Origin of the sequence: Glycomyces tenuis DSM 44171 (genome assembly GCF_000427885.1) — a bacterium.
GTDB lineage: Bacteria > Actinomycetota > Actinomycetes > Mycobacteriales > Micromonosporaceae > Glycomyces > Glycomyces tenuis.
In genome coordinates this window covers 115,343-171,410 of sequence record NZ_ATYW01000016.1, presented here as the reverse complement: position 1 = coordinate 171,410, position 56,068 = coordinate 115,343, and the positions used below count along the sequence as shown (strand labels likewise).

At 71.2% G+C, this 56,068-nt stretch carries 51 protein-coding genes and 1 riboswitch (2 of these 52 cut by a window edge); of the genes, 28 read left to right on the top strand and 23 right to left on the bottom strand.

Annotated features, from left to right (window positions below; translation table 11 throughout):
* Positions 1-1,238 carry the 3' portion of a DEAD/DEAH box helicase gene (locus YWW_RS0117665; protein WP_425402703.1) on the top strand. The gene continues 466 nt to the left of window position 1, outside the view, so the window shows 1,238 of its 1,704 coding nt (coding positions 467-1,704); its start codon lies off the left edge, out of view; it ends in the stop codon at positions 1,236-1,238.
* Positions 1,239-1,527: 289 nt separating this feature from the next.
* Here the strand turns inward: YWW_RS0117665 and YWW_RS0117660 are convergent, their stop codons facing one another.
* The 3 genes from YWW_RS0117660 to YWW_RS0117650 all read right to left on the bottom strand — a co-directional run bounded on the left by YWW_RS0117660 (position 1,528) and on the right by YWW_RS0117650 (position 4,387).
* Positions 1,528-1,767 carry a DUF7455 domain-containing protein gene (locus YWW_RS0117660; RefSeq protein ID WP_026922332.1) on the bottom strand — a complete coding sequence of 80 codons (240 nt, stop codon included), beginning with the start codon at positions 1,765-1,767 and terminating at the stop codon, positions 1,528-1,530.
* Positions 1,768-2,187: 420 nt separating this feature from the next.
* On the bottom strand, positions 2,188-3,816 hold the full coding sequence (locus YWW_RS0117655) for an RNA polymerase sigma factor (protein ID WP_081687561.1): 1,629 nt from the start codon (positions 3,814-3,816) through the stop codon (positions 2,188-2,190).
* A 154-nt stretch (positions 3,817-3,970) separates the two neighbouring features.
* Positions 3,971-4,387, bottom strand: coding sequence for a LytR C-terminal domain-containing protein (locus YWW_RS0117650; protein ID WP_026931141.1), 417 nt, complete (start codon positions 4,385-4,387; stop codon positions 3,971-3,973).
* A 476-nt stretch (positions 4,388-4,863) separates the two neighbouring features.
* Between YWW_RS0117650 and YWW_RS0117645 the strand changes: the two genes are divergently transcribed.
* Complete coding sequence (locus YWW_RS0117645) at positions 4,864-5,163, top strand: DUF4193 domain-containing protein (protein ID WP_026931140.1); 300 nt, start codon at positions 4,864-4,866, stop codon at positions 5,161-5,163.
* A gap of 109 nt (positions 5,164-5,272) precedes the next feature.
* On the opposite strand, the gene YWW_RS0117640 is transcribed toward YWW_RS0117645, so the two are convergent.
* Complete coding sequence (locus YWW_RS0117640) at positions 5,273-5,758, bottom strand: DUF3093 domain-containing protein (protein WP_026931139.1); 486 nt, start codon at positions 5,756-5,758, stop codon at positions 5,273-5,275.
* A gap of 41 nt (positions 5,759-5,799) precedes the next feature.
* Here YWW_RS0117640 and dut point away from each other — a divergent pair, with 41 nt between their 5' ends.
* Genes dut through YWW_RS31290 form a run of 4 tightly spaced genes read left to right on the top strand, consistent with a single transcriptional unit; the run spans position 5,800 to position 8,225 of the window.
* On the top strand, positions 5,800-6,276 hold the full coding sequence (dut, locus tag YWW_RS0117635) for a dUTP diphosphatase (protein ID WP_026931138.1): 477 nt from the start codon (positions 5,800-5,802) through the stop codon (positions 6,274-6,276).
* Positions 6,269-7,015, top strand: a complete 747-nt coding sequence (locus YWW_RS31295; RefSeq protein WP_051325987.1) for a DUF3710 domain-containing protein — start codon at positions 6,269-6,271, stop codon at positions 7,013-7,015. Before dut ends, YWW_RS31295 begins: the two co-directional genes overlap by 8 nt.
* Before the next feature lie 42 nt (positions 7,016-7,057).
* Entirely contained in the window at positions 7,058-7,468 is a 411-nt protein-coding gene (locus tag YWW_RS0117625) for an OB-fold nucleic acid binding domain-containing protein (protein ID WP_026931137.1), read from the top strand.
* Between the two features lie 28 nt (positions 7,469-7,496).
* Complete coding sequence (locus YWW_RS31290; protein WP_051325986.1) at positions 7,497-8,225, top strand: DUF3159 domain-containing protein; 729 nt, start codon at positions 7,497-7,499, stop codon at positions 8,223-8,225.
* Positions 8,226-8,253: 28 nt separating this feature from the next.
* On the opposite strand, the gene YWW_RS0117615 is transcribed toward YWW_RS31290, so the two are convergent.
* From YWW_RS0117615 to YWW_RS0117605, 3 genes are all read right to left on the bottom strand, one after another.
* Complete coding sequence (locus YWW_RS0117615; RefSeq protein ID WP_026931136.1) at positions 8,254-9,339, bottom strand: lytic polysaccharide monooxygenase; 1,086 nt, start codon at positions 9,337-9,339, stop codon at positions 8,254-8,256.
* Between the two features lie 100 nt (positions 9,340-9,439).
* Entirely contained in the window at positions 9,440-10,105 is a 666-nt protein-coding gene (locus YWW_RS0117610; protein ID WP_026931135.1) for a potassium channel family protein, read from the bottom strand.
* Positions 10,105-10,770, bottom strand: coding sequence for an NAD-binding protein (locus YWW_RS0117605; protein ID WP_026931134.1), 666 nt, complete (start codon positions 10,768-10,770; stop codon positions 10,105-10,107). Before YWW_RS0117605 ends, YWW_RS0117610 begins: the two co-directional genes overlap by 1 nt.
* A 28-nt stretch (positions 10,771-10,798) precedes the next feature.
* On the opposite strand from YWW_RS0117605, the gene YWW_RS35210 reads away from it, so the two are divergent.
* Together YWW_RS35210 and YWW_RS31285 are read left to right on the top strand one after the other, a co-directional pair.
* The gene (locus tag YWW_RS35210; RefSeq protein WP_081687559.1) at positions 10,799-12,097 is read left to right on the top strand and encodes an RNA-guided endonuclease TnpB family protein; all 1,299 of its coding nucleotides are present in this window, start codon (positions 10,799-10,801) and stop codon (positions 12,095-12,097) included.
* A 41-nt stretch (positions 12,098-12,138) separates the two neighbouring features.
* Complete coding sequence (locus YWW_RS31285) at positions 12,139-14,127, top strand: APC family permease (RefSeq protein ID WP_035704691.1); 1,989 nt, start codon at positions 12,139-12,141, stop codon at positions 14,125-14,127.
* A 46-nt stretch (positions 14,128-14,173) separates the two neighbouring features.
* Here the strand turns inward: YWW_RS31285 and YWW_RS31280 are convergent, their stop codons facing one another.
* Positions 14,174-15,430: a right-handed parallel beta-helix repeat-containing protein gene (locus tag YWW_RS31280; protein ID WP_051325985.1), complete on the bottom strand. Its 1,257-nt coding sequence runs from the start codon at positions 15,428-15,430 to the stop codon at positions 14,174-14,176.
* Between the two features lie 229 nt (positions 15,431-15,659).
* On the opposite strand from YWW_RS31280, the gene YWW_RS0117575 reads away from it, so the two are divergent.
* Both YWW_RS0117575 and YWW_RS0117570 read left to right on the top strand, forming a co-directional pair.
* Complete coding sequence (locus YWW_RS0117575) at positions 15,660-16,853, top strand: class I SAM-dependent RNA methyltransferase (RefSeq protein WP_051325984.1); 1,194 nt, start codon at positions 15,660-15,662, stop codon at positions 16,851-16,853.
* Between the two features lie 57 nt (positions 16,854-16,910).
* Positions 16,911-17,237 carry a hypothetical protein gene (locus YWW_RS0117570; protein WP_026931130.1) on the top strand — a complete coding sequence of 109 codons (327 nt, stop codon included), beginning with the start codon at positions 16,911-16,913 and terminating at the stop codon, positions 17,235-17,237.
* Between the two features lie 12 nt (positions 17,238-17,249).
* On the opposite strand, the gene YWW_RS0117565 is transcribed toward YWW_RS0117570, so the two are convergent.
* The 6 genes from YWW_RS0117565 to YWW_RS34230 all read right to left on the bottom strand — a co-directional run bounded on the left by YWW_RS0117565 (position 17,250) and on the right by YWW_RS34230 (position 23,145).
* The gene (locus tag YWW_RS0117565; RefSeq protein WP_026931129.1) at positions 17,250-18,413 is read right to left on the bottom strand and encodes a DUF5685 family protein; all 1,164 of its coding nucleotides are present in this window, start codon (positions 18,411-18,413) and stop codon (positions 17,250-17,252) included.
* 109 nt (positions 18,414-18,522) lie between these two features.
* Positions 18,523-18,813, bottom strand: a complete 291-nt coding sequence (locus YWW_RS0117560; protein ID WP_026931128.1) for a hypothetical protein — start codon at positions 18,811-18,813, stop codon at positions 18,523-18,525.
* A 182-nt stretch (positions 18,814-18,995) separates the two neighbouring features.
* On the bottom strand, positions 18,996-19,928 hold the full coding sequence (locus YWW_RS0117555; RefSeq protein ID WP_035700288.1) for a glycine betaine ABC transporter substrate-binding protein: 933 nt from the start codon (positions 19,926-19,928) through the stop codon (positions 18,996-18,998).
* Between the two features lie 57 nt (positions 19,929-19,985).
* Positions 19,986-20,885, bottom strand: coding sequence for an ABC transporter permease (locus tag YWW_RS0117550; protein ID WP_051325983.1), 900 nt, complete (start codon positions 20,883-20,885; stop codon positions 19,986-19,988).
* The gene (locus YWW_RS0117545) at positions 20,882-21,931 is read right to left on the bottom strand and encodes a quaternary amine ABC transporter ATP-binding protein (protein WP_211228609.1); all 1,050 of its coding nucleotides are present in this window, start codon (positions 21,929-21,931) and stop codon (positions 20,882-20,884) included. Before YWW_RS0117545 ends, YWW_RS0117550 begins: the two co-directional genes overlap by 4 nt.
* 311 nt (positions 21,932-22,242) lie before the next feature.
* Entirely contained in the window at positions 22,243-23,145 is a 903-nt protein-coding gene (locus YWW_RS34230; RefSeq protein WP_026931124.1) for an amidohydrolase family protein, read from the bottom strand.
* Between the two features lie 164 nt (positions 23,146-23,309).
* On the opposite strand from YWW_RS34230, the gene dxs reads away from it, so the two are divergent.
* Positions 23,310-25,199 (top strand): 1-deoxy-D-xylulose-5-phosphate synthase, encoded by a 1,890-nt coding sequence (gene dxs / locus YWW_RS31270; protein ID WP_051325982.1) that lies wholly within the window; start codon positions 23,310-23,312, stop codon positions 25,197-25,199.
* A 10-nt stretch (positions 25,200-25,209) separates the two neighbouring features.
* Here dxs and YWW_RS0117530 read toward each other — a convergent pair whose 3' ends face one another.
* Positions 25,210-27,801: an SCO7613 C-terminal domain-containing membrane protein gene (locus YWW_RS0117530; protein WP_026931123.1), complete on the bottom strand. Its 2,592-nt coding sequence runs from the start codon at positions 27,799-27,801 to the stop codon at positions 25,210-25,212.
* A gap of 194 nt (positions 27,802-27,995) precedes the next feature.
* Entirely contained in the window at positions 27,996-30,260 is a 2,265-nt protein-coding gene (locus YWW_RS0117525) for an SCO7613 C-terminal domain-containing membrane protein (RefSeq protein WP_026931122.1), read from the bottom strand.
* A gap of 203 nt (positions 30,261-30,463) precedes the next feature.
* Here YWW_RS0117525 and YWW_RS0117520 point away from each other — a divergent pair, with 203 nt between their 5' ends.
* On the top strand, positions 30,464-31,135 hold the full coding sequence (locus YWW_RS0117520; protein ID WP_026931121.1) for an NADPH-dependent F420 reductase: 672 nt from the start codon (positions 30,464-30,466) through the stop codon (positions 31,133-31,135).
* A 6-nt stretch (positions 31,136-31,141) separates the two neighbouring features.
* On the opposite strand, the gene YWW_RS34225 is transcribed toward YWW_RS0117520, so the two are convergent.
* The 4 genes from YWW_RS34225 to YWW_RS0117500 form a co-directional block, all read right to left on the bottom strand.
* Entirely contained in the window at positions 31,142-31,945 is an 804-nt protein-coding gene (locus YWW_RS34225; RefSeq protein WP_051325981.1) for a hypothetical protein, read from the bottom strand.
* Positions 31,946-32,296: 351 nt separating this feature from the next.
* Positions 32,297-33,421, bottom strand: coding sequence for a hypothetical protein (locus YWW_RS0117510; protein ID WP_155830230.1), 1,125 nt, complete (start codon positions 33,419-33,421; stop codon positions 32,297-32,299).
* A 248-nt stretch (positions 33,422-33,669) separates the two neighbouring features.
* Positions 33,670-35,757: a 3-hydroxyacyl-CoA dehydrogenase NAD-binding domain-containing protein gene (locus tag YWW_RS0117505; protein ID WP_026931119.1), complete on the bottom strand. Its 2,088-nt coding sequence runs from the start codon at positions 35,755-35,757 to the stop codon at positions 33,670-33,672.
* A complete protein-coding gene (locus YWW_RS0117500; RefSeq protein ID WP_026931118.1) occupies positions 35,757-36,947 on the bottom strand; it encodes a thiolase family protein in 1,191 nt (396 codons plus the stop codon). The genes YWW_RS0117505 and YWW_RS0117500 overlap by 1 nt, the downstream gene beginning before the upstream one ends.
* Positions 36,948-37,121: 174 nt before the next feature.
* Here YWW_RS0117500 and YWW_RS34220 point away from each other — a divergent pair, with 174 nt between their 5' ends.
* On the top strand, positions 37,122-38,057 hold the full coding sequence (locus YWW_RS34220; protein ID WP_155830229.1) for a hypothetical protein: 936 nt from the start codon (positions 37,122-37,124) through the stop codon (positions 38,055-38,057).
* 3 nt (positions 38,058-38,060) lie between these two features.
* On the opposite strand, the gene YWW_RS0117490 is transcribed toward YWW_RS34220, so the two are convergent.
* Positions 38,061-39,215 carry an HRDC domain-containing protein gene (locus YWW_RS0117490; protein ID WP_081687558.1) on the bottom strand — a complete coding sequence of 385 codons (1,155 nt, stop codon included), beginning with the start codon at positions 39,213-39,215 and terminating at the stop codon, positions 38,061-38,063.
* Positions 39,216-39,432: 217 nt separating this feature from the next.
* On the opposite strand from YWW_RS0117490, the gene hemE reads away from it, so the two are divergent.
* From hemE to YWW_RS0117425, 14 genes are all read left to right on the top strand, one after another.
* The gene (gene hemE, locus YWW_RS31255; RefSeq protein ID WP_081687557.1) at positions 39,433-40,530 is read left to right on the top strand and encodes a uroporphyrinogen decarboxylase; all 1,098 of its coding nucleotides are present in this window, start codon (positions 39,433-39,435) and stop codon (positions 40,528-40,530) included.
* Positions 40,527-41,924 (top strand): protoporphyrinogen oxidase, encoded by a 1,398-nt coding sequence (hemG, locus tag YWW_RS0117480; protein WP_245595452.1) that lies wholly within the window; start codon positions 40,527-40,529, stop codon positions 41,922-41,924. Before hemE ends, hemG begins: the two co-directional genes overlap by 4 nt.
* A gap of 17 nt (positions 41,925-41,941) precedes the next feature.
* The gene (gene hemQ, locus YWW_RS0117475) at positions 41,942-42,655 is read left to right on the top strand and encodes a hydrogen peroxide-dependent heme synthase (RefSeq protein WP_026931114.1); all 714 of its coding nucleotides are present in this window, start codon (positions 41,942-41,944) and stop codon (positions 42,653-42,655) included.
* 3 nt (positions 42,656-42,658) lie between these two features.
* Positions 42,659-43,087 carry a S24/S26 family peptidase gene (locus tag YWW_RS31250; RefSeq protein ID WP_035700313.1) on the top strand — a complete coding sequence of 143 codons (429 nt, stop codon included), beginning with the start codon at positions 42,659-42,661 and terminating at the stop codon, positions 43,085-43,087.
* A gap of 51 nt (positions 43,088-43,138) precedes the next feature.
* Positions 43,139-43,606: a hypothetical protein gene (locus tag YWW_RS0117465; protein WP_026931113.1), complete on the top strand. Its 468-nt coding sequence runs from the start codon at positions 43,139-43,141 to the stop codon at positions 43,604-43,606.
* 57 nt (positions 43,607-43,663) lie between these two features.
* Entirely contained in the window at positions 43,664-45,508 is a 1,845-nt protein-coding gene (gene ilvD, locus YWW_RS0117460; protein ID WP_026931112.1) for a dihydroxy-acid dehydratase, read from the top strand.
* Between the two features lie 107 nt (positions 45,509-45,615).
* Positions 45,616-47,160 (top strand): hypothetical protein, encoded by a 1,545-nt coding sequence (locus tag YWW_RS0117455; RefSeq protein ID WP_026931111.1) that lies wholly within the window; start codon positions 45,616-45,618, stop codon positions 47,158-47,160.
* Between the two features lie 364 nt (positions 47,161-47,524).
* Positions 47,525-50,188: an EAL domain-containing protein gene (locus YWW_RS34215; protein ID WP_051325978.1), complete on the top strand. Its 2,664-nt coding sequence runs from the start codon at positions 47,525-47,527 to the stop codon at positions 50,186-50,188.
* A 339-nt stretch (positions 50,189-50,527) separates the two neighbouring features.
* Positions 50,528-52,390 (top strand): acetolactate synthase large subunit, encoded by a 1,863-nt coding sequence (locus YWW_RS31240; protein ID WP_051325977.1) that lies wholly within the window; start codon positions 50,528-50,530, stop codon positions 52,388-52,390.
* A complete protein-coding gene (ilvN, locus tag YWW_RS0117440; RefSeq protein ID WP_026931110.1) occupies positions 52,390-52,908 on the top strand; it encodes an acetolactate synthase small subunit in 519 nt (172 codons plus the stop codon). The genes YWW_RS31240 and ilvN overlap by 1 nt, the downstream gene beginning before the upstream one ends.
* 25 nt (positions 52,909-52,933) lie before the next feature.
* Positions 52,934-53,944 carry a ketol-acid reductoisomerase gene (ilvC, locus tag YWW_RS0117435; RefSeq protein WP_026931109.1) on the top strand — a complete coding sequence of 337 codons (1,011 nt, stop codon included), beginning with the start codon at positions 52,934-52,936 and terminating at the stop codon, positions 53,942-53,944.
* Positions 53,945-54,048: 104 nt separating this feature from the next.
* Entirely contained in the window at positions 54,049-54,303 is a 255-nt protein-coding gene (locus tag YWW_RS0117430; protein WP_026931108.1) for a type II toxin-antitoxin system VapB family antitoxin, read from the top strand.
* A 45-nt stretch (positions 54,304-54,348) separates the two neighbouring features.
* Entirely contained in the window at positions 54,349-54,663 is a 315-nt protein-coding gene (locus YWW_RS38280; RefSeq protein ID WP_081687556.1) for a type II toxin-antitoxin system HicA family toxin, read from the top strand.
* 35 nt (positions 54,664-54,698) lie between these two features.
* The gene (locus YWW_RS0117425) at positions 54,699-55,046 is read left to right on the top strand and encodes a helix-turn-helix domain-containing protein (protein ID WP_051325976.1); all 348 of its coding nucleotides are present in this window, start codon (positions 54,699-54,701) and stop codon (positions 55,044-55,046) included.
* A gap of 10 nt (positions 55,047-55,056) precedes the next feature.
* Here the strand turns inward: YWW_RS0117425 and YWW_RS0117420 are convergent, their stop codons facing one another.
* The gene (locus YWW_RS0117420; RefSeq protein WP_026931106.1) at positions 55,057-55,422 is read right to left on the bottom strand and encodes a DMT family transporter; all 366 of its coding nucleotides are present in this window, start codon (positions 55,420-55,422) and stop codon (positions 55,057-55,059) included.
* A 1-nt stretch (position 55,423) separates the two neighbouring features.
* The gene (locus YWW_RS0117415) at positions 55,424-55,738 is read right to left on the bottom strand and encodes a DMT family transporter (protein ID WP_026931105.1); all 315 of its coding nucleotides are present in this window, start codon (positions 55,736-55,738) and stop codon (positions 55,424-55,426) included.
* Between the two features lie 13 nt (positions 55,739-55,751).
* A riboswitch (guanidine-III (ykkC-III) riboswitch) is annotated at positions 55,752-55,817 on the bottom strand.
* A 102-nt stretch (positions 55,818-55,919) separates the two neighbouring features.
* Between YWW_RS0117415 and miaB the strand changes: the two genes are divergently transcribed.
* On the top strand, positions 55,920-56,068 hold the beginning of the coding sequence (gene miaB / locus YWW_RS0117410) for a tRNA (N6-isopentenyl adenosine(37)-C2)-methylthiotransferase MiaB (RefSeq protein ID WP_026931104.1). It continues 1,336 nt past the right edge of the window; only the first 149 of its 1,485 coding nucleotides appear in the window; it begins with the start codon at positions 55,920-55,922; its stop codon lies beyond the right edge, outside the window.

Below are 56,068 nucleotides of genomic sequence, written 5' to 3'. Positions count from 1 at the left end.
GCCTGGCGCTGACCGGCACGCCGTTCCGCAGCGACGACAACCCGATCCCCTTCGTGGACTACGAGGACGCCCCCGACGGCTCGAAACGCTCGAAGGCCGACTCGCTGTACGGCTACCGGGACGCGCTGTCCGACGGCGTCGTCCGCCCGGTGATGTTCATGGCCTACTCGGGGCAGGCGAAGTGGCGTTCGAGCGCCGGAGACGAGCTGGCGGTGCGCCTGGGGCAGCCGCTGACCAAGGACCTGACCGCCCAGGCGTGGCGGACGGCGCTGGACCCGTCGGGGGAGTGGATCAAGCAGGTCATCCGCGCGGCCGACCACCGGCTCGTCTCGCTGCGCGCGGCCGGGATGCCCGACGCGGGCGGGCTCGTCATCGCCTCGGACCAGAACACGGCGCGGGCCTATGCGGGGATCCTCAAGCGGGTCACCGGGAAGACCGCGCAGGTCGTGCTCTCGGACGACGCCGGATCCTCGGACCGGATCGCGAAGTTCGCGGCCTCCGACGAGGAGTGGCTCATCGCCGTCCGCATGGTCTCCGAGGGCGTCGACATCCCGCGGCTGGCGGTGGGCGTGTACGCGACCAACGCGCAGACGCCGCTGTACTTCGCGCAGGCCATCGGCCGCTTCGTGCGGTCGCGGCGGCCCGGGGAGACCGCCTCGGTGTTCCTGCCGAGCGTGATCCCGCTGCTGCAACTGGCGGAGAACCTGGAGGCCGACCGGGACCACGTCATCAAGCAGAAGTCGGAGGACGCCGACCCGGAGCTGCTGCTGGAGCAGGCACAGCGGCAGCTCGACGAGGGGACCGAGCTCGGCCAGCGCGAGACCTTGGAGAGCAGCGCCGAGCTCGACCAGGTGATCTTCGAGGGCGGCTCGTTCGGGCTGCCGGTGCAGGCGGGGAGCCCCGAGGAGCAGGAGTACCTGGGCCTGCCGGGGCTGCTCACCTCCGAGCAGGTGCACCTGCTGCTCCAGAAGCGGCAGCGCGAGCAGATGGCGAAGCAGAAGAAGTCGTCGGCGCCGGAGGCGGCGAAGCCCTCGGCCGAGCCGCCGATGACGAACGCGCAGCGGCGCCTGAAGCTGCGCAAGCAGTTGAACGCCTTGGTGGGCGCCCAGTCGTTCGCTACGGGCGAACCTCACGGGAAGATCCACGCGAAGCTCCGCTCGAAGTGCGGCGGCCCGCCGAGCGCGCAGGCGACCATCGAGCAACTGGAGGAGCGGATCGCCACGATCCGCTCCTGGTGAGCACGAGGCCCGAGGCCGGCGCGCGTCCGTTCCGCGCCCGCGAGGGGCCGAATGGCGGCGGGTCGGAGCCGAGTCGCGCTCACGTGGGCGAGCGAAGCGACACGCCGGTGAACGACCTCGTCACGGGTCCGCTCCGTGCTCGTGGGAAGGCGTGGTCGCCGCCCCGCTTCTGGAGCGGGACGCGACCGTCCGTTCCGCGCTCGCGAGCGGACCGCCTCGATGCCGGGGCGGACACAGAGCGAGCCCGGACGGTCGGGGCCGTCCGGGCTCGTCTCGAAGCCTGTGGGCGCTAGTTCTCAGACGCCATGAGGTCGGTGCCGCGCCATTCGAACTCGGGGTCGGCGTTGAAGTCGATGGCGATCGGTACGAGCTTCTCGGCGTACTGGTTCGCGTGGTGTCCGCAGAAGACGAGGTCACTGCCTTCAGCGAGCATGACGCGCAGTTTCGCCGCGGCGCTACACCGGTCGCAGCGCTCGCCCGCGATCGGACGTTCCTCCGTCTGGGGCGGGGGCGTCAGGGTGGATGTCATACCAGGTCCTCCGCTGCGTTCGGTAGTCGTTGGTTCTTACGTCGGCCCGTTGACCGGCTCATCCCGTTCAACGCCTGCACTGTACTACCTCTTCCCCCGACCTGCTTAGTGAGACTCGGCTCACTCCGCTGTCCGGATCGCGATAGTTGCTCCACACCGTAGCCCACGGATCGGCGAACGGCAACCTGGCGAGGCGACCGCTCACTTACCCGATCGAGTGATACGGGTCGTGCCGAATCACGGCTCGCGGGCGTCGCCGAAGCCGCCGTTTCACGGCCCCGAGCATCGTCGCGGCCGCCGTTTCACGGCCCGTCGACCTCGCCCGAGAGGGCGGCGGTATTCGGCTGTGCGGCCACGTCGGCGGCGCTCACGGACCGTCGCGCGGGCCTTGCGTCGAACGTGTACCCCGCGGCGCGCGGCTTAATCGAGGTAGTCGCGCAGCACCTGCGAACGCGAGGGGTGGCGCAGCTTCGACATCGTCTTCGACTCGATCTGGCGGATCCGCTCGCGCGTGACGCCGTAGACCTGGCCGATCTCGTCGAGCGTGCGCGGCTGGCCGTCGGTGAGGCCGAACCGCAGCCGCACCACGCCCGCCTCGCGCTCCGACAGGGTCTGGAGCACCTGCTGGAGCTGGCCCTGCAAGAGCGAGAAGGAGACCGCGTCGACGGCGACGATCGCCTCGGAGTCCTCGATGAAGTCGCCGAGCTGGCTGTCTCCCTCGTCGCCGATGGTCTGGTCGAGGCTGATCGGCTCGCGCGCGTACTGCTGGATCTCCAGGACCTTCTCCGGGGAGATGTCCATCTCCTTGGCCAGCTCGTCGGGCGTGGGCTCGCGGCCCAGGTCCTGGAGCAGCTCACGCTGTATGCGGCCGAGCTTGTTGATGACCTCCACCATGTGCACCGGGATGCGGATGGTGCGGGCCTGGTCGGCCATGGCGCGCGTGATGGCCTGCCGGATCCACCACGTGGCGTAGGTGGAGAACTTGTAGCCCTTGGTGTAGTCGAACTTCTCGACGGCGCGGATGAGGCCGAGGTTGCCCTCCTGGATCAGGTCCAGGAACGCCATGCCGCGGCCGGTGTAGCGCTTGGCGAGCGATACGACGAGGCGGAGGTTCGCCTCCAGGAGGTGGTCCTTGGCGCGGTCGCCGTCGCGGACGATCCACTCGAGATCGCGGCGGATCTGCGTGGGGATCTCCTCGCCGGCCTCGCGCATCTGCTTGAGGCGCTCGACGGCGTACAGCCCGGCCTCGATGCGCTTGGCGAGCTCGACCTCCTGGGCCGCGTTCAGCAGCGGCACCTTGCCGATCTGCTTGAGGTAGGCGCGGACCGAGTCGGCCGAGGCGGTCATCTCGGCGTCCTTGCGGGCCTGCTTGAGCGCCTCGGAGTCCTCCTCGTCCCACTCGAAGTCGTTCTCGTCGGGCTCGTCGTCGTCCTTGTCCTTCTTGGACGCCTTCTTCGCGGAGGCCTTCTTGGCGGCCTTCTTCCGAGTGGCCTTCCTGGGCGGCTCGGCGGCGGCCTCCTCCGCGGCGAGGGCCTCGGCGGCCTCCTCGTCCTCGGACTTGGGGGCGGCCTTCTTGGCGGTCTTCTTCGCCGCTTTCTTGGCGGTCTTCTTCGCGGAGGCCTTCTTGGCGGCCTTCTTCGGTGCCGCGGTCTCCTCGCCGTCCTCGGCGGGCTTCGACGCCGCGGTCTTCTTGGCGGCCTTCTTGGTCGACTTCTTCGCGGTCTTGGCGGTGGCGGTGCGCGAGGAGGTGGCGGTGCGGGCGGCGGGGACGCGCTTGCGGCCGGAGGAGGAGCCGTCGACGACAACGGTGACGTCGGCCTCGGCCAGCGCTCTGAGCACCAGCTTGCCCTGGGCGGGGGAGACCTGGGCCGACTCCAGGACCTGAGCGACTTTCGCTGACGTCAGCTGCCCATCGCTTTCACGGGCCAGTTCGAGCAATGAGTCGGTCAGAGAATTGACGTCGGTGCCGTTGGGACGTGCGTCAGTCACGAGCAACCTTCCGAGGCAATGGCGGGCACGGCGGAGCCGGGCTCCATGGCGGGTGAGCATTGGATATTGGGTCGGCAGCCCAGGTCGCAACACGACCGGGCAAGCGTGAATTGTAGCGCCGAAATTCGCTACCGGCCCGTCCGTGATGCCGTTTCGAGCTGAGTTTCCGCATTTTTGATGACGATGGCAGTGGTTCGAGGGGCGTGACGGCGACCTATTCTACCGCGCAGGTGCCATCGGGCGTCGTGATGCCACCGCTCTGGGCGAACGACTGGCGCGCATCGGAAGTGGAGCGGACCTCTTTGAACGCGTCGCCGAGGACGATGGTGATCGGCTCCTCCCACTCCAGGTCGAAGCCGTCGCGGCCGCCGTAGAAGTACGCGTGAGTGTGGAGTCCGCCCGCGTACTCCTCGGGGCCGTACTTCACCAGCGCGGCCTCGTCGATCCTCTCGTCGGTGTCGCCCACCTCGATGACCTTGAAGCCGCGGTCCTCCAACTGGCCGGCCGCCTGCTCTGCCAGGCCCGTCCGCTCCGTGCCGTTGAGGACGACCACCTCGATCTGCTCGGGGTCGGGGATCGGCGCGGTCTTGATCTCGACCGCCCCGGGGGCGCAGTCCGCGCCGGCGCTCACTTGCGAGTCATTCCTAATTGCCCACAGGGTCGCCAATGCCGCTACCAGCGCCAATGCACACAAAACCGTCAACGCGCGGATACGAGCGATTCGCACTGCGACCTCCCCATTCTCGATGTAGTCCAAAGGCTATCGTGCGGGGACGGCCTTCGTGGGCGAGAGGCGGTACACTCACTTCCCGCGCCACAAGAGTGTTTCTCGCCACAATGGGGATGAAAAAGCGAGCGACATGGTGTATACGAATGGACTGCACGCGGTAAGGTACGCCGCCTGCAGGGACGGACAGAACCCGCCAGGAAACCAAGTCGAAATGAGCGCGGCCGAGGACGCTGTTCACGGCTCGCGAGCGTCGCCGTAGCCGCTGACGCACGGCTTCGCGAGCGTAGCCGTGGAGGCCCCCGCGGCGTCAGCCGCAGCCCTCGGACTCGCGCCGCTTCGACGCACCTGTGCCATAGAAACCAATGGGAGTGGAAACGATGGCAACCGACTACGACGCCCCGCGCCGGGACAAGGAAGAGGCCACCGGCGGCCCCGACAGCATCGAAGCGCTGGCCAAGGGTCGCAGCGACCAGTCGGGGACGGTGGACGTCGATGAGGCCGAAGTGGCCGAGAACTTCGAACTGCCCGGCGCCGACCTCGGCGACGAGGAGCTCTCGGTCAAGGTCCTGCCGATGCAGAACGACGAGTTCCGCTGCTCCAGCTGCTTCCTGGTCCACCACCGGAGCCAGTACGCCAAGGAGAAGAACGGCCAGCCGATCTGCAAGGACTGCGCCTAGAACGAACTCCGCGAACCGGGCCGTGCCCGGCCCGCCGCCCCGTCATCGGACGCCCGGGTGCCGACACCGGCATTCGGGCGTCTCGCCGTCTCGCCGCGCTGCGCGCCGCTCAGGCGGCCGGCGACCCGACGGGCACCGCCAGCGCCTCCCGCAGCCGCTCGGGACGCCGGGAGGAGACCACCCAATAGGGCGTGGGGTCCTCCGGGTCGTCCAGGACGATCCGCACCCCGCGCTTGAGCCAGGGCCGCTGCACCACGAACGCCAGCGGATGCAGGGCGACCCCCAGCGCGTCCGAATACGCCGTCCGGTCCAGCACCTGGACCTCGGACACCGCCGACATCGGCAGCTTCGCGTCGTCCACGTGCAGCCACACCTCGCCGTCCCCGCCGCTCTCGACCACCCGCACCGGCAGGCGGCCCAGCCACCAGGCCCCGGCCAGCACCGCGACGAAGACCGCGACGCTCGCCGCGACCCGCCACCAGCGCAGATCCCCGAAATTCGACAGGCCCGCCGCCAGCGTCGCGAACGCGAGGACCGCGAGCCAGCCCGCCCACGGCATCCGCATCCGCTCGGCGTACCGTTCTCGACTCTCCATGTCTGAGACCATAGCCCTCGAACTCAAGGAGGCAGCAGACTGTGAACGCCGACGTGCCGGTCGCCATCAGGCGCATCGACCCGGACCTGCCCGTCCCGACGTACGCCCACCCCGGCGACGCCGGGGCCGACCTCTACTCCGCCGAAACCGTCGAGCTCGCCCCCGGGCGGCGCGTCCTCGTCCCCACCGGCGTGGCCGTGGCCGTACCCGACGGCTACGTCGGCTACACCAACCCCCGCTCCGGCCTGGCCCACCGCCTCGGCGTCACCATCGCCAACGCCCCGGGCACCATCGACTCCGGCTACCGCGGTGAGATCAAGATCAACCTCGTCAACCTCGATCCGGAGCGGACCGCCGTCATCGAACGCGGGGACCGTATCGCACAATTGGTGATCCAACCTGTAGTACGAGCCCGCTTCACCGAGGTCGACGAACTGGCCCCCACCCGGCGCGGCGCGAACGGCCACGGGTCCACCGGCGGACACCGCCGACTCGCAGAGGAGAACGAACGTGTTTAGACGGCGACGGTCGTCGAAAAAGCAGCGCCCCAGCGAGGGAGCGGTCCTCGACTCGCTGGCCGAGAGCGGTGAAGAGGTCGACCGAGAGGTCACCGAAGGCCCCTTCGACGCCGCCGACGCTCCCGAGGACGAGCTGCGCCGCCTCGACCTGGGAGCGATCCGCCTGCCCATCCCCAAGGGCGTGGGCTTCCAGGCCCAGACCGACGCCAAGGGCAACATCAGCCAGGTCGTCCTCACCACCGGCTCCTCCGCCCTCCAGCTGCTCGTCCGCGCCGCGCCGCGCAGCGAGGGCATCTGGGAGGAGATGCGCGAGGAGCTCACCGCTCAGGTCACCGGCCAGGGCGGCAAGGTCGAGACGGTGGAGGGACGCTGGGGCGAGGAGCTCATCGCGCGGGTCGCCGGCCAGAAGGGCACCAACACGGTGCGCTTCGTGGGCGTCGACGGCCCGCGCTGGTTCGTCCAGGCCACCTTCCAGGGCAAGCGCGCCACCGACGAGGACGCCGCGCCCGAGCTCGACGAGGCCCTGCGCAACCTCGTCGTCGACCGCGGCAACCTGGCCATGCCGGTCCGCGAGCCCCTGCCGCTGAAGCTGCCGCCGAAGATGGCCGAGGAGGCCGCGGCGCGCATCGCGCAGCGCAAGGCCGAGGGCGGCGACGGCACCCGCGCCATCGTCGCGGCCGGGGACACCCCCAAGCCGAAGGTCAGGCGCAAGCCCTCGCCCCGCCCCCGCAAGCGGTAGGCCGGGTTCGATGGCCCGCAGGCCCCGCCGAGGGGCGCCACGGTGACCGTGCCCGACGACCCCGCCCCCGGCTGGAAGCGGTGGCTCCGCCGCCTGGCCGCCCCCTCGCAGGAGCTGTTCGCCGCGAACGTGCGCGACGAGATCGCCGCCCGCAGGACCGGCGGCGAGGGGGAGGCCGACGCCGAGTACACGCCGGTCGAGCGGATCGAGGCGCGCCAGTCGGTCGTCGTCGCCGGTCGCCTGCGCACCGTCGTGCTGCGCGCCGAGGGCCGCTCGCCGTCGGTGGAGGCCGAACTGTTCGACGGCACCGGTCAGGTCGGACTGGTCTGGATGGGCCGACGGCGTATCGTTGGCCTGGAGGCCGGGACCAGGATCGTCGCCCGCGGCCGAGTGGCGCAGGGCGGTGACGGCCGATTTGTCATCTACAACCCGATCTACGAACTCCGCCTCTGAAGGCGCCGAGGAACCCGGAAGGCACTCTTTGAGCACCGAGACGCCGCAGCGCACCGATCCCGACGAGCTGCCCCCGTTCTCCGAGCAGCTCTCGCAGCAGCTCGGCGGCGTCAGGGGCGTGATCGAGGCGGCCGTCCCGATCACCCTGTTCGTGGTCCTCAACCCGATCCTCGGCGAGCGCGAGTTCGGGCCGCTGAACGGCCTGCAGTGGTCGATCGTGCTCGCGGCCGCCAGCGCCGTGGGCATCGCGGTCTGGCGGGCGGCCCGCAAGGAGACGGTCCGGTACGCGCTCAACGGCCTGTTCGGCATCGCGCTCGGCGCGTTCCTGGCCTGGCGCAGCGACGACGCGCGCGACTTCTACCTGCCGGGGATCATCTGGGGCGCGGTCTACGGCGTCGGCTTCATCGTCTCGGCGATCTTCCGCCACCCGATCGTCGGCTGGGTCTACGCCGTGATCGCGCAGGGCGGGAAGAAGGAGTGGCGCCAGAACAAGCGGCTGGTCGACGTCCTGTGCTGGATCACGGTCCTGTGGGGCGTGGTGTTCATCCTCAAGAACGCCGCCCGGATCTGGCTGTACCAGATCGACGCCGACACCGCGCTGGGATGGGTGACGCTGTTCGGCGGCACGCCGGTGACGGTCGCGCTGACCGCGCTGACGATCTGGGTCGTGCGCCGCACGCTGAAGTCGGCCCCGGCCGAAGAGGCGGCCGAGGCCGACGAACCCGCGGCGCCGCGGCCCGAGAGCCGCGGCGCCTAGGGCCTGTTCACAGGCCCCAAGGGCACTGCTACGACGCCAGGCAGTCGAACTCCGGCGCCGATGTCAGCGAGCCGCTGACGTTGAAGCCGAAGGAGACCGAGCCTCCCGAGTCGATGGTCTGGTTGTATCCGACCGGTTCGGCCATCTCCATGTCGCCCATCAGCGAATGCTCGGCGTTCCAGATGTTCGTCACGGTCGCGTCCGAGCCTTCCGGCCAATGCCAGTGGAGCATCCAGGCGTGGACCGTCCGCGATCCGGTGTTGTCGACGGTGACCTCGACGGTCGCGCCCGAGCCCCAGCTGTTGACCGTGGCCGTGGCCGAGCAGCTGAGGTCGCCGCCAGGCGTGGTCGGGTCGTCGGGCTCATCGGGGGTCGTGGGGTCGTCGGGGGTCGTGGGGTCGTCCGGCTCGTCGGGCGTGGTCGGGTCGTCCGGCGGGTCCGTGGGCCCGCCCTCGCCGAACCAGACGTCGGAGCAGGAGTAGAAGGTCTGGTCGATGTGGCTGGCCTGCCAGACCACGTAGACCACGTGTCGGCCGGTGCGGCCCGGCGCGCTCACGGGGATGTCGACCTCTTCGCCCGGCTCGTACACGCCGGTCTCGACGACCCGTTCGAGGTCGCCCCAGTCGAGTGCGTCGGTGGTGGCGTCGTATCCCTGCTTGGTGACGTACACCCAGTAGTAGTCGCCGCCGTGCGTGGCGGTGTCCTCGTAGTGGAGGGTGAAGTCGTTGTCGAGCGGCGTGGTGTGCCAGGCGCCCGGTTCGTCGAGGGAGTTGTAGCGCCCGCCCTCGGCCTGGCCGCCGGAGCAGAGCTGGTTGTCGGGGATGCGTGACTCGTGCTGGCCCTGCATGCCCTCGCGCAGGAGGCCGTTCCAGTTCCACATGGTGTTGGGATTGGCCTGCCAGGCCTGCCAGCACATGGGGTCCTCTTGGGCCATGTCCGGGTTCAGGTGGTCGTCGCCCCAGCGCTCCCAGCAGCTGTAGTGCCGGGCGGGCGGGCTGGTGGCGGTGCCGTGGCTGGCGGCGGGCTGCACGAAGAACAGCGCCGAGCCACCGGCGACGACGACCGCCCCGAGGACGAGCAGCACGCTTCGGAGGCGTTTGGGTACTTTGAGCATGATAGCGCTCCCAGTTGATTAATACATCGAGAACCTTAAATATATTACGGCAAGGCCCCCGATGTAAAGGCGGGCGGGCCGAGTCATGCCCCGGCCGAGCTCAGCGGGACTTGCCCAGGATGACCGCGCGCGCCGCGTCCTCGGCGTCCTCGTTGCAGACGAACACGAGCTCGTCCCCGGCCTCCAGCGTGTCGTCCGGGCTGGGAGCGATGACCCTGCGCCCCCGGATGATCGCCACCAGCGCCACGTCCCGCGGCAGCGGCACCTCCGCCACCGTCCTGCCCACGTGCGGCGCGTCGACCGGCAGCGTGATCTCCACCAGGTTCGCCTGCGACTGGCGGAAGCTCAGCAGCCGCACCAGGTCGCCGACGCTGACGGCCTCCTCGACGAGCGCCGCCAGCAGCCTGGGCTTGGAGACCGAGACGTCGACGCCCCACTCCTCGTCGAACAGCCACTCGTTCTCGGCGCGGTTGACGCGAGCGACCACGCGCGGCACCGCGAACTCGGTCTTCGACAGCAGGCTGACGACCAGGTTCACCTTGTCGTCGCCGGTGGCCGCCACCGCCACGTCGCACCCCTCCAAGTGCGCCTGCCGCAGGTTCTCCAGCTCGCAGGCGTCTGCCAGCAGCCACTCGGCCTCCGGGACGCGCTCGGGCCGCATCGCCTCCGGGTCGCGCTCGATGAGCAGCACCTCGTGGCCGTTGCCGACCAGCTCCGCGGCGATCGAGCGGCCCACGTTGCCCGCTCCGGCGATGGCGACGCGCATCAGACACCTCCCTGCGGGGCCCGGCCCGCGATCTCGGCGACCTGCTCGGCGCCGTCGTCGGCCACCAGCATGTACACCTGGTCGCCGTCCTGGAGCACCGAGGAGTCGGTCGGCAGCGTCGCCCGCCCGAAACGGGTCACATAGGCGACGCGGTGCCCCGTCGCCGCCTCCAGCGCCGCCAGCGGCACGCCGACCCAGCCCTCGTCGTACAGGACCTCGACCATCGAGAGCGTCGCGGTCGGGTCGCGCCACAGCGGCTGCTGCTCCTCGGGCAGCAGGTGGCGCAGCAGCCGGTCGGCCGTCCAGCGGACGGTGGCGACGGTGGGGATGCCGAGCCGCTCGTACACCGAGGCGCGCTGCGGGTCGTAGATGCGGGCGATGACGTTGCGGACGCCGTAGTTCTCGCGTGCCACGCGCGCGGCGATGATGTTCGAGTTGTCGCCCGAGGAGACCGACACGAACGCGTCGGCGCGCTGGACGCCGGCCTTGGCCAGCACCTCGCGGTCGAAGCCGTTGCCCCTGACCGTCGTCTCGTCGAAGTCGGGGCCGAGCCGGCGGAAGGCCTTGGGATTCTGGTCGATGACGCCGACCGTGTGCCCCAGCTCCACCAGGCTGCGCGCCAAGAGCGAACCCACGCGGCCGCAGCCCATGATCACCACATGCACCCGGCTCACCCCTTCACTGACGACATCGGTGCGACGATACCGCGACGTCCCACCGCCGCAGCGTTCACGCTACCGGTTCCGCCTGTATCCGACCGCCTCACAGCGCGAAGCGCTGGCGCGGTCATTCGGATGCGCCCGCGTGATCTACAACGATGCGATCGCCGTACGGCGTGCGGCGCATAATGATCGGTCGCCTTACCCGAGCGCGGCGACGTTGTCCAAGCGGTTGATCACCGAGGCGAAACGGACACCGGAGAGAGCCTGGTTGGTCGAGGTCTCGGCGGTGGTGCTCCAGCAGGCCCTGGCGGACTGCGACCGAGCCTGGCGGGCATTCTTCGATTCCCGATCGGGGAAGCGGCCGGGCCCGAAGATCGGCCCGCCGAGATTCAAACGGCGCTCACATAGGCAGGCGGTGCGATTCACGCGCAATGGTCGGTTCCGAGTGCTCGGCGACGGGCGGCTGCGGTTGCCGAAAATCGGCGATGTCAAAGTCGCCTGGTCGAGGGAACTACCCTCCGATCCGTCTTCGGTGACGGTGATCAAGACCGCAGCCGGCCGATACTACGCCAGTTTTGTAGTGGCCGTCGACGAGGACGCCGCATCGCAGGAGCCATTGCCCGAGGCCGCGACGGGGATCGATCTGGGTTTGAAGGATTTCGCCGTTCTACGCGGAGGCAAGGTGATCGAGTCGCCGAAATTCTTCCGATCGCTCGAACGCAAGCTCAAGCGATCGCAGCGGGAACTGGCGCGAAAACAGCGGTGCTCTGCGAATCGGGAGCGGGCCCGGTTGAAGCTGGCTCGGATCCACGAGCGGATCCGTGACAGGAGAGATGATTGGCTCGACAAACAGGTCAAGGCGATACTCGAAGAGAACCAGGCCGTGTACGTCGAAGACCTCAATGTCAAAGGCCCGGTGCGCGGTCGCGGGGCGAAGAGTCTGCACGATCAGGCATTCGGCGGGTTCCTTTCCCGCTTGGAGTCGAAGGCCGAGCGACGGGGGCGAACCTTCGTTCGGATCGATCGGTTCTTTCCCTCCACGCAACTGTGTTCGGCATGCGGATCGCTCTCAGGGCCGAAAGGACTGGCCGGGCTCAAGATCCGCCTCTGGCAATGTGGATGCGGTGCCGTGCATGATCGTGATGTGAACGCGGAACTGAACATCCGCCGTGAGGGGCAACGCCTCGCGGACGTCGCCGCAGGGCATGCGGAGACGCGAAACGCCTCCGGAGGGCGGATAAGACCGGACACGTCCGGCGCCGCCCGCAACCCCCTGCAGGGGAGGAACGAGGAACCTCTCGGCGCCGGTGCTGCTCACGCGGTACTGTAACCGAGAATTTTTCCACCTTCGGAAAAGGGGATGCCAAGGCCGTGACCCGGTCCCTGTCCGTCTTCAAGCGGCTGCTCGTGGGCGAGCCGTTCACCTCCGAGCGGCAGAGTTCCCTCGAGCTGTCGAAGCGGTACGCCATCCCGCTGCTCGCGGTCAACCCGCTCTCCTCGATCGCCTACGCCCCCGAGCAGGTCTTCCTCATCATGGCGGCCGCCGGCTCGGCCGCCTACGCCTACTCGATCTGGACCGGGCTGGCCGTCGCCGTCGTCATGCTCACCGTCATCGCCTCCTACCGCTACACCGTGCAGGCCTATCCGGGCGGCGGCGGCGACTACCGGGTCGTGACCGCGAACCTCGGGCCGAGGGCCGGGGCCCTGACCGCCGCCGCGCTCGTCCTGGACTACATCCTCACCGTCGCCGTCTCCGTCTCGGCCGCCGTCGCCTGCCTCGCCGTGCTGTGGCCCGGCGTGCGCGAGGGGCGCGAATGGGCCTGCGCCCTGGCGATAGCGCTGCTCATGGCGTTCAACCTGCGCGGCGGGCGCGTCTCGGGCCGCGTCGCGGCGGGGATCGCGCTCCTGTTCGTGGCGGGCATGGCCGCCACCGTCGCGGTGGGATTGGTCCGCCTCGCCGCCGGGGAGCAGATCGAGCCGCCCTCGGCGAGCTACGACACCGTAGGCGAGGCCACCGAGATGACCTCGGTGGCCTTGTTCGTGCTGTGCGCCCGCGCCTTCGCCGCCGGCTCGGTCGCCGTCACCGGCATCGAGACGTTCACGACCCGCGTCCGGTTCTTCCGCCCGCCCAGGGGCCGCAACGCCGCCGCCGCCATCACCGCCGTCGGCGCCGCCACCATCGCGCTGTACGTCGGCATCGTCGTCCTCGCCTACCTCGTCGGCGCGCAGTCCACCGTCGACCCGCAGACGCAGCTGGCCGGGGTGCCCGAGGACTACGTGCAGAACCCGCTCATCGGCCAGCTCGCCGCCGCCGTGTTCGACTCCCGGGCGCTGCTGATGTGGCCGATCATGCTCGCCTCCGGCGGCGTGCTCCTCCTGGCCGCCAACACCGCGTTCGTCGGCTTCCCGCAGCTGGCCTCGGTCTTCGCCAAGGACTACCTGATGCCGCGCCAGCTCCACAAGCGCGGCGACCGGCTCGTCTACTCCAACGGCATCATCATCCTGGCCGTGGCCGCCGGGATCCTCGTCGTCGCCTTCGGCGGCGCCACGTTCCGGCTCATCGGCATGTACATCGTCGGGGTGTTCCTGTCGATGGTCCTGGCCCACGCGGCGATGGTCCTCCACTGGCGGCGGGTCCTGGGGATCGAGCGCGACGCCGCCCGCCGCGCCCGCGCCCGCCGGGCGATGCGCACCGCCGCGGCGGCGGCCCTCATGTGCGCGATCGTGCTCGGCATCGTCGCGGTCACCGACTACCGGCGCGGCTGGATCGCCGCCGTCATCATCGGCGCGGGCTACGCGATGATGTGGTTCGTCTCCCGCCACTACACGGCCGTGGCCGAGGAGATCGAGCTGCCGAAGGGCAAGCCGAGGCTGCCCTCGCGCAACCACGCGATCGTGCTGGTCTCCAGCGTGAACCGGCCGCTGATGCGGATGCTCGCCTACGCCAAGGCCACCCGGCCGGACACCGTCACGGCGCTGACGGTCAACGTCGACGCCGCCGCCTCCCGGGCGCTGCTGGCCGATTGGGAGCGGCGGGGGATCGGGATCTCGCTGACCGTCGTCGACTCCCCCTACCGGGAGATCACCGGCCCGATCGTCGACTACGTCAAGGCCCGCATGCGTGACGCGCCGCGCGACGTGGTCACCGTCTACCTCCCCGAGTACGTCGTCGGGCACTGGTGGCAGCGCAAGGGCGATGCGCGCAACTACTTCCCGTGGTCCGGCTGGCTCCTGCACAACCAGACCACGAAGGCGATCCAGCGGCAGCTGAAGTACGTGCCGGGCGTCATGATCGTGACCGTGCCGTGGATCCTCGGCGAGAACCGCGAGGCCCCGCCGCTGCGGCGCATCCGCAGATGAGGCGGCCCCGGCGGCGTGCCGCCGGGGCCTGTGCGAGGAGGGGAGTCTACGTCGCCGGAGCGCCGTGGGCGCCGCAGCGTCCGCCGTTCGAGAAGTCCGCGCCGAGGTCCTCGTAGCCCTCGGGTCGCAGGAAGTCCGTGGACCGGATCGAGCCGTCGGGCGCGCGGGGGCCGGTGATGACGCCGGTCGCGGTGCTCGCCAGGTCCGCCTCGCTCCACTCGTCCTTGATGTCCCAGGAGTTTCCCTCGCCGCCGGAGGAGCCGAGGGCGGCGGCGGCGGCGTTGGCCACCGAGAGGTTCCCGTTCAGCGTCGAGGTCGAGCGGTCGAAGACGAAGCCGGTCTCGGCGTTGTCCCAGGCGGTGTTGTTCTCGATGAGCATCGAGGCCGGGTTGCCGTTGTCGATGATGCCGTGCTGGGCGTTGTCGAAGGCGATGCTGTTCCGCACGGTGTGGGTGGCCGTCTCGGCGCCGCGGCCGAGCTTGAAGCCGTTGCCGTCGCCGGGGAAGTCGGGAAAGTCCCAGCGGTTGAAGCCGTTGCCCCAGGCGACGGAGTCCTCGATGAGGATCGGCGAGGTGAACTCCCAGGAGTCGAAGCCGTCGTCGACGTTGTTCCACAGGCGTGCCCCGCGCACCACGTTGCCCTCGCCGGAGCCCTCCTTGATGGCCAGGCCGTCGGCGCTCTCGCCGTTGTTCCGCGGATCGAAGTTGCCGTAGCTGTCCAGGTCGAGGATGAGGTTGCCGCCGGATTCGAGGAAGAGGTGGAGCCCCGATTCGTAGTTGTCGCGGGTGACGAGCCGGTCGAAGACGTTGTTGTTGCAGTTCATGCAGAAGATCCCGTACGGGCCGTGGACGATCTCCAGGCCGCGGAAGACCCACCAGTCGCCTTCGACGTGCAGGGCGCCGCGGTCGGGCCTCGGGATCGAGCCGTCGAGCTCGCCGGGCGTGTACGGCATGTTCTCGCCGTCGATGACGACGTGCTCGCCGCGGTAGGCGGTCATGGTGATCGGGTTCCCGGACTCGCCGTCGGTGTTGATCTGGAGGTTGGTCTCGGGGGCGTAGACGCCGCCGCGGATCTGGATCACGGTGCCGGGTGCGGCCAGATCGACGGCGTGCTGGATGGTGCGCAGGGGCGCGGCCACGGTGCCGGGGTTGGCGTCGTCGCCGTCGGTGGCGACGGTCAAGATCTCGGATTGCGCGAACGCGGGCTGCGCGAAGGCGGTGGCGCCGAGGAGGCCGAGGACGGCCGCGATGAGCGCGATCGGTATGGCTCCCGCTCGGGAGCGGGGGTTCCTGCGGTCGGACATGAGCTCGCCTCTCTGAGATGGACATGGAATGCAAGCGTTTGCACACTTCGGCCCACTATATCGACGGCCGTCTTTTAAGTCAACAATTCGAATGCCTCAATGCCACGTGCGAGGTGCCGCGCCCATTCCCGCCCGTAGTAGCCTGGCGGGCGTGCTTGCACCGGGCCGGGGAGGCCGCCGACGCCCGTCGAGCGGCCCCGGCCCACGGACACGGGGGTTGGGGAGGACGATGATCGTCACCGTAGGGGACGTCGCTGCCGGAGGCCACTGCGTGGCCCGCGTCGACGGCGAGGTGTACTTCGTCCGCCACGCCCTGCCGGGCGAGCGGGTGCGCATCGAGGTCACCGACCGCAAGAAGCGCTTCGCCTTCGCCGACGCCGTCGAGATCCTCGAGCCCTCGCCCGACCGCGTCGAGCCGCCCTGCCCGTGGGCCGGGCCCGGCAGATGCGGCGGCTGCGACTTCCAGCACGCGAGCCACGAGGCCCAGCTGCGCCTCAAGACCCGCGTCCTGACCGACCAGCTCACCCGCCTCGGCGGGCTCGACGCCGAGCGGCTCGAAGGGCTCGAGGTCGAGGCGCTCCCCTGGAAGGAGGGCCCGCTCGGCTGGCGCACCCGCATGCAGTACGCCGTCGACCAGAGCGGGAAGGCCGGACTGCGCGAGCACAAGTCCCGCGACATCGTCCACATCGACTGGTGCCGCATCGCCTCCGAGCCGATCCGCTCGGCCGACGTCCTCTCCCGGAACTGGAAGGGCATGGGCGCGGTCGGCGTCGTCGACTCCGACGACGACGGCCTCGCCGTCTACACGCAGCTGCGCCGCACCTCCCGGCCCCACCACAAGAGCGGCCCGAAGACCGTCCACCAGCGGGTCGGCGAGACCGAGTTCGAGCTGGGCTTCGACGGCTTCTGGCAGGTCCACCCGGCCGCCGCCGAGGCGTTCCTGGACTGCGTGCTCGAATTCCTCCGGCCGCGGGAGGGCGAGGCCGCCTGGGACCTGTACGCGGGGGCGGGGCTGTTCGCCGCCGGACTCGCCGACGCGGTGGGGGAGCTCGGCCGGGTGGTGGCCGTCGAGAACGCGAAGTCCTCCCGCACCGCCGCCAACCTCGCCGACTGGAAGAACGCCGGCGCGATCGACGGCGACGTCGCCGAGACCGTGCCCGCCCTCGGCGGCGTGGACATCGTGGTGCTCGACCCGCCGCGCAGCGGCGCCGGGCCCGAGGTGGTGGCCTCCCTGGTCGAGGCCCGCCCGAGGGCGATCTGCTACGTCGCCTGCGACGCGGGCGCGCTGGCCCGCGACGTCAAGGCCTTCGCCGAGCACGGCTGGGAGCCGAGCCGCATGCGCGCCTTCGACGCCTTCCCGATGACGCAGCACTTCGAGACGATCGCGCTGTTCGAACCGGCACCGGTCGAAACGGCCCGGTAACGCGACGAAATATCGGATTCGGCGCTCCGGTGGCGCTCCGATCGCCACAATGAGGCCATGACACCTTCGAATCCGACCGTGGCCGCGCTCGTCGACGCGGTCAACGCGGGCGACCGCACCGCCTTCTACGCGCTGCTGACCGGCGACGCCGTCCTGACCGACGACGGCGTCGCGCGCGACCTCGCCGAGTGGTGCGACTCCAACCTGTTCGACGCCGACGCCCGCCTGACGCCGCAGCGCGAGACCATGGGCGGCTCGCGGCTCATCGTCGCCGTCCACGACGACAAGTGGGGCGACATGACGACCTACTGGGACTTCACCGTCGACGGCGACAAGATCGGCCGCATCGACACCGGCCAGGCCGCGGCCATAGGCGAGGCCTGAACGAGGGCGGCGTCAGTCGCAGCTGCAATCGCAGTTGCAGCAGCCGCCGTCCTCCCCGCCGCAATTGCAGCAACTGCAGCAGTCGCAGTTGCAGCACTCGCACGCGTCGCAGCAGTCGCACTGGTGGCAGCAGCCCTGGCGCGGCTGGCCGGACCACGGGTCGTGGTACTCGTTGGCGCAGCACATCTGGCAGGAGCAGAACAGCGCCGACGCCACGCACAGCCCGCCCCAGAAGCCGCGCCGCCGCCCGAACCGCCGATGGTCGTGGTCGTCGCGCGGCCGGTGCCGGTAGTCGCCGCGGTCGGGGCGCCGGTAGGTCGCGCACGTCGACCCGAAGGTCTTGGAGACCGCGTGGCGCGCGTAGCGGTCCAGCAGCAGCCGCACCATCGTCGCGTCCACGAACGAGGCCGCCTCGAGCGCGGCGCGCATGTCGGCCAGCGCGCCCCGCGCGAGCGAGCGGGCCTCGTCCATGCCGGTGCCGGTGGCCGCGAGTGGGTTCCAGGCCCCCTGCTCGGCGTCGTCGTCGAAGTCCTCGGCGGCGTCCAGGAGGTGCGCGAGGCGCCCGAACGAGGCCCCCGCGGCCCGGAACGGCCCGATGTTGTCCTCGCTGCCGCCCAGGACCGCGGCGTGGGCGAACAGCTCGGCGGTGGCCTGCTCGGTCGGCGCGGTGACCGCCGCGAGCGGCGTGCCGGGGCCGCAGGCGTCCTCGACGGCCTTCTGCCGGTCGACGGCGGCCATGACCTCCTCCACCGGCAGCCGGATCGACTCGCCGATGGCCAGGGCCTTGGAGCGGTAGCGCCCGGCCGTCCTCCCCGCCAGGCCCGCCACGCCCGGCCGGGCGACGATCCCGTCGCCGTCCTCGACGTGGTCGCGCAGCTTCGCCGAAGCCAGCAGCAGCGAAGCGGTGGCCGCCAGTCGCGGCCCGTCACCGGTGGCGATGCGCTGGCGGCGCATGCCGCGCAGCGCGCACGGCCCGGCGTCGCGGCCGTCGGCCCCGTCGCCCTGCTGGGCCTCGACCAGGACCGACAGCGCGAGCGTGTCGTAGTTGGTGGTCAGGCGCGCGAGGTGCCCGGCGTCGTCGCGCAGCTCCAGGCACAGGCCGCAGAAGTGGCCCATCCAGCGGGGCTTGAGATCGGCGGGAGTGCGTGAGGGGCATGGTGCGAGGATGCCGAACATGGGGCGGTCTCCTGAGGCCGGGGACAGTCGAGAGGCATCCTATCGTCGGCGCGCAACCGCGGCCGCCGACGCCGGTCGGCGGCCGCTCACGGGAGGTCGCAACCAGGCCTTAGTGGTCGTCGTAGTGGCCCTGATGCAGCGCGTGCCGGTGGCCGTCGTGCACGTAGTCGACGTGGTCGCCGTGCCGGACCGCCGGGTGGCCGCAGCCTTCGCCGTGCTGGTGGTCGTGGCCCTCGCAGATGACGTGGCCGCTCGGCTCGCACTCGTCGTAATGCTCGCCGTGGGCCCGGTGCAGGTGCCCGTCGTGGGCGTATTCGACGTGGTCGCCGTGCTGGACGGCGGTGTGGCCGCAGCCCTCGCCGTGGCGGTGGTCGTGTCCGGTGTGCTCGAGATGCGCCATGGCCGTGCTCCCCGCTGCTCGGTTCCGCTCGGTGTTCCCCCTGGACGACGCCTTCGCGATCTGCCGTCGTGCCAGGACATTAACACCTGTGCGCCGGTGCGGCGGCGTTTCACCGAGAACCACTCATGTGCGGACACGGCGAAGGGGGACGGGCGAAGCCCGTCCCCCCTTTCAGGACTCGTCTACTGCGAGATCAGCTCGGAGAAGTCGTTCTCCTGGAGCCAGGCGGTGGTGCCCGCCTCGACGTCGCCGTCGTGCTCGTCGAACACGACCTGCTCCAGGCCGGCGAGCTGCTCGTCGGTCATCTTGAACGTGCCGAGGACCTCGGCGAGCTCGGGGTGCTCCTCGGAGAACCCGGCGGTGGCCAGGGTGTTGATGGTCTCGACCTCGCCGAGGGTCTTCTCCGGGTCCTCGAGGTTCTTGAGGTCGTACTTGGCGTAGGCCCAGTGCGGCTGCCACAGGGTCACCACGATGGGCTCCTCGGCGGCGATGGCCGAGTCGAGCTCGGACAGCATGCTCGCGGTCGTGGAGGTCTCCAGCTCCATGTCCTCGATGCCGTACGTCGGGATCGAGTTCTCCAGCACCGCCTCGGTCAGGCCGGCGCTCGGCTCGATGCCGACGATGCGGTTGCCGAACAGCTCGGCGTTGTCGTTGAGCTCGGTGAGCGAGTCGACCTCGTCGACGTAGCTCGGGACGGCCACGGTCAGCGCCGCGTTCTCGTTCCAGGTGCCGATCGTCTCGAGCTGGTCGCCGTACGCGTCCATGTAGGTGGCGTGCGTGATCGGCAGCCAGCCGTCGAGGAACACGTCGATGTCGCCGTTGGCGAGCCCCTCGTACAGCACGCCCGCCTCGGCGATCTCCTCGACGGTCACCTCGTAGCCGGCGTCCTCGAGCGCCTGGCGCCACACCTCGGTGGCGACCACGCCCTCGTCCCAACCGGGGATGATGGCGAGGGCCAGTTCGCCTTCGCCTTCGGGCAGGCCGAAGTCGATGCCGCCGCCGGACTCGCCGGAGCCGCCTCCCTCTTCCTCGACCGAGCAGGCGGCCAGGCCCAGGCCCAGCACGGCCGCGGCACCGAGGGCGGTGGTGCTCTTCATGATCGAACGACGTCGCATGTCGTCTCCTTCTCTGTTGTCCGGTCTCATGCCGATGGTTCGGGGGTTCGGGGCGTCTCAGGCCGCGAGTCTCGCGGCGCGGGCGACGGGTGTGCGGTCGGCCAGGCCCTGCATGACCCGGTCGAGGAAGACCGCGAGGACCACCACGGCCAGCCCGGCGTTGAAGCCCTTGGCGATCTCGACCCGGCCCAGGGCCGAGACGATCACGCCGCCGAGGCCGCCGCCGCCGACCATGCCCGCGATGACGACCATCGACAGGGCGAGCATGATGACCTGGTTGAGCCCGGCGGCGATCGTGGGCAGCGCCAGTGGAAGCTTGATGCCCGCCAGGATCTTGGCGGGGGAGGCGCCGAAGGCCTGACCGGCCTCGACGACCTCGTGGTCGACCTGCCGGATGCCCAGCTCGGTCAGGCGCACGCCCGGGGGCATGCAGAAGATGATCGTCGCGATGATGCCGGGCGTGACCCCGATGCCCCAGAGCATGACCACCGGCAGCAGGTACACGAACTGCGGCAGGGTCTGCATGAAGTCCAGGATCGGCCGGGCGATCGTCGAGGCCAGCCGGTTCTCGGCGGCGAGGATGCCCAGCGGGATCGCCAGGGCCGTCGCGATCACGGTCGCGATCAGCACCATCGCGAGCGACTCCATGGTCTCTTCCCAGTAGGGGGTCCAGGCGGCGACGAACATGCCGACGCCGACCAGGGCCGCCAGGCGCCCGCCCTTGGCGAGCCAGGCGATGCCGGCGAAGATGATCACCATCAGGCCCGAGGGCAGCCACAGCAGCGCGTCGGACAGCCCGGTGTGGAGTGTCTCGAGGAAGGTGTTGGTCCCCTCGAAGAACGGGTTCCACTCGCGGCGGGCCCAGTCGATGACCGACTCCGCCCAGTCCCCGAAGGGGATGTCGGGCAAGGGCTTCCAGACGTAGGTCCAGAACCAGTCGCGGAGGTATTGGATCATGCTTGCTGGGGCTCCTGATCGGCTTCGGGGGACTCGTTCTCGGACGCGAGCGATTTGATGATGCCCTTGGGGGTGACCACGCCGAGGGGGTCGGAGTCGTCGTCGACGACCAGCAGCGGGTCCTCGGTGGACAGCACCTGCTCGTACAGCTCCGCGACCAGCGTGTCGGCCTCGACGGTGTCGAAGTCGCCGGTGTCGGCGTCGTCCCAGGGCTCCATGACCGACGCGGCGGTGAGCACTCGCGAGCGGTCGACGTCGGCGGTGAACTCGGAGACGTAGTCGTTCGCCGGGTGCATGAGGATGTCCTCGGCGGTGCCCAGCTGCACGATCCGCCCGTCGCAGATGGCGATGCGGTCGCCGATCTTCATGGCCTCGTTGAGGTCGTGCGTGATGAACACGATCGTCTTGTTCAGCGTCTTCTGGAGGTCGAGCAGCTGGTCCTGCATCTCCTGGCGGATGAGCGGGTCGAGCGCGCTGAACGCCTCGTCCATGAGCAGGATCTCGGTGTCGGCCGCCAGGGCGCGGGCCAGGCCGACGCGCTGGCGCATGCCGCCGGACAGCTGCGAGGGGAGCTTGTCCTCCTGGCCGCCGAGGCCCACCATCTCGACGGCGTCGAAGGCCTTGGCCCGCCGCTCGGCGGTGGGCGTCTTCTTGATCTCGAGTCCGAGCGCGACGTTCTCGAGCACGGTGCGATGGGGAAGGAGCGCGAAGTGCTGGAAGACCATGCTGACCTTGTCGCGGCGCAGCTCGCGCAGGCCCTTCTTCGACAGGCCGCCCAGCTCGACGCCGTCGATCCAGATGGATCCGGCGGTGGGTTCGACCAGACCGTTGAGCATCCGGATGAGGGTGGACTTGCCCGAGCCGGACAGGCCCATGACGACGAAGATCTCACCCGAGCCGATCTCGAACTTGTGGTCGATGACCGCGGCGGTCACCTTCTTGTCGGACAGTTCGTCGCGGGGGACGCCGGCTTTGAGCTCGGCTACGGCTCTATTGGCACCTTTGCCGAAGATCTTGTACAGGGAATCGACTGCTAGGGCAGACATCGTTTCCTTCCGGTTGGCGGGCGGCAACCGGGGCAACACTAGTCAAGAGCTGGGGTTCCGGCACGCGGAGCAGCGCGTGAGAAGATAGACACGCGATGTAGATGATCGACGTTTTCCCAGGTAGTCGGCCTGCGATTCGCGATTCTCCGGTCTGAGATCCGATTGTCTGCAATCCGACGTTGTCAAGAATGTTGCAGAACAGCAACCAAAGCGACTGGATTTGAGGGTGCGCTCAGGCGTACGGGCGGCGGCGCTCACGGCGCGGCTCCCACCGCTCCCGCGCCGGGGCGCCGCCGCGGCGCTCCGGTCCCTCAGGGCAGCCTGGCGGCCATCGCGCGCTCCGAGACGGCCACCAGGTCGGCCTCGCTCAATCCCAAGGCGCGGGCCTTGGCGTACTCGTCGGCGATGTCGGTGCCCATCCGCATCGGCGAGTCGGTGCCCAGCACCACCTCCACTCCGGCCTCGACGAACAGCGGCAGCGGGTGGGCCTCGAGCCGCTCGACCATGCCGAGGAGCACCGCCGAGGTCAGGCACACCTCCACCGCCACGCCGCGCTCGGCCAGGAGCCGCACGATCCCCGGGTCGTCGGCGGCGCCCACGGCGTGGCCGATCCGGCTCACCGCCTCCAACTGCGCCACCGCGGCGACGTTCGAGGCGTTGAACGCCCCGGCCGGGACCGTCACCCCCAGGCCGGCCTGCGCCGCGGCCTCGGCCACGGCCCGCCCCCTCGTCCAGTCCGCCTCGGCCGCGTAGGGGACGTAGATGAGCTCCACCCCGGCCAGCCCGGCCGCGGCGGCGTCGCCGAAGGCGTCGCAGATCTCCTTGACGGTCGGCTCCCACAGGTTCAGGCTCAGCACCGCGGCCGCCTCGAAGTCCGGGAAGAGCTCGGCGACGTTCTGCTTCGCGGCGTCGAACCGCTCCATGAAGCCCGGGTAGGCCACCGACTCCTGCGGCAGCCGCAGCTCGGTGTAGACCGCTCCGGCCTCGGCCGCCGCCGTCAGGGCGCGTTCGAGGATCCCCTCGTACACCTCGCCCTCGACCGCGTCGAGGTCGAACCGCGGCACCGCCGACATGCGCTGGAGCCGGGCCAGGCCCGGCACCACCGACTCCCCGACGATCTTGCGCCGGACCGGCCAGTCGACCGGTGAGGAGCTCAACACCTGATCGAGACGCGCCGGCCATTCGGTGTTCTGGTACAGGTCGATGAGGTCCATGTTGCGATGATCACACCATCATCGCGGGCTCTGCCGGACTTTCGCCCGGCGTGTCCCTTTCGGGGAGTGACTGTTTTTTGACACCCGATCGGGGGTATGCGGCCCGCCTCAGTGCCGGTCTTGGACTAACACCCTGCTCGCCGCCGCCGATAGACTTCGGCTTTATGAGTGCATACCCGCTGCTGGCGACGATCGGCAGACTGGCCGATTTCAAATCGCTCGACGAGGCCGAGCTGCCCCGCCTGGCCGATGAGCTCCGCGAGTTCCTCGTCGACGCGGTCGCCAAGACCGGCGGGCACATCGGCCCGAACCTCGGCGTCGTGGAGCTCACCATGGCGATCCACCGCGTCTTCGACTCCCCGCACGACCAGATCGTCTTCGACACCGGCCACCAGTCCTACGTCCACAAGGCCCTCACCGGGCGGTCCGGGCAGTTCGACGGCCTGCGCCGCCGCGGCGGCCTCGCCGGCTACCCCAACCGCGAGGAGTCCCCCCACGACCTGGTCGAGAACTCCCACGCCTCCACCTCCCTCTCCTACGCCGACGGCCTCGCCAAGGCCCACGCCCTGTCCGGCGACGACCGCCACGTCGTGGCCGTCGTCGGCGACGGCGCGCTCACCGGCGGCATGTGCTGGGAGGCGCTCAACAACATCGCCGCCCGCGACGACCTCAAGCTCGTCATCGTCGTCAACGACAACGGCCGCTCCTACGCGCCCACCGTCGGCGGCCTCGCCAAGCGCCTCGCCGGGCTGCGCCTCAACCCCGGCTACGAGCCCGCGCTGCGCAGGATCCAGGAGGCGGTGGAGAAGATCCCCGTGTTCGGCCGCGCCGCCTACTCCACGCTCCACGCCGCCAAGACCGGTCTGAAGGACGCGCTCGCGCCGCAGGGCATGTTCTCCGACCTCGGCCTGAAGTACGTCGGCCCCGTCGACGGCCACGACCTCGGCGAGCTCACCGAGGCGCTCGAGCGCGCCAAGCGCTTCGGCGGCCCGGTCATCGTCCACACCCTCACCGAGAAGGGCCACGGCTGGGCGCCCGCCCGCGCCGACGAGGCCGAGCAGGCGCACTCCCTGTCCTCGGCCTTCGACCCGATCACCGGCGAGCCCGTCGCCGCCTCCAAGCGCCGCTGGACCGCCGTGTTCGCCGAAGAGCTCGTCGCCCAGGCCGAGATCCGGCCCGAGCTGGTGGCCATCACCGCCGCCATGCCCGGCCCCACCGGCGTCGACAAGCTGATGGAACGCTTCCCCGAGCGGGTCTTCGACGTCGGCATCGCCGAGCAGCACGCCGTGACCTCCGCCGCGGGCCTGGCCATGAACGGCCTGCACCCCGTCGTCGCCGTCTACTCGACGTTCATGAACCGCGCCTTCGACCAGACCGTGCTCGACGTCGCCATGCACCGGCTGCCGGTGACGTTCGTGCTCGACCGGGCGGGGATCACCGGCCCCGACGGGCCCAGCCACTACGGGGTGTGGGACACCTCGATCTTCCGGGTCGTGCCCGGACTGCGCATCGCCGCGCCCCGCGACGAGGCCACCCTCCGCCTCGAGCTCGCCGAGGCCCTCGCCGTCGACGACGGCCCCACGATGGTGCGCTTCCCGTCCGGCGCGGTCCCCAAGGGGAACATCGAGCCGGTCGACTCCCGCGAAGGGCTCGACTTCCTCGTCGAGCCCGCGGGCGCCGAGCTCCTCATCGTCGCCTGCGGATCGATGGGCGCCGCCGCCGTCGAATCCGCGAAGCTCCTCGCCGCGCAGGGAGTGGGGGCCGTCGTCGTCGACCCGCGCTGGATCTCCCCGGTCCCCGAGGCCCTGGTGAAACTCGCCGGGCAGTACAGGCTCGTCGCCACCGTCGAAGACGGAGTGAGGACCGGCGGCTTCGGCGACGCGCTCGCGCAGGCCATGCGCGACAGCGGCGACGACGTCCCCCTGGTCGACCTCGCCGTCGCCCGCGGCTGGCACCCCCACGGCACGCGGGACCAGCTGCTCGCGGACCTCGGCCTCACCCCCGAGGCCATCGCCGAGCGCCTCCAGGCGGAGGTCGCGCGCCGCCTGCGGTGAGGCGCCCCGGTCAGCGCATCGCCTTGAGTCCCGCGCGCAGCCGCACCAGGTCGCGGCGGCGCCGCTCGAACGTGGCGCCCAGGCCGATGAGGACCGCGCCGCCCACCGCCGGCGGGATCCACTGCGGGATCGCGTGCCACACCAGGGCCAGCTCGTTGGCCGTCAGCGCCAGCAGCGCGATCGAACCGAGCACCAGCGGCGCCTGCCAGCGCCGCGCCAGGCCCGCCACCACGACCGCGAGCGCCGCCGCGCCGACCCCGACGCGACGCGCCGTCTCGTCCTCGGCGAGCGCCAGCAGCAGGCTCGGGCCGATGCCGACCGCGATCGGCGCCGCCAGCTGCGCCCACGAGCCGGTCTCGGGCCGCCGCAGCAGCCGCCACAGCCCGAAGGCGAACAGCACCGCCGCCGGAGGCCCCGTGAACGCCTCGAGGGTCTCCGCCTCCAGCGCCGCCAGGAGCGCCCACCACGCCGCCGTGCCGGTGCACAGCGCCGCCACGGCGTACGGCGTCTTCTTGACCGGCGCCATCAGCGCCACGCCGGCGAGCGCGAGGGTGTAGACCCCGAGCGCGGCGGGCAGGTAGAAGCTCGAATCGGAGCCGCTGATGAGCTGCCCGAACCATTCGCCGACGACCATCGCACCGGCCGTGACGCCGGCCAGGACGTGCGCCAGGACCGCGGCGAGCACCCGGTCGGGGCGGCTGCGCCGCGGCGCTCCGGCGGCGACGGCGAGCATCGCCGCGGCCGCGGCGACCAGGCCGAAGCCGATCTGCGAGGACGAGGCGTCCATCGTGCTGGAGCCGATCGCGCTGGCCGTGAGCGGCAGCCAGACGGCCAGCAGGCACCAGCTCGCGCAGCGTCCGTCGAGCGTGGCCGAGGCCATGGCGCCGACCAGCGCGATCACCGCCGCCAGCGCGAAGCCGACGGCCGGGATCGCGTCGAGCCGCGACGGCTCGCCGTGCCACAGGAGCAGGGACGCGGCGATCCCAGCGAAGGTCAGCGTGAACGCGACGACGTCGAACCGCCTGCGCTCGGGCACCAGCGCGGCGCTCAACGCCAGAAGCGCGAGCACGATCGGGACCTCCCAGGTCAGCAGCCCGGGGAAGCCGAAGTCCCACCACAGGTCCGGCAGCGCCGACAGCGCGATGAGGCCGCCGACCGCCGCGATGGCCGCGCCGCCGATGTAGGCGGCGTGGCGCAGCGAGCGGCGCAGCGGCTCGGGCAGCGCCAGCGACAGCAGCCCGATCGCCACGGCCGCGACGAGGTACGAGCTCAGCTCGGGCGCGTCGGCCACGACGATGGCGAACGCGGCCGGAGCGGCGATGGCCGCCACCCCGGACGCCTTCCGGGAGGCCTCGCCGCCGCCCGGTGCGAACTCGTCGACCACCGCGGTGATGAGACCGGCCAGCAGCGCGAGCGAGGGCAGCGCGAGCGCGGCCTCGTCGGACCGGGCCGCCAGCACCCAGGCGGCGACGCTCATGGCGACGGTCGCCGAGGAGGCCACCAGGATCGAGGTGACCGAGGCCCCGGCGCGGCGGGCGTAGACCGTCGCGACCAGGTTCCCCGCCGCCAGCACGGCCACTCCGGCCGCGACCGGCGGCACGAGCGCCTCGCTCAGGCCGAAGGCGAGGCGGAGCCCCGCGAGGAAGGCCAGGACGACCGCGCCGCACAGCAGCAGCCGCGAGACCCACAGGTCCGAGCGCGGGGAGCGGCTCGGCTTGCGGCCGACGACCCAGGACGCGGCGGCGAGCACCGCGGCCGTCGCGGCCATGAGGAGTGCCGCGCTCGTGACCTCGCCGGCGGCGGCGAAGGCCGAGCCGACGGCCGCCAGCGGGAGGAGCGCCCAGCCCGTGGCGGTGGCGGGGACGCCCCAGCGGTGCGGGACGAGGACGGCGAGCACCAGGAGCGTCCAGGTGCCGACGGCCTCGGCGCTGAGCGAGGCGCCCTCCGGCAGGACCTGGTAGTACCCGGCCAGGGCCGAGCACCACAGCGCGAGCGCGGCCAGGGAGGCGAAGGTCTCGGCGGTGGCCCACAGGCGGAAGCGGATGAGGACGGCCGGGACCGCCAGCATGAGTGCGGTGAAGGCGCCGAGGACCACGAGCCGTCCGGCGTCGCCCATGTGCCGCCAGGCGACGGCGGTGAAGATGATGATCGCGGCGGCCACGAGCAGCCCGCCGAGGCCCAGCAGCAGGGTCTGCACGGTCTTGGAGCCGAGTTCGCCGCGCCGCCGGGGCACGGCGGGCGGCGGCGTCGCGGGGAAGCCGCCGGGCAGCACGGATTCGGTCGGGGTCTGGGGCGGTGCCATCTGGAGGCCGGGCGGCTCCATGTGCGGGACCGGCCGGGCCGCGGGCGGCGTGTCGGGGGCCGGAACCGCCGCGGCCGGCGCCTCGGCCCGGTAAGCGGCGGCGAGGCGCCCGAGGCCGTCGAGCACCTCGGCGCGCTCGGCCTCGACGGCGCCGCGGCTGGTGGTGCTCGACGAGAGCACCCGCAGGGCCGAGTCGAGCTCGGCGAGGCGGGCGAGGAGCGGCTCGGGCCCCCGGCCGCATGCGGGGCAGTGCTCGGGCGTGCTCGGCCGACCGCAGCGTGGGCAGTTGAAGGTGGTCATCACAACAGTGTCGCCAGCCTGTCAACTTGAAGATCGGGCAAAACGGACAGTGATTGTGCAGTGGTCACAACGTCTTGTGGCCCCCGCGGCGTGCCGCGTCCCGATCTTCGTGGATTCCTCTAAACGGACCGCGAGCGAGAGGGACGCGAACGGGGGCGGCCCGACCGGGCCGCCCCCCGCACCTGTGCGCGCCGTCAGCGCATCGCCTTCACCGAGCCGCTCAGGCGCGCCAGGTCCCGGCGGCGCTGCTCGAGCGTCGCACCGGCGGCGATGAGCACCACGCCGCCGACCGCCAGCGGGATCCACTTCGGCACCAGGCTCCACAGCAGCACCATCTCGTTCACGCTCAGCGCCGCGAGGACCACGGCGCCGATCACCAGCGGCGCCTGCCAGCGCCGCCAGGCCGCGACCAGCAGCACCGCCAGCGCGACGGCGCCCACCAGCAGGCGCCGCAGCGGATCGCCGTCGGGCCCGAACGACAGCGCCAGCGACGGCCCCAGACCGATCGCCAAGGCCGGGGCCAGCGCCGTCCACGACCCCATGTCGGGGCCGCGCCGCAGCAGCCACAGCCCGATCCCGAGCAGCAGCACCGAAGGCGGCACCGTGTAGTACTCCAGTCCCGACACCCCGCCGCGGGCCGCCAGCAGCACATGCGCGGCGGTGACGGCGCCGAACGAGGCGAAGACGTGGGCGACGCGGCGCGCGGGCGCCGCCCACGCGGCCGCGGCCAGCGCGGCGGCGTACGCCGTGAAGCCCAAGGGCGCGTAGACCGAGATCCGCTCGCCGCCGTCCCCGGCGGCCATCAGCGTCCACAGCAGGTTCACGCCGATGAACAGGTGCGCACCGGCCCGCGCCGCCGGCCCGGCCGGTCCCTCGCCCAGCGGCGCGGTGAACGCCACGACGAGGAGGGCCGAGCCAGCGGCGACGGCGCCGAAGGCGACCAGCGCCGGCTCACCGCCCCCGGCGCTCTGGTGGTGGGCGGCCAGGGCCGCGGTCATCAGCCACGCGTACGCGCCGACCCAGCCGACGCAGCGCCGGATCCGCCCGCCGGAGGCGAGGGCGACGGTCAGCGCCGCGGCGGCCACCAGGACGAACGACGCGGCGGGCGCCCACGGGTGCGCCCACAGCCCGCCCGCGGCCAGCACCGCGACCGACGCGATCGCGGCGAGGAAGTCCAGCCGCAGGCCCTTGGGCACCAGCGGCAGACCCAGCGCGCAGGCCGCCGCGACCGCGGGGATCTCCCACGTCAGCAGCCAGATCGGCGCGGCGCCGAAGGCGACGGCCAGGACCGACAGCGCGACCGCGGCGCACCAGCCGAAGACCGCCGTCCCGGTGAGCGCCGCGCCCCAGCGCAGCGCCGAACGCAGCGGCGCCGGGAAGACCCGGGAGACCGCCAGCGACAGCACCGCCGCCCCGAAGTACGACGTCAGATCGTAGGACTCGGTCAGGACCACCCCGAGCGTGCCGATCGAGACCACGCCCGACACGGCCGAGGCCGCCGGCGACAGCTCGACGGGGCCGTTCGGGTCGCCCATGGCGGTCAGCGCGATGACGGCGACGGCCAGCAGCAGGAAGACGGGGAGGGCCAGCACCGGCTCGGCGGAGCGGGCGGCCAGGACGCAGGCGGCGACGACCAGCGCGCCGGTGGCCGAGGACCCGACCGCGACCGCGGCGAACGAGGCGCCCTCACGGTGCGTGTGCACGGTGGCGAGCGCGCCGACGGAGGCCAGCAGGCAGACGGCCGCCGCCACGACCGCCGTCAGCGAGGCGTCGAGGCCGAACGCGGCGCGCATCCCTCCCAGGAGGACCGTCACGCCCGCCGCGCACATCAGGGCGCGCGCCGACCACTGGTCGGATCGGGTGTGCCGGGTCGACCGCGCCAGGACGGTCCAGGCGGCCCCGGCCAGGACCGCGCCGATGAGGACCATGTGGAGCGCGGCCTCGAAGGCGTCGGCGACCGCGGCGAACGAGGCGCCCGCCGCGCCCAGCGGCAGCAGGGCCCAGCCGGGGGCGCTGACGCGGGCGGCGATCCGGTAGCCGGCGGCGCCGACGAGCACGAGCGTGGTCCAGGCGGCTACGGAGGCGGCGGTCAGTCCGGTGCCGCTCGGCAGATACAGGTAGTACCCGGCCAGGGCCGAGCACCACAGCGCGAGCGTGGCGATGGCGGCGAGGGTCTCGGCGGTGGCCCACAGCCGGAACCGGGTCAGGACCGGCGGCACGGCCAGCAGGAGGCCGGTGAAGCCGGCCAGGATGGTCAGCCGCCCGCCGTCGCCCAGCTCGCGCCAGGCCACGGCGGTGAAGACGACGACGGCGGCGGTCAGGAGCAGCCCGCCCAGGCAGAGCAGGACGATCTGGAGGGACTTGGTGGTGATCTCGGCGCGGCGGCCGCGACCGGGGGACGGCGCCCCCCGGCGCCGCGGGCCGCGGGGCGCATGTGGAGGAGTGATCTGCGTGGTCATACTGTCAGTGTCCGGTTCATGGCAAATCCCGGAACAGACAAACCGGACATGATTTGTCGGGGTGTCACAACACCCGGGCGCTCCCGAACCGCACCGGCGCGGATATTTCGTGGATTCCTCCAAACGGCCCTGTCGCCTGCTCGCCGCCGTCTGCTTCAATCGACATTGGTCACTCCTCCTCGCACTCCCGAAGGGCAACAACAATGAAGATCGCAGTGATGGGCACCGGCACGGTCGGCCGCGCGCTGGCCGGGCGGTTCGCCGAGCTCGGCCACGACGTGACCGTCGGCACCCGCGACGTCGCGTCCACCCTGGCCCGCGAGCCCGAGCAGGGCGAGTCCTACACCGCGTGGGCCCGCGCGAACCCCGCCGTCGGTCTGGCCTCCTTCGCCGACGCCGCGGCCGGATCGGAGCTGAACGTCAACGCCGCCTCCGGGCAGGCCGCGATCGAGGTCCTCGGCGCGGCGGGCGAGGGCAACCTGGCCGGGAAGGTCCTGATCGACGTCTCGAACCCGCTCGACTTCTCCGGCGGGCTCCCGCCGACGCTGTCGGTCAAGGACACCGACTCGCTCGGCGAGCGGATCCAGCGGGCCTTCCCCGAGGCGCTGGTGGTCAAGACGCTCAACACGATGAACGCCTCGCTCATGGCCGACCCGCGGCGGCTGGCCGGCGGGGACCACTCGGTGTTCGTCTCCGGCGACGACCCCGACGCGAAGCGGACCGTCGCCGATCTGCTGGAGCAGATGGGCCACACCGACGTCGTCGACCTCGGCGACATCACCACCGCGCGCGGCGCCGAGATGGTCCTGCCGCTGTGGCTGCGCCTGTTCGGGGCGTTCGGCACCGCCGAGTTCAACTTCAAGGTCGTGCGCTGAGGCCCGCTACCGCACCGCCCGGTCGATGATCCGCCAGGCCAGGTCCTCCCACTGCGCGTAGTAGTCGGGGAAGGCCGAGACCTGGACGGCCTGCGCGGCGCCCGCGATGGACATGTCCTCCCAGCCCGAGACGCCCTCGAGCGTGCCGTAGAACTTGTCCGCCGAGGTCGCCGGGTCCATGAGCTCGGCGACCGTGCCCCAGCCCATCGAGGGCCGCTGCTGGAACAGGCCGACCGAGTCGTGGTCGGCGTACTCGACCTCCCAGTCGTGCTCGTACGACTCGGGCACCGCCGGATTGGCGGCGTTGTAGAGCTTGGCCTCCTGCATGGCCGTCGCCAGGGCCACGGCCCAGGCGCGCTCGCCGAGGCCGCGGTCCATGCCGGCCTCGATGATCGTGATCGCGTTGGCCATCTGCGCGGCGTCGACGCCTTCGACGGGAGCGGCGTCGCGGTCGAGCGCCGGGCCGATCTCGGTCCTGGTCTTCACCGGTTCGGGGGCCGAGGCCACGAGGCCCTGCGGGAGGATGCTCGGCATCGGCGCGACGGCGTCCCAGTCGGGCTCGGCGCCGATCGCCTCGGCGACGATGCGCTCGGCCGTGCGCTCCTGGGGCGTGCGGCCGTCGGACCCGGCGATCGTGCCGGCCGCGGCGGCGGCGGAGGCCACGGCGATGAGGGCGGCGACCCCGGCGACGCCGAGGCGGCTCGCCGCGGAGGGGCCCCTGAGATGGCGGCCCGGCTTGACGCCGATCTCGTCGCCGCGGCCGTGCCCGCTGCTCGTCTCGGTTTCGGGAGGATGGGAGTGCTTCCGCATTCGCGCAAGGCTAGAAGTGCGAAAGACCAGCTCGGACGGACAGCGAGGGCGACGCCGCCCGGACGGGGGACTGTGCTCACCCGATGGGGGAAGTGCCCCTTTCGCCGGGAACGCGTGCTATCGCGGCAACGATGTGCGCTCCCACGATCTTGCGGTGGACGTCTCGTCCGAACGGATGAGCAAGCGTTGTCCCGCGACGGACCCCGAAAGCACCGAATGTGTGGTGTGTTCGTGATCATGTCGGCGGAGTCGTTGATCGGTGACGGAACGTGTCGGATAGGGGGAAGCGGAACGGGCCCCGCCGCAGCGGGGCCCGTTCCATCGGGAGGTGGAAAGGAGTCTTTCTCTACATCAGGAGTTGGCGGCCTCGTAGGACTCGACGATCTCCCAGGCCAGGCCCTCCCACTGCGCGTACGCGTCGGGGAAGGCCGAGACCTGCACGGTCTGGGCGGCCACGGTGACGGGCATGTCCTTCCAGCCGTTGACGTTCTCCAGCGAGTTGTAGAACTTGTCCGCCGAGGTCTTCGGGTCCATGAGCTCCTCGACCGAGCCCCAACCCGAGGACGGCCGCTGCTGGAACAGGCCGACCGAGTCGTGGTCGGAGCCCTCGGCCTGGTACGGGTAGTCGTAGGACTCAGGGACGTTCACGTTCGCGTAGTTCCTGAACTTGGACTCCTGCATGGCCGTGGCGAGCGCGACGGCCCACGCCTGGCGGTCCAGGCCGCGCTCGTCGCCGGCCTCGACGATGGCGATGGCGTTGGCCATCTGGAGCTCGCTGAGGCCGCCGACCCGCTCGGGCTCGGCGGGCTCCTCGGCCGCGGCGGCCTCGGCTTCGGCCTGAGCCTCCTCCTGGGCCGCGGCGAGCTGCTCGGCCGTGGTGGAGGCGTCCTCGGAGACGCCGGCGATGGACTCGGCGACGGTGACGGTGTGCGCGTCCTGCTCGGCGGGGGTCCCGGCGGGGCCCTCCATCGAGGTGATGGCCCACGCGGTGCTGCCGGTGGAGCCGACGAAGATCGCGGTGGCGGCGCCGACGACGGTCATCCGCACGCCGAAGCGGTCGGTCACGCGGGTGACCAGCGGACGCACGCGCGCGGCGGCGGCCTCGTACCCGCGGGCGACCACGGGGCGCACGCGCTCGGCGGCGGCCTCGTAGGCGGTCCGGGTGGCGTCGGCGACCACGGCCGCGACGTCCTTCACCAGGGCCTTCCACGGCGCGAGGCGCTCGGCGAGCCGGGCGATCCACGGCCGGAGGAACTCGGCCACGCGGGACACCAGCGGCTCCATCCGCTCGATGGCGGTGGCGACGGTGCTCTGGAGGATGCCGAAGCCGGCGGAGGCGAGTCCGGCCAGCACGGTCATCCAGGGGCTGAGGCGTTCGGTCAGTTGAGAGGTCAGTGATTTCACTCGATTGCCGGTGGCAATGGCGGCACTCCGGGCGAAGCCGGTCGCGCCTTGGATCGTGTCGCGAAATTGCACCCGACAACCATAGGGAGATGAACCCGCAGGTCAAAGTGCGCTACTCGCTGGTATGCAAGGAAGTGGGAGCGGTTCCGTAGTCTCCTATCCGGCTTGTGCGGTTCTCCCGATACCGACGCTCTCAGCCATTGCGTCCGTTTAGGTGCCGGCTGTGAACGATATCAGCGGTTTTGCGGCTCATAAGGGTCGAGCTCGGACTCGTCCATTGGGATGAGTCCAAGCTCGACTGAAGGATAATGTGACCGTGGTCACTCACGCATGGCCGCGAACGGTTTTCCGGACACCTCGGTCGAAATCCCCGCCCGGTCGAGGTACGGCGTGAGGCCGCCGAGCCAGAACGGGAAGCCCGCGCCCAGGATCATCGCCAGGTCGATCTGCCGCGGCCCGGGCACCACGCCCTCGTCGAGCATCAGGGCGACCTCCTCGGCCAGGCCCGCCAGGACCCGGTGCTCGACCTCCCCGGCCGTCGAGGCCTTGTCGCCGAACTCCAGGAGCGCCCTCCCGGCCTCGGTCAGCCGCCCCCTGCCCTTCGCCTCGGGATCGAACACGGGCACCTCGGCCTCGGCCAGGCGCCGCAGGTTCGCCGAGAGGGGGAAGCGCGGCCCCAGGTCCTCGTTGAGGTGCGCGCACAGGTGCCAGGCGACCTGGAGGCCGACCAGCTCCAGCAGCGCGAACGGCCGCATCGGCAGGCCCAGCCGGTCGAGCGCCACGTCCGCGACCTCGACCGGCGTGCCCTCGTCCACCGCGCCGGTGACCTCGGCCAGCATCCGGCCCAGGAGCCGGTTGACGATGAACGCCGGGCGGTCGGCCGAGCCGACCGCGGTCTTCTTCAGCTGCTTCGCCACCGCGTACGCCGTCGCGAGCGTCTCCTCGTCGGTCGAGGAGGTCGCGATGACCTCCACCAGCGGCATGACCGCCACCGGGTTGAAGAAGTGCATCCCCACCAGCCGCTCGGGGCGGGCCAGCTTCGAGGCCATTGCCGTGACCGACAGGCCCGAGGTGTTGGTGACCAGCAGGCACTCCTCGGAGACGACCTGCTCGACCTCGGCGAACACCGCCTGCTTGACCTTCAGCTCCTCGAACACGGCCTCGATGACCAGGTCGCAGTCGGCGTAGACGCCCTTGTCGGCACTGGCCGACACGAGCGAGCGCAGCTTCGCGGCCTTGAGCCGCGAGGCCCGGCCCTTCGCCTCGAGCTTGTCGATCTCGCCGCGCACGTACTCCAGGCCCCGCTCGGCCCGCTCGGCGTCGAGGTCGGTCATGACGACCGGGACCTCGAGCCTGCGGGCGAACATGAGCGCGATCTGCCCGGCCATGAGCCCGGCGCCGACGACGCCGACCTTGCCGATCTCCTTGGCCAGGCCCGGGCTCGGGGCGCCCTCGGGGCGTTTGCCGAGCTGCCGGACGAGGTTGAACGCGTACAGGCTCGTCTTGAACTCCGGCGCCATCTCCAGGTCGGCGAGCGCCTCGTCCTCGGCGAGCGAGCCCTCCTCGAAACTGGCGGTGCGCGCCAGTTCCAGCAGGTCGAGGGCCTTCATCGCCGCCGGGGAGGCGTTGTGGATCTTCTCGTCGACCAGCTTGCGCGCCCCGGCCACGACCGCCTGCCAGGACTCGCCGCGGTCGATCTCGGGCCGTTCCACGGCGATCTCGCCGTTGACCACGGCCGTCGCCCACGCCACGGACTCCTCGATGAAGTCGGCCGCCTCGAACTGCGCGTCGGCGATGCCGAGCTTCGTCAGGTCGGGGCCGCGCAGCATCTTGTTCTGGTTGAGCGGGTTGCCGATGATGACCTGCGCGGCCGCCTCCGGCCCGATGAGGTTCGGCAGGATCTGCGAGCCGCCCCAACCGGGGATGAGCCCGATCGAGACCTCCGGCAGCCCGAGCGCGACGGCACTGGCCGACACCGTCCGGTAGTGGCAGTGCAGCGCCAGCTCCATGCCGCCGCCGAGCGCCGTGCCGTTGATGAACGCGAACGTGGGCACCGAGGCGTCCTTGAGCCGTTTGTAGAGCACGTGCCCGGCCTGGGCCATCGCCAGGCCCTGCTCGCGGCTCTCCAGGAGCGGCATCATCTTGATGTCGGCGCCGGCCAGGAAGATGAACGGCTTGCCGGTGACGGCGACGAACTTCGCGTCGGAGGCCAGCGCCTCGTCGAGCGCGGCCCACAGGTTCCGCATCCCGGCCGGGCCCATCGAGGTGGGCTTGGTGTGGTCGTAGCCGTTGTCGAGGGTGATCAGCGCGGCCCGGCCGCCCAGTCCGGGCGGCTCGACGAAGCGGACGTAGGCCTCGGTGACGACCTCGTCGGGGAATTCGGGAAGGTCGACGGGGAAGCTGCTCATTACTGTTCTCCCTCGAAGTTCGGGTTCTCCCAGATGACCGTGCCGCCCTGGCCGAGGCCGACGCACATGGTGGTGATGCCGTAGCGCACCTCAGGGTGCTCGGCGAACTCGCGCGCGAGCTGGGTCATCAGCCGCACGCCGGAGGAGGCCAGCGGGTGGCCCATGGCGATCGCCCCGCCCCACGGGTTGACGCGGGGGTCGTCGTCGGCGATCTTGAAGTGGTCGAGGAAGGCCAGGACCTGGACGGCGAAGGCCTCGTTGATCTCGATGAGGCCGATGTCGTCGATGGTGAGCCCGGCGCGGGCCAGGGCCTTCTCGGTGGACGGGATCGGCCCGACGCCCATGGTCTCGGGGTCGACGCCGGCGAAGGCGAAGCCGACCATCCTCATGGAGGCGTCCAGGCCCAGCTCGGCGACGGTCTCGGCGTCGGCGACGAGGCAGGCGGTGGCGCCGTCGGTCAGCGGCGCGGCGGTGCCCGCGGTGACCTTGCCGTGCGGGCGGAACGGCGTGCGCAGCTCGGCCAGGCCCTCCATGGTGGTCTCGGGCCGCGGCAGCTGGTCGGCCGTGGCCACGGTCCAGCCCTCCTCGCTGGAGCGGGCGGCCATGGTCGCGAAGTCGGCCTTCAGCTTCTCGAGCGCGGCGGCGTAGCGCCGCTGCGTGCCCACCGCGTAGGCGTCGGCGCGCTCCTTGGTGACGGCCGGGAACAGATCGTGCAGGTTCTCGGCGGTGTTGCCCATGACCAGCGCGTCGGTGTCGACCAGCTTCTCGGCGACGATGCGCGGGTTGGGGTCGACGCCCTCGCCCATGGGGTGGTTCGACATCGACTCGACGCCGCCGGCGATGGCCACGTCGTACTGGCGGGCGGCGATCGCGGAGGACACGGAGGTCACCGCGGTCATCGCGCCGGCGCACATGCGGTCGATCGAGTAGCCGGGGACCGAGCGGGGCAGGCCCGCCAGCAGTGCCGCCGACCGTCCCAGCGTGAGGCCCTGGTCGCCGATCTGGGTGGTGGCCGCCAGGGCCACCTCGTCGACTCGCTCAGGCGGCAGCTCCGGGTTGCGGCGCAGCAGCGTCCTGATGCAGCGGATGATCATGTCGTCTGCGCGGGTCTCCTCGTAGAGTTTCCCCGCCTTGCCGAACGGCGTTCTCACTCCGTCGACGAAGACGACATCGCGGATGGTGTCGTTCACGCTGGCCCTCCTTTGGGTATGCGGCGTCACACGCGATGTTACTCGCAAGTAAGATCGATGTCACGCCCCCACCCTGCCACGGCGGGGCCGCCGCGGCACGCCTCGACGCGGCGCGTCGCGACCATGTCGGCCGCACCCCTCCGAGCTGGCATGGGACCCCTATCCTGTGAGGGTATGAGCTACCCCTCCGGTCCCCACGGCCCCCAGCACCCGCCCCCGGGCGCCCCCGGCGGGCAGTACTCCCACGGCGCCCCGCCCCCGAACCCCTACGGCGCCCCGTCGGGGCCGTACGGGCCCCCGCCGCCGATGCCGCCCGTCCCGAACCGGACCGGCCGGACCGTGGGCCTGGCCCTCGGCGTGGTGGCCCTCCTGGTGGTGCTGGTCGGCGGCGGCACGGCCGCCTTCATCGTCCTCAGCGAGGAGGAGACGCCGCCGTGCGCGGTGGCGGCGGGAGCGGAGGTGCCGCTCGCCTGCTCGCCGTCCGAGCCCTCGGAGACCAGCGAGGCCCCCTCCGCGTCCCCCGAGCCTGATGAAGACCCGAACGTCCACCCCGAGGCGGTCGACCTCACCGAAGGGCTCGGCCCCTTCGACCCCGACTCGGGCGACTACGTCGCGATCACCGACGAAGAGGACCTGTGGCTGCCCGTCGGCGACCCCGCCGAGTGGACCGAGGAGCCGATCCCGAGCGACCCGTCCCGCTCCTCCTGGTCGAAGACCGGAGAGGACGGCATGCCGGCCTTCTACACCTGCGGCGACGCCGAGCGGCGCGCGACCCCGCTGCCCGAGTTCACCGACTACCAGACGGCCTTCGACCTCACCTCGGAGCAGTACCTCGGCGCCCAGTCCGAGGGCGCCGAGATCGCCCAGCAGGGCGAGGAGTCCTTCACGCACTACGTGATCGACGGCCGCGCCGCCTACCTGGCCGAGGCCGAGTTCGCCTGGACCGCCGACAACGACGGCGAAGCGGTCGACTTGACCGACTACTGGGGCTTCCTGGCGATCGACCGCGGCGAGGAGCCGGCCATGATCTGCACCTTCAGCTCCTGGGGCTCCCCTGGGCTGTACGAGGAGGCCGTGGCGCTCGTCCTGGGCGTGCGCGCCACCGAGTAGCGCTCAGCCGAGCGCCTCGGTCAGCCCCCCGGCGAGCAGGTCCACCTGCCACCGCCTGGCGCCGGCCTCCAGCAGGGCCTCGCGGACGTCCTCCTCGGAGAGCCGAGACGGCGGCTCCCACGCCAGCGCCCGCACGATCGCGGGCGTGATGAGGTTCTCGGCCGGGAGGCGGTGCGCGCCGGCCACGTCGGCCACCACCTCGCGGGCGGCGGCGAGCCGCTCGGCCGCGTCGGGGTCGCGGTCGGCCCAGCGGTGCGCCGCGGGCGGCCCGTCCTGCGGCGGGGTCGTCGCCGGCAGCCGCTCGCCCGGCAGCTTCCTCGCCTCGGCCAGCGCCGCGAGCCACAGCCGCGCGTTGGTGCGCCCGCCGCGCCGCCGGAAGCCCGGCAGGCTCATCAGCTCGGCGAAGTCGGTGGGGTCGTTCACGGCGGCCTCGACGATGGCCGCGTCCGGCAGCACCTTGCCCGGCGCCCGGTCGAGCTTGCGGGCCAGGTCGTCGCGCGCCTCCCAGACCGCGCGCACCCGGCTCAGGGCCTTCGCGCCGCGCACCTTGTGGATGCCCGAGGTCCGCCGCCACGGCTCCTTGCGCGGCTTGGGCGGACCGGCGGTGCGCACGTGCTCGAACTCGGCCTCGGCCCAGGCCGTCTTGCCCTGCTCGGCCAGCTCGGCGGCCAGCTTCCCTCGCAGCTCCAGCAGCAGCTCCACGTCGAGCGCGGCGTAGACGAGCCAGTCGTGCGGCAGCGGGCGCGAGGACCAGTCGGCCGCCGAATGCTGCTTCTCCAGCCGGAAGCCGAGCAGCTGCTCGGTGATCGAGGCGAGACCGACCTTCTCGAAGTCGCACAGCCTGGCCGCCAGCTCGGTGTCGAACAGGCTGGCCGGGTGCAGCTCGAGCTCGGCCAGGCACGGCAGGTCCTGGCTCGCGGCGTGGAGGATCCACTCCGGCCCGGTCAGGGCCGCCCGCAGCGGCGCGAGGTCGTCGATGGGGATGGGATCGACCAGGAGCGTCCCGGCCCCCGCGCGGCGCAGCTGGATGAGATATGCGCGACCCGAGTAGCGGAAACCCGAGGCGCGCTCGGTGTCGATGGCGATGGGGCCAGAACCGGACGCGAGCCGTTCGGCCGCCTGGGCGAGCCCCGCGGAGGTCTGGATGAGCGGGGGCATCCCTTCTCTCGGCTCGGTCAGGAGTTCGGTATCTGGTTCGGGCTGGGGATCGGTCACCTGTTCACGGTACGGCCAGGTGCGCTGGTCGCGCCACTGCCCCGCCGGACAGGAGACCGATATACACCCGAACGTGGGCCTATTGCACCATTCACATCTACTGATAAGTAGAGCCTCGGTCACGGCCGCGGCGACGGTGCGCGCCACATCGCACTCGCCGATGCGGGACGGCCGCCCCGCAGCGTGCCAAGATGGCCGTGTGCGTACCGCTGCTGCAACTTCGGCCGAGGCGAAGCACGCCTCGACGTCCCCGTTCCTCGCCGCCTGCCGCGGTGAGGAGCCCGACCGGGTGCCCGTCTGGTTCATGCGCCAAGCCGGACGCTCGCTCCCCGAATACCGCGAGGCGCGGGCGGGCACCACCATGCTCGAGGCCTGCCGCACGCCCGAACTGGTCTGCGAGATCACCATGCAGCCGGTCCGCCGCTACCAGACCGACGCCGCCATCTTCTTCTCCGACATCGTCGTCCCCCTCGCGGCCATCGGCGTCGACATCGAGATCGTCCCCGGCGTCGGCCCCGTCGTCGCCGAGCCGTTCCGCACCGAGGCCGACGTCGACCGCCTGCGCAACCTCGACCCGTGCGACGTCGGCTACATCACCGAGGCCGTCGGTCTGCTCACCGCCGAGCTCGGCGGCACGCCGCTCATCGGCTTCGCCGGCGCGCCCTTCACCCTCGCGTCCTACCTCATCGAGGGCGGGCCGTCGAAGGACCACGCCAAGACCAAGGCCCTCATGCGCTCCCGCCCCGAGGTGTGGCACGCGATCGCCGCGAGGCTGGCCGCGATCTGCGGCGAGTTCCTGCGCGTCCAGGTCGAGGCCGGCGCGAGCGCCGTCCAGCTGTTCGACTCCTGGGCCGGGGCGCTCTCGGAGGCCGACTACCGCCGCTTCGCGCTGCCCCACTCCACCGCGGCCCTGATGGGCGTGGCCGAGTCGGTGCCGCGCATCCACTTCGGCGTCGGCACCGGGCACCTGCTCGAAGCCATGGCCGAGACCGGCGCCGAGGTCATCGGCGTCGACTTCCGCATCCCGCTCGACGAGGCCGCCCGTCGCCTGCCCGGCAAGACCCTCCAGGGGAACCTCGACCCGGCCTTGATCCTCGCCGACGACGAGCCGCTGCTGGCCGCGACCGACGAGGTCCTGCGCGCCGGACGGGCCGCCCGCGGCCACATCTTCAACCTCGGCCACGGCGTCCTGCCCGACTCCGACCCCGGCAAGCTCAAGCTCGTGGTGGACCGCGTCCACGAGGCGACCACCCGATGAACGCCGTGTTCACGCCCGTCCGCGGAGCCGAAGGGCGGATGCGGGTCCTCGTCGTCGGCGGCGGCATCACCGGCCTGGCCGCGGCCCACCGGCTGCGCGAGCGGCTCGGCGAGGACGCCGAGATCGTCGTCGCCGAGCGCTCCGGCCGCCTCGGCGGCAAGATCCACACCGTCGACCTCGCGGGACGCCCCGTCGAGGCCGGCGCCGAATCGCTCCTGGCCGCCCGCCCCGAGGCCGTCGCCCTCGCCCGGGCCGTCGGCCTCGGCGACGCCCTGGTCCACCCGGCCGGCCTGGCGCCCGCGCTCAGCCTCGAAGGGCGCCTGCTCGACTTCCCGAGCGGCACCATGATGGGCATCCCGGCCGATCCGGCCGACGTCGCCGCCGTCGCCGACGTCAAGGAGGCCGCCGACTCCGGCGCGCCGATCCTGGCGCCGGGCGCCGACATGTCGGTGGGGGAGCTGGTGCGCACGCGCCTGGGCTCGGAGGTCCTCGACCGGCTCGTCTCGCCGATGCTCGCCGGGGTCTACGCCGGCGACGTCGACCGGCTCTCGGTCACCGCCGTCATGCCGCAGCTGGCCGAGGCGCTGCGGCGCCACTCCCGCCTGACCGACGCCGTCGCCGAGGTCAAGCGGCCCGCCACCGGGAAACCGGTGTTCGCCACCGTGGACGGCGGCCTGAGCCGCCTGGTCACGGCGACCTCGGCCGTCTCCCGCGCCGACGTGCGGCTCGGCATGACCGTCCGCGAGCTGCGCCGGACCCCCTACGGCTGGGAGGCCGTCGCCGGGCCCGTGCCGGACCCGGTGCGCCTGCACGCCGACGCGGTGATCCTGGCCGTCCCCGCCTCGCCCGCCTCCCGGCTCCTGCGGTGCGTCGAAGCCGAGGCCGCCGCTGCGCTCTCGGGCGTCGCCTACGCCTCGGTGGCCTTGGCGTCCTTCGCGTTCGACGACATCGAACTGCCCGAGCGCTCGGGCTTCCTGACCCCGGCGAGCCACGGCAAATCGGTCAAGGCCGCCACATTCACCTCCCGGAAGTGGCCGCACCTGGGGCGGCGGCGCACGATCCTGCGCGTCTCGATGGGCCGCCTCGGCGAGGAGGCGCTGCTCCAGCACGACGACGCGACGCTCGCCAAGACCGCGCTGCGGGAGCTCGGCGAGCACCTGGGACGGCGCGTCCCCGAGCCGGTCGCGCAGCGCGTCGACCGGTGGGGCGGGGCGCTGCCGCAGTACGCGCCGGGCCACACCGCGCGCATCCGCGCCGCCCGCGAGAAGCTGGCCGCCCACCGCGGCATCGCGATCGCCGGGGCCGCCGTCGACGGGGTCGGCATCGCCGCGTGCGTCGCCTCCGGGCGGGCCGCCGCCGACCAGATCGCCGCCGAACTCACCGAAGCCGACTAGTCCCGAAGGGCCGCAACGTGTCACAGCAGTCGAACAACCCCAATGCCCAGCGCATCAAGGAGCTGAACGAGACCGTTCGCTACACGCTGTGGTCGGTGTTCCGCGCCGCGGAGCCGTTCCCCTCGATCAGGCAGGACCTGATCGCCGACACCGAGTCGTTCTTCGAGAAGCACTGCTCGGACGGCGGCGTGAAGGTCCGGGGGACCTACGACCTGAGCGGGATGCGGGCCGACGCCGACGTCATGGTGTGGTGGCACGCCGAGTCGTCCGACCAGTTGCAGAAGGCCTATTCGGAGCTGCGGAGGACCGCGTTCGGGCGCCATTTGGCGCCGGTGTGGTCGAACATGGCGGTGCACCGGCCCGCGGAGTTCAACCGCAGCCACATCCCGGCGTTCCTGGCCGACGAGGAGCCGCGGAGCTACCTGTGCGTGTACCCGTTCGTGCGCTCGTACGAGTGGTACCTGCTGCCGGACGAGGAGCGCCGCGACATGCTGCGCGAGCACGGCATGCAGGCCCGCGACTACCCGGACGTGCGGGCCAACACGGTCCCGGCGTTCGCGCTGGGCGACTACGAGTGGATCCTGGCGTTCGAGGCCGACGAGCTGCACCGCATCGTGGACCTCATGCGCGAGCTGCGCGCTTCGCGCGCCAGGCGGCACGTGCGCGAGGAGGTCCCCTTCTTCACCGGCCGCCGCCGCGCGATCGGCGAGATCATCGACGACCTGCCCTAGACCGTGGACGCGAACCTGTGGCTCAGCGCTCTGGCGCTGCTCGCGGCCGTGGCGCTGTTCATCGAGGGCGTGCGCCAGCTGCGGCGGCGCTGGGTGCTCGTGAAGGTCGAGGGCGTCAGCATGGAGCCGGCGCTGCGCGACGGCGACGAGGTGCTCGCCAAGCGGACCCGCAGGATCGAGGTCGGCCAGATCGTGGTGGCCGCCGCGCCCGATCCGACGCTCGGCTGGGCGGAGCCGCCGAAGGCCCGGCGCGGCCCGTGGTGGATCAAGCGCGTGGCGGCCGGCCCGGGCGAGTCCATGCCCGGCTCCGGCGACGCCGTCCCGGCCGGTCACTACTTCCTCCTGAGCGACAACCCCGCGGGCGACGACTCCCGCCGCCACGGCCCCTGCCCGGCCGCCGCGATCGCCGGCGTCATGATCCGGAAATTCTGACGGTCCTCACATTGCAATATCCTGTACGGGATTTGCATGTGGAGGTCTTCCATGGGCTTCATCATCGAGCTTCTCTCGGGGATGATCGGCCACGCGATCGGTGACCACATCTTCTGGCGCAAGAAGTTCATGGTCACGGTCGCCGATGCCGACATGCGACCGGCCTACCCGCCCGGTGGTAACTGCCTTGCTCGGGTGACCCGCCGGATAAAGAGGCTCCACGTGGTGGTCGTCGCCCCGCCGCATCCGGTCTCCGGCTGGTCCGGGTTCGAGGGACTCCAGCGCGACCCGAGGCGTCTCGCTCCTACCGCGTTCTGGCTCAAGCGCGTCGCGTACCGGCCGGGCGACCTACACCCCGACACCGGCGAGCCGATCCCCGCCGACCGCTACTACCTCCTTAGCGACAAACTCACCGGCACCGACTCCCGTGAGCTCGGCCTGTGCCCACGCGAGCTGATCTACGGTGTGATCCTCGGCTCTCGAATGACGGTCCCCCTGCACTGGCCGCCGAAAACCTAGGGTGTCCTAAGGTGCGGGCGGGTGGTCCCGGGATTTGGAACGTGGCAGACTTGCAGGATGCCAGCGCTTCGTTCACGCACTTCCACTCACGGGCGTCAGATGGCCGGCGCACGCGCGCTGTGGCGCGCCACCGGCATGACCGACTCGGACTTCGGCAAGCCGATCGTGGCCATCGCCAACTCCTACACGCAGTTCGTGCCCGGACACGTCCACCTCAAGGACCTCGGCGAGATCGTCGCCGAGTCCATCGCCGAGGCCGGCGGCGTCTCCAAGGAGTTCCACACCATCGCCGTCGACGACGGCATCGCCATGGGCCACGGCGGCATGCTCTACTCCCTGCCCAGCCGCGAGATCATCGCCGACTCCGTCGAGTACATGGTCAACGCCCACTGCGCCGACGCCCTCGTCTGCATCTCCAACTGCGACAAGATCACCCCCGGCATGCTCATGGCCGCCCTGCGCCTGAACATCCCCGTGGTCTTCGTCTCCGGCGGCCCCATGGAGGCCGGCAAGACCGTCGACTCGAACGGCGTCGTCACCCGCAAGCTCGACCTCATCGACCCGATGATCGCCGCCGCGAACGACGACGTCTCCGACGCCGAGCTCGGCACCATGGAGGCCAACGCCTGCCCCACCTGCGGCTCCTGTTCGGGCATGTTCACCGCCAACTCCATGAACTGCCTCACCGAGGCCATCGGCCTCTCCCTGCCCGGCAACGGCTCCACCCTCGCCACCCACGCCGCCCGCGAGGCCCTGTTCTCCGAGGCCGGCCGCGTGGTCATGGACCTCGCCCGCCGCTACTACGAGCAGGACGACGAGTCGGTCCTGCCGCGCAGCATCGCCACCCACGACGCCTTCGAGAACGCCATGGCCCTCGACGTCGCCATGGGCGGCTCCACCAACACGGTCCTGCACCTGCTGGCCGCCGCCCGCGAGGCGGGCCTGGACTTCTCCGTGGCCGACATCGACGCGGTCTCGCGCCGCGTCCCCTGCGTCTCCAAGGTCGCCCCGAACTCGCCGGACTACCACATGGAGGACGTCCACCGCGCCGGCGGCATCCCCGCCATCCTCGGCGAGCTGTACCGCGGCGGCCTGCTGCACGAGGACGTCCACGCCGTCCACTCGCCGACCCTGTCCGAATGGCTCGCCAAGTGGGACATCCGCGCCGAGGACCCTTCCCCGGAGGCGATCGAGCTGTTCCACGCCGCTCCCGGCAACGTCCGCACCACCAAGCCGTTCTCCACACAGAACCGCTGGTCGAGCCTGGACACCGACGCCGAGAAGGGGTGCATCCGCTCGGTCGAGCACGCCTACACCGTCGACGGCGGCCTGGCCGTCCTGTTCGGCAACCTCGCCGAGGACGGCTGCGTCGTCAAGACCGCCGGCGTCCCCGAGGAGTGCTGGACCTTCACCGGCCCCGCCCGCGTCTTCGAGTCCCAAGAGGACGCCGTGACCGGCATCCTCGACAAGTCCGTCCAGGAGGGCGAGGTCGTCGTCATCCGCTACGAGGGCCCCAAGGGCGGCCCCGGCATGCAGGAGATGCTCTACCCGACCTCCTTCCTCAAGGGCCGCGGCCTGGGACGCAAGTGCGCGCTCATCACCGACGGCCGCTTCTCCGGCGGCACTTCGGGCCTGTCGATCGGGCACATCAGCCCCGAAGCGGCCGGCGGCGGCGTGATCGGCCTGGTCGAGGACGGCGACCTCATCGAGATCGACATCCCCGCCCGGCGCCTCGAGCTCAAGGTCGACGACGCGACCCTGGCCGAGCGGCGCGTGGCCCAGGAGAAGCGCGAGCGGCCGTTCAGCCCGGCCGGCCGCGAGCGGTCCGTCAGCGCGGCCCTGCGCGCCTACGCCGCGATGGCCACCCCCGCCAGCGACGGCGCCGTCCGCAAGGTCGACTAGCGCGGCGAGCGACACCGGCCGGGCCCCCGCTTCGGGGACCCGGCCGTTTGCGCGCCCAGGTCACAATGGGGACGCCCGACATCCCTTCACCCCTAGGAGCGATCCCCATGCCGCGCGTCAGCCAGTGGGACTGGAACTATGAGCGGTCTCAGATCAACGCCATCAACGAGATGGACGAGGAGATGGCGGCCGAGCGGCGGTTGCAGCGCAAGCGCCTCCGCGAGACCCGCGAGGAGTTCAGCAGCGGCCTCAAACAGGTCGACTCCCGTCTCAGCTCCGTCTCGGGCCGCATCGACACCGTCCTGGAGTGGACCGAGCTGCGCTTCCAGCTGATCGAGTTCGACGAGTACGCGGCGCGCAAGGAGATCCGCAGGCCGTTCCGGGCCCTGGCCGGCGGCCTGCCCGCCGAGGTCCCCGATGTCCATGACGTCCCCGGCTACTGGATGCCGCCCGCCGCCATCGCGCTGCTGCGCCTCGTGGCCCGCAGCGGCGCCGCTTCCGGATCGTTCACCGATCTGAGCGCCAGCCTCGAGCTGGCCCGCGAGCGCGACCCGGTGCGCTCGGAGCTGTTCGGCCTCACCGTCGCCCTGTGCTTCGACCAGCCCGCCTTCATCGACGCCGCGGTCCTGCGACTCCTCGGCGAGTCCACCGAGCTCGGCCTGGCCGAGCCCGGCGAGGTCGCCGCCGGGTGGCGGACGCTGTGGGAGCACGCCGCCCTCGGCGAGTTCGGGCCCAGCGCCGCATCGCTGCTGAAGGAGCGCCTGGCGGCCCTGTTCGATCCCGCCGCGCTCGACGAGGAGGAGCTGCGCGCCTGGGACGAGGCGATCCTCTCCTTCGACACCCCCGAGTCCGCTCCGCTGCCCGAGGCCGAGGCCTTCGCGCGTCTGCGCGAGCACCTGTCGGCCGCCGAGGCGCCGCGGCCCGCAGGGGTGACGGTCGAGCCCGACGACCGCTGGCGGCGGTACCTCCAGGAGCTCATCGAGGAGCCCAGCCCCGCCGAGCTGCCGCTGGTGGAGGCGATGGAGGAGCTGCACCTGCCCGAGGACCAGCTCCAGCGCTCCAAGCCGACCTGGTCCGAGTCCGAGGGGACCGTCGCCGCGCTGCTGCGCGAGGACCTGTTCGACCCCGACGGCCCGCCCGCGCTGCGATCGCTCGCGTTCGAGCTGGCCGCGCCGCTGCTGCGCTCGCGCGTCGAGGCGCTGGGGGCGTCGGCGCCGCCGGAGCCGATCACCTACACCGTCAAGCGGGTCGGCGCGAAGGTCGTCGTCGGCCGCGACGGCCACGACGCGGCGGACCTCGAGGCGGCCGAGCGGCGGATCGAGCAGAACATGGGGCTGAAGGCGCCGTCGGTCGTGTCCGCCGCCGTCACGGCGGCGGGCTTCGCCGTCGCGGCGCTGGCGCTGGCGCTGCTCGGGCTCTGGCCGCTGGCGCTGCCGGCCCTCATCGGCGTGGTGGTGCCGCTGTGGCGCTACGGCAAGGCCAAGTCCGAGCACACGGCGAGGCTGACCCAGCTCGATCACCAGCTCGCGGATCTGCGCGCCGAGCTGATCCGGGCGAAGGACCGCGCGCGGGAGGCCGAGGCCGAGCGCGACGACCGCATCGCCGTCGTCGCCAAGGCCCGCGACGAGCTCCTCGCGGCCCTGCCCGAGTAAGGCGCGCGGCGCGCCGTTTCGCCGAATCGGGTGTTCTCGTCCGATGAGAGGAACGGCTCCGGCCGTGTCGCGATGCCGCGCGGAAAAATTGGCACATCCCATTCACGTTCCGTGGCAAGCGTTGCTCCTGCCTTGTGCGGCAAGCATTCGTCACCGAAGGTGCGCATTCGGACACGCGGACATCGGAAATGCCTCGTTTGCCGATTTTCGCTGTCACACACCGTTGTATCATCGATACTTTTCCATCTCAGAGTTCCATAAAGGATGCATGTGCAGTCCGCGTCTGCCGGAGGGCGCAGTTCCCATCCGCTCCGCGATGAGGCATTCTGTATGGCACGAGGCTTCCTAGGATTGGGCTCTGTGCATGTCGCCATCACCCCGCCGCGCGCGCCTCCTTGTGTCGTGGATCGCGGCCACCGCCGTGTGGTGCTCCGTGCTCACGGCCGCCGTCGTCACCGGCCTGCGCTCGTCGCCCGACACCTTGAACACCGCGACCGCCGCCGTCGTCGGCGGCCTCGGTGCCGCCTGCGCCGGACTGCTCATGTGGCGCGGCGCCGCCCGCCTCAAACCCACCCGCCGCGTCTCGTACAAGATCATGGCCGCCGGGCTCCAGACGACGGCCGGCACCGTCTCCGCCTCCTGCTGGCTCCCCTCCGGCGCCGCCTCCCTCGTCGCGGGCGTCGGCTTCACCGTCGCGATCGCGCTCTACGGCCTCGCCCTGCTGCGCATGCCCGACGACCGCTGGGACGGCCCGGCCGTCCAGCGCCGCCTCGTCGACGGCGCCTTCGTCGGCATGTGCCTGCTCTTCGCCTTCTGGCTCATCGTCGCCCGCGACTGGCTCCAGGACCACCGCGGGCACCCCACCACCGCCGACCTCGCCATCATCGTCCCCGGCATGCTCGGGATGATCCTGTTCGGCGTCGGCTGCACCACCACCTTCCGCCTCAACCGCTGGCGCCGCCGCCACGCCTTCGCCTACCTCGCCGTCCTGGCCGTCCACACCAGCGGCATGGCCATGTTCGCCGCCTGGCAGTGGCACCGACCGACGGCGGCCGTCTTCTGGTGGTCGGTGGGCTGGATCGCCTCCTCCGCGGCCCTGCTCGGCGTCACCTACCTCGCGCTGCGCCAGAAACCCGCGATCGACAAGCGCAACTACCCGACCGTCCACTACGCGGTCATGGTCGCCGCCGCCGCGCTCGCCACCGCGGTGTTGCTCTACAACGGGGCCGCCTCCGGCCCGCTGCCGCTCGACGCCGCCCTCATCGCGCTCGCCGCCGTCGCGGCCCTCGGTGGACGACTCGTCCTCACCCACCTCGACGTCCGCCGCGTCACCGGCGACGCCGCCGATCGCCAGCGCCGCCTCTCGGCCATCGTAGGGGTCGCCTCCGACACCGTGCTCGTCCTCGACCCCGACCTCACGGTCACCTGGCGCCCCGAGGAGTCGGCCTGGCAGCCGGCCACCGAGTCCGGCGGCTGCTGCCTCGGCGCGTCCCTGCTCGACCTCGTCCACGCCGACGACCGGCGATCCGCGCAGGAGGACTTGGACGCCCTCCTCGACGGCATCAACGCCACCGGCCAGATAGCGCTCAACGTCCGCGTCCGCGACTCGGCCCGCCGCTGGAGGCACACCGAGACCGTCGTGACCGACCTGCGCGGCCAGCCGGAGGTGCGCGGCCTGGTCGCCCGCGTCCAGGACATCGGCGCGCGCCGCAGCCTCGAGAACGAACTGGCCCGCATGGCCTACTCCGACCCGCTCACCGGCCTGGCGAACCGCCGCGCGCTGCTCCAGCAGCTCGAGGACGGCGTGGCCGCGGAGGAGCACCGGACCGCGCTGCTCCTGCTCGACCTCGACGGGTTCAAGAACGTCAACGACACCCGCGGCCACGACTTCGGCGACGAGCTGCTCGTCGAGGTCTCCAGGCGCATCAAGGAACTGCTCCAGCCCACCGACCTCGGCGCCCGGCTCGGCGGCGACGAGTTCGCGATCCTCCTGCGCGCCAGCCGCGCCGAAGCCGTCTCGATGGCCCGCGAACTGGTCCAGAAGCTGTCCGACCCCTACGAGTTCCACGACGACTCCACCGTGTTCACCACCGGCTCGGTCGGCATCGCCACCGCCTCGGAGGGCCTGGACGACCCGGAGATCCTCCTGCGCAACGCCGACATGGCACTGCGGGCCGCCAAGCAGGCCGGGAAGAACCGCTACGAGACCTACGACGCCGAGTTCGACCGGAAGGTGCGGCGGCGCAACGAACTGACCCAGGAGCTGCGCGGCGCCATCGCCCGCGACGAGCTCCGCCTGGTCTACCAGCCCGTGTTCGCCCTGGCCGACCGCAGCATCGTCGGCGCCGAGGCGCTCCTGCGCTGGCGCCACCCCAGGCTCGGCCAGGTCAGCCCCGGCGAGTTCATCCCCGCCGCCACCGAGTCCGGCCTCACCCAGGACCTCGCGGTGTGGGCGGTCAACCGCGCCGCCGAGCAGCTCGCGCAGTGGCACTCGGCCGGTATCAAGGCCTGGATCTCGGTGAACGTCTCGGTCAAGGAGCTGCACACCCACCTGTTCGCCACCGAGGTCAACGCCGCGCTCATCGCCGCGGGCGTGCTGCCCTCGCGCCTCGTCCTCGAAGTGACCGAGCACGACTTCTCCCACCAGATGAACACCCTGATCGCGCAGCTGAAGGCGCTGCGCGGCGCCGGGGTGCGGATCGCCCTGGACGACTTCGGCTCCGGCTACTCCTCGCTCGGACAGCTCGACCGGCTCCCGGTCGACATCATCAAGATCGACCGCGACCTGATCGCCAAGGACGACGGCGGCGTCGGCCCCCTCGCCGAGGTCACCGTCGAACTCGGACGGCGCCTCGGCATGGAGATCATCGCCGAGGGCGTCGAGACCGACACCCAGCTCGAGGCCATGATCAAGGCCCAGGCGCCCCTCGTCCAGGGCTACCTCCTGGCCCGCCCCATGCCACCGGACGAGCTCACCAGGTGGCTCCGCGGAGGCGACGAAGGGACGCCGGCGATCACCGCCGCCTGAATCGGTCCGGGGAGCCCACCCGTCGCCCACCGCCACCCGAACCGGACGCCGCCGCGCGGCGGCGAACGTTCCGCCGTCGCCGCCCCGCCACGACATCCCGGAGTCTGAGAAAAGTTGACTCACGGGCCGGAATCGTGCATGCTGGTCTCGTGCCGCAGCAGAGCTACATCGAGACAGCCGCCCCCGAGCGGCTGCTCGTCGTAGTACTTATTTAGCGCACCGTCGCTTCCCCGACGGTGCGCTCGCCCCGTGCGTCATTGCACGCGGGCGCTTTTTTCTGCCCGGGGAACCGACGTCCCAGTGTCGAATCAGTCAGCCAACCCTATTTGGACGAAGGACATGAGCACACCAGTGAAGGCACCGAAGCCAGGGCCGCAGGCTGCCAAGGCTCAGCCCGCCACGCCGAAGGCACCCAAGCCCGGCCCGCCCCACCAGAGCACCCCGGCCGCCGCCCCCGTGCTCACCGGCGCGCAGGCCGTCGTCAAGGCCCTGGAAGAGCTCGGCGTCGAGGCCGTCTTCGGCATTCCCGGCGGCACGATCCTCCCCGCCTACGACCCCCTCCTCGACTCGGTCAAGGTGCGCCACGTCCTCGTCCGGCACGAGCAGGGCGCCGGACACGCCGCCGCCGGCTACGCGCAGGCCACCGGCAAGGTCGGCGTCTGCATGGCCACCTCCGGACCCGGCGCCACCAACCTCGTCACCCCCCTGGCCGACGCCCACATGGACTCCGTCCCGGTCGTCGCCATCACCGGGCAGGTCGTCTCCACCGCCATCGGCACCGACGCCTTCCAGGAAGCCGACATCGTGGGCATCACGATGCCGATCACCAAGCACTCCTACCTCATCCGCGACGCCGCCGAGATCCCGCGCGTCCTGGCCGAGGCCTTCCACGTGGCCGCCACCGGCCGCCCCGGCCCGGTCCTGGTCGACATCCCCAAGGACATCCTCAACACGCCGGCCCCGTTCGTGTGGCCCCCGCGCATGGACCTGCCCGGCTACAAGCCGACCACCCAGCCCCACGGCAAGCAGATCCGCGAGGCCGCCGCGCTCATCGCCGAGTCCAGGCGCCCCGTGCTGTACGTCGGCGGCGGCGTCGTCAAGGCCGGTGCCCACGCCGAGCTCCTGGAGCTCGCCGAACTGACCGGCGCCCCGGTCATCACCACGCTCATGGCCCGCGGCGCCTTCCCCGACTCGCACGAGCAGCACCTGGGCATGCCCGGCATGCACGGCACCGTGCCCGCCGTCCACTCCCTCCAGAAGGCCGACCTCATCGTCGCCCTCGGCGCCCGCTTCGACGACCGCGTCACCGGCAAGCTCGACACCTTCGCGCCCGAGGCCAAGATCGTCCACGTCGACATCGACCCGGCCGAGATCGGCAAGAACCGCGAGGCCGACGTCCCGATCGTCGGCGACTGCAAGGCCGCCCTGGCGGCCATGGTCGAGGCCTACGCCGACCCCGGTCGCGAGCGGCTCAAGGCCTGGTGGGAGACCCTGAACGACCTGCGCGAGCGCTACCCGCTCGGGTGGACCGACATCGACGACGGCCTCACCTCGCCCCAGTATGTGATCAAGCGCCTCGGCGAGCTCGCCGAGGAGGGCACCATCTGGACCACCGGCGTCGGCCAGCACCAGATGTGGGCCAGCCAGTTCATCGCCTACGAGCACCCGGGCACCTTCCTCAACTCCGGCGGCCTGGGCACCATGGGCTACGCCGTCCCGGCCGCCATGGGCGCCAAGCTCGGCCGGATGGACCGCCCCGTCTGGGCCATCGACGGCGACGGCTGCTTCCAGATGACCAACCAGGAGCTCGCCACCTGCGCCATCGAGGGCATCCCGATCAAGGTCGCCGTCATCAACAACGGCAACCTCGGCATGGTCCGCCAGTGGCAGACCCTGTTCTACGGGCAGCGCTACTCCAACACCGACCTGGGCACCCACCACAGCGAGGACTCGCCGCGCGTGCCCGACTTCGTCAAGCTCGCCGAGGCCCTCGGATGCGTGGGACTGCGCTGCGACACCGTCGACGAGGTCGACGAGGTCATCCGGCAGGCCAACGCGATCGACGACCGCCCCGTCGTCGTCGACTTCACCGTCGGCCCCGACGCCATGGTGTGGCCGATGGTCCCCGCGGGCGTCTCCAACGACGAGATCCTGTACGCCCGCGACGTGCGCCCCAACTTCGACGACGAGGAGTCCATCTGATGAGCATCCACACGCTGTCGGTCCTCGTCGAGAACAAGCCGGGCGTCCTCGCCCGCGTCGCCGCCCTGTTCTCCAGGCGCGGCTTCAACATCGACTCCCTCGCCGTCGGCGAGACCGAGCACCCCGGCGTCAGCCGCATCACCATCGTGGTCGACGTCGAGGTGGGCTCGCTCGAGCAGGTCACCAAGCAGCTCAACAAGCTCATCCACGTCCTCAAGATCGTGGAGCTCGAAGCGGACTCCTCCGTGCAGCGCGAACTGCTGCTGGTGAAGGTCCGAGCCGAGGCCGCCACCCGCAGCCAGGTCGTCGCCGCCGCGAACCTGTTCAAGGCCAGGTCGGTCGACGTCACACCCGACACGGTCACCTTCGAGGTCACGGGGAACTCCGACAAGATCGAGTCGTTCCTCGAAGTCCTCGAGCCGTTCGGCATCAAGGAGCTCGTCCAGTCGGGGACCGTCGCGCTCGGACGGGGGGCCAAGTCGATGGCCTCGCTGTCCCGCTACGTCACACCGAGCTAAGTCAAGTAAGGAAGAAAGCAAACGCATGTCCGCTGAAGTGTTCTACGACGACGACGCCGACCTGGCGCTCATCCAGGCCAAGAAGGTGGCCGTCCTCGGCTACGGCTCCCAGGGCCACGCCCACTCGCTGAGCCTCCGCGACTCCGGTGTCGAGGTCGTCATCGGGCTCCAGGAGGGCTCCAAGTCGCGTCCGAAGGCCGAGGAGGCGGGCCTGAAGGTGCTCACCCCGGCCGAGGCCGCCGCGTGGGCCGACATCATCATGATCCTGGTCCCCGACACCGTCCAGGCCAAGCTGTACGCCGAGGAGATCGCGCCGAACCTGGCGCCGGGCAAGAGCCTGTACTTCGGCCACGGCTTCAACATCCGCTACGACCTGATCCAGGCCCCGGCCGACGTCAACGTCGCCATGGTCGCCCCGAAGGGCCCGGGCCACATGGTCCGCCGCCAGTTCGTCGACGGCAAGGGCGTGCCCACGCTGGTCGCGGTGGAGCAGGACCCCTCGGGCGACACCCAGGCGGTGGCCCTGGCCTACGCCAAGGCCATCGGCGGCACCCGCGCGGGCGTCCTGAAGACCACCTTCAAGGAGGAGACCGAGACCGACCTGTTCGGCGAGCAGGTCGTGCTGTGCGGCGGCACCGCCGAGCTCATCCGCGCGGGCTTCGAGACCCTGGTGGAGGCCGGCTACGCGCCGGAGGCCGCCTACTTCGAGTGCCTGCACGAGCTCAAGCTGATCGTGGACATGATCTACGAGGGCGGCCTGACGAACATGTGGTACTCGGTGTCCGACACCGCCGAGTACGGCGGCGTCTCGCGCGGCTCGCGGATCGTCAACGACGAGACCCGCAAGGAGATGAAGCGCGTCCTGGCCGAGATCCAGGACGGCACCTTCGCGAAGGAATGGGTCGCCGAGTCCGAGAAGCGCGAGAACTTCAAGAAGCTCCAGGCCGTCCAGACCGACAACCAGCTCGAAGAGGTCGGCAAGAAGATGCGCGACCTCATGCCGTGGGTGCAGCGCGAGATCACCGAGACTGCATAGTTTCGGACTTCCGGGCCCCCGCGCAGCATCTGACTGCGCGGGGGCTTTGCATTGGCACGGCGATCAGCTTCCAGAATTCTGTATCCAGTGGTAGAACGACAGACATGGTGTTGAGCGTCAACAGTTCGGCGGCCGATCAACTCGCTCGTGAGCTTGTTGCGGTCACCGGCGAGTCCCTGACAGAAGCCGTGGAAACGGCGATCCGGGAACGACTGGATAGGCAAGCCCACGGCGTTCGTTCTCGGCGCGTCCATCGCCGATTGAACGCGCTCCGCGCCGAACTGCGGACTTTGCCGGTCGTCGACGACCGCGCAAGCGATGACATCATCGGCTGCGGCGAGGAGGTCCTCCCTGCGTGACCGCAGCCCGGCAATCAGATCAGGCAGCATCAATTGGTTCCGATAATGTCATCTCGTCATCAGTCGGGAAGTCGATGTTTCAGTTGCTCTACCCCCCTAGATATCTATACTCTAGTCTCGATAGAGTCGCATGCCATGATGATGATGGCCGCACCGATCAAGCGGCGAGGGGTCGTGACCGCACTGCTCAAAGCCGGTTGCTCCCCACGGGGCACTGCCAAGCGCGGCGGCCACGAGATCTGGAAGTGCCCGTGTGGGACGCACACGACGGCGCTGCCACGGCACCGCGATATCAGTCCCGGAACCTGTACCAGCATCATCCGGCACCTTGAATGCCTGGAGGAAGGGTGGCTTCGATGAGGAGTTACACGGTCACGGCAACGCGTGTCCACGGATTGTGGGAACTCGACGTCCCCGATGTCGGCGTCACTCAGTCGACCACCGCCGGCGCCGCCGAAGAGATGGTCCGCGACTACCTCGACTGCCTCGGCGTGGCCGATGCCGATACCGCCCCGATCGCCATCGTCTGGCACGTCGCTCCTGACATCGATGCCCGGATCGCCGATGCCAGAGCGAAGGCGGCGAAGGCCGCCCAGCTCCAGGCGCGAGCCTCGAACATCAACCGCCAGACCGTGCTGCTGCTCAAGAGTGAGGGGATGACCGGCCGAGATATCGCGGCAGTCCTCGGCATCTCGGAGCAGCGTGTCTCCCAGCTCGCGAAGTCGGCGGGTAAAGCCGCCTGATCGAACGCGGTCAGGCCGCCTCGTCGGCGTCGTCCTCGGCGGCCCGCTTCCGTTCGGCCCCGCTCGGGACGAGTTTGAGGCCGACGACCGCGGCGATGATCCCGGCGATGAAGACGAGCTTCGCCGCGGACACGCTCTCGGTGCCGGTGGCCATCGCGTACGCCACGGTCAGCGCGGCGCCGACGCCGACCCACACCGCGTACGCCGTGCCGATGGGGATGTGCTTCACGGCCCAGCCCAGACCGAACATGCTCGCCGCCAGAGCGGCGGCGAACACCACGGTCGGCACGGGCTCGCTGAAGCCTTCGGACAGGCCCAGTGCGGTGGCCCAGACGGCCTCGAACACGGCGCTGACGAGCAGCACGATCCACGCCATCTCAGCTCACCGCCTTCAGGCCGACGATCGAGCCGACGAGCAGCACCAGCAGCAGGACCCTGCCCCAGGTGGCCCGCTCCTGCCCGGTGCGGAACCCCCACAGCACCGTCAAGGTGGCGCCGACGCCGACCCACACCGCGTAGGCGGTGCCGGTGGGCAGCGAGTTCATCGCCCACGCCAGTCCCGCCATGCTGACCGCGAGGGCGACGAAGAACAGCAGCGTGGGCCCTCGGCGTTTGAAGCCGTCGGAGGCGGACAGCGCCGCCGCCCACACGGCCTCCAGCACGCCGGAGGCGATCAAGATCAACCAGGCCATGACAAGACACCCTTCCAGGCCGTCTTGTCGAAGTGCGGGTACGGCTCCCTCGTCCGCGGACCCGAATGCCGGGCCCCGGACCAATGCTAAGACGGCGCCCGCGCGGGCGGCAACGCGCTGAGGCCGATCTGACCGATCCCGGCCCTCTCGCTGTGATCCACCTCGCGTCTATCCTGAAACAGTGGCTCAGCAAGGCGTGAAGACTTACCAGGTTCGGACGTTCGGGTGCCAGATGAACGTCCACGACTCCGAGCGGATCGGCGGCCTCCTCGAGGAGGCGGGCTATGTCCCCGTCGAGGGCGGCGCCGACCCCGACCTCGTCGTGTTCAA

Excerpts from the sequence above, each read along its gene's own strand:
- YWW_RS0117525 (WP_026931122.1), bottom strand. The coding sequence starts at position 30,260 with ATGACCACGCAGATCACTCCTCCACATGCGCCCCGCGGCCCGCGGCGC.
- YWW_RS0117530 (WP_026931123.1), bottom strand. The coding sequence starts at position 27,801 with ATGACCACCTTCAACTGCCCACGCTGCGGTCGGCCGAGCACGCCCGAG.
- YWW_RS0117545 (WP_211228609.1), bottom strand. The coding sequence starts at position 21,931 with ATGTCTGCCCTAGCAGTCGATTCCCTGTACAAGATCTTCGGCAAAGGT.
- hemE (WP_081687557.1), top strand. The coding sequence starts at position 39,433 with ATGCGGGACGGCCGCCCCGCAGCGTGCCAAGATGGCCGTGTGCGTACC.
- YWW_RS0117505 (WP_026931119.1), bottom strand. The coding sequence starts at position 35,757 with ATGAGCAGCTTCCCCGTCGACCTTCCCGAATTCCCCGACGAGGTCGTC.
- YWW_RS0117615 (WP_026931136.1), bottom strand. The coding sequence starts at position 9,339 with ATGCTCAAAGTACCCAAACGCCTCCGAAGCGTGCTGCTCGTCCTCGGG.
- YWW_RS0117660 (WP_026922332.1), bottom strand. The coding sequence starts at position 1,767 with ATGACATCCACCCTGACGCCCCCGCCCCAGACGGAGGAACGTCCGATC.
- ilvD (WP_026931112.1), top strand. The coding sequence starts at position 43,664 with ATGCCAGCGCTTCGTTCACGCACTTCCACTCACGGGCGTCAGATGGCC.
- YWW_RS0117655 (WP_081687561.1), bottom strand. The coding sequence starts at position 3,816 with ATGCTCACCCGCCATGGAGCCCGGCTCCGCCGTGCCCGCCATTGCCTC.
- YWW_RS0117430 (WP_026931108.1), top strand. The coding sequence starts at position 54,049 with ATGGTGTTGAGCGTCAACAGTTCGGCGGCCGATCAACTCGCTCGTGAG.
- YWW_RS34215 (WP_051325978.1), top strand. The coding sequence starts at position 47,525 with ATGTCGCCATCACCCCGCCGCGCGCGCCTCCTTGTGTCGTGGATCGCG.
- YWW_RS0117555 (WP_035700288.1), bottom strand. The coding sequence starts at position 19,928 with ATGCGACGTCGTTCGATCATGAAGAGCACCACCGCCCTCGGTGCCGCG.
- YWW_RS34220 (WP_155830229.1), top strand. The coding sequence starts at position 37,122 with ATGAGCTACCCCTCCGGTCCCCACGGCCCCCAGCACCCGCCCCCGGGC.
- YWW_RS0117420 (WP_026931106.1), bottom strand. The coding sequence starts at position 55,422 with ATGGCGTGGATCGTGCTGCTCGTCAGCGCCGTGTTCGAGGCCGTCTGG.
- YWW_RS0117465 (WP_026931113.1), top strand. The coding sequence starts at position 43,139 with ATGGGCTTCATCATCGAGCTTCTCTCGGGGATGATCGGCCACGCGATC.
- YWW_RS0117570 (WP_026931130.1), top strand. The coding sequence starts at position 16,911 with ATGACACCTTCGAATCCGACCGTGGCCGCGCTCGTCGACGCGGTCAAC.
- YWW_RS0117640 (WP_026931139.1), bottom strand. The coding sequence starts at position 5,758 with ATGGAGAGTCGAGAACGGTACGCCGAGCGGATGCGGATGCCGTGGGCG.
- dxs (WP_051325982.1), top strand. The coding sequence starts at position 23,310 with ATGAGTGCATACCCGCTGCTGGCGACGATCGGCAGACTGGCCGATTTC.
- ilvN (WP_026931110.1), top strand. The coding sequence starts at position 52,390 with ATGAGCATCCACACGCTGTCGGTCCTCGTCGAGAACAAGCCGGGCGTC.
- YWW_RS0117490 (WP_081687558.1), bottom strand. The coding sequence starts at position 39,215 with ATGCCCCCGCTCATCCAGACCTCCGCGGGGCTCGCCCAGGCGGCCGAA.
- ilvC (WP_026931109.1), top strand. The coding sequence starts at position 52,934 with ATGTCCGCTGAAGTGTTCTACGACGACGACGCCGACCTGGCGCTCATC.
- YWW_RS31240 (WP_051325977.1), top strand. The coding sequence starts at position 50,528 with ATGAGCACACCAGTGAAGGCACCGAAGCCAGGGCCGCAGGCTGCCAAG.
- YWW_RS0117565 (WP_026931129.1), bottom strand. The coding sequence starts at position 18,413 with ATGTTCGGCATCCTCGCACCATGCCCCTCACGCACTCCCGCCGATCTC.
- YWW_RS0117645 (WP_026931140.1), top strand. The coding sequence starts at position 4,864 with ATGGCAACCGACTACGACGCCCCGCGCCGGGACAAGGAAGAGGCCACC.
- YWW_RS0117610 (WP_026931135.1), bottom strand. The coding sequence starts at position 10,105 with ATGCGCGTCGCCATCGCCGGAGCGGGCAACGTGGGCCGCTCGATCGCC.
- hemG (WP_245595452.1), top strand. The coding sequence starts at position 40,527 with ATGAACGCCGTGTTCACGCCCGTCCGCGGAGCCGAAGGGCGGATGCGG.
- YWW_RS0117455 (WP_026931111.1), top strand. The coding sequence starts at position 45,616 with ATGCCGCGCGTCAGCCAGTGGGACTGGAACTATGAGCGGTCTCAGATC.
- YWW_RS0117575 (WP_051325984.1), top strand. The coding sequence starts at position 15,660 with ATGATCGTCACCGTAGGGGACGTCGCTGCCGGAGGCCACTGCGTGGCC.
- YWW_RS34230 (WP_026931124.1), bottom strand. The coding sequence starts at position 23,145 with ATGGACCTCATCGACCTGTACCAGAACACCGAATGGCCGGCGCGTCTC.
- YWW_RS0117550 (WP_051325983.1), bottom strand. The coding sequence starts at position 20,885 with ATGATCCAATACCTCCGCGACTGGTTCTGGACCTACGTCTGGAAGCCC.
- YWW_RS31280 (WP_051325985.1), bottom strand. The coding sequence starts at position 15,430 with ATGTCCGACCGCAGGAACCCCCGCTCCCGAGCGGGAGCCATACCGATC.
- YWW_RS0117415 (WP_026931105.1), bottom strand. The coding sequence starts at position 55,738 with ATGGCCTGGTTGATCTTGATCGCCTCCGGCGTGCTGGAGGCCGTGTGG.
- YWW_RS0117560 (WP_026931128.1), bottom strand. The coding sequence starts at position 18,813 with ATGGCGCATCTCGAGCACACCGGACACGACCACCGCCACGGCGAGGGC.
- YWW_RS0117520 (WP_026931121.1), top strand. The coding sequence starts at position 30,464 with ATGAAGATCGCAGTGATGGGCACCGGCACGGTCGGCCGCGCGCTGGCC.
- YWW_RS38280 (WP_081687556.1), top strand. The coding sequence starts at position 54,349 with ATGTCATCTCGTCATCAGTCGGGAAGTCGATGTTTCAGTTGCTCTACC.
- YWW_RS34225 (WP_051325981.1), bottom strand. The coding sequence starts at position 31,945 with ATGCGGAAGCACTCCCATCCTCCCGAAACCGAGACGAGCAGCGGGCAC.